This window comes from Dapis brunnea BLCC-M229, assembly GCF_050015995.1.
In the GTDB taxonomy this organism is placed as follows: domain Bacteria; phylum Cyanobacteriota; class Cyanobacteriia; order Cyanobacteriales; family Microcoleaceae; genus Trichodesmium.
The window spans coordinates 74,011-131,681 of the sequence record NZ_JBNHEP010000047.1; the positions used below are offsets into that span (position 1 = coordinate 74,011).

Annotated in this window: 51 protein-coding genes and 2 pseudogenes (1 of these 53 running past the window's edge); 29 read left to right on the forward strand and 24 right to left on the reverse strand. The window is 35.8% G+C overall.

The annotated features are described in order from the left end of the window. Positions 1–679: 679 nt before the first annotated feature. From ACP6PM_RS04770 to ACP6PM_RS04780, 3 genes are all read left to right on the forward strand, one after another. Complete coding sequence (locus ACP6PM_RS04770; protein WP_426582329.1) at positions 680–4,171, forward strand: sacsin N-terminal ATP-binding-like domain-containing protein; 3,492 nt, start codon at positions 680–682, stop codon at positions 4,169–4,171. A gap of 680 nt (positions 4,172–4,851) precedes the next feature. Continuing rightward, positions 4,852–5,076 (forward strand): hypothetical protein, encoded by a 225-nt coding sequence (locus tag ACP6PM_RS04775; RefSeq protein WP_426582331.1) that lies wholly within the window; start codon positions 4,852–4,854, stop codon positions 5,074–5,076. A gap of 492 nt (positions 5,077–5,568) precedes the next feature. Next, positions 5,569–6,729 carry a hypothetical protein gene (locus tag ACP6PM_RS04780; RefSeq protein ID WP_426582333.1) on the forward strand — a complete coding sequence of 387 codons (1,161 nt, stop codon included), beginning with the start codon at positions 5,569–5,571 and terminating at the stop codon, positions 6,727–6,729. 151 nt (positions 6,730–6,880) lie between these two features. Here the strand turns inward: ACP6PM_RS04780 and ACP6PM_RS04785 are convergent, their stop codons facing one another. The 8 genes from ACP6PM_RS04785 to ACP6PM_RS04820 all read right to left on the reverse strand — a co-directional run bounded on the left by ACP6PM_RS04785 (position 6,881) and on the right by ACP6PM_RS04820 (position 13,761). Next, complete coding sequence (locus ACP6PM_RS04785; RefSeq protein WP_426582335.1) at positions 6,881–7,030, reverse strand: hypothetical protein; 150 nt, start codon at positions 7,028–7,030, stop codon at positions 6,881–6,883. A gap of 8 nt (positions 7,031–7,038) precedes the next feature. Then, a complete protein-coding gene (locus tag ACP6PM_RS04790) occupies positions 7,039–7,626 on the reverse strand; it encodes an anthranilate synthase component II (RefSeq protein WP_426582337.1) in 588 nt (195 codons plus the stop codon). A 630-nt stretch (positions 7,627–8,256) separates the two neighbouring features. Next, complete coding sequence (locus ACP6PM_RS04795) at positions 8,257–8,766, reverse strand: diacylglycerol kinase family protein (RefSeq protein ID WP_426582339.1); 510 nt, start codon at positions 8,764–8,766, stop codon at positions 8,257–8,259. Positions 8,767–8,869: 103 nt separating this feature from the next. Then, positions 8,870–9,427: an rRNA maturation RNase YbeY gene (gene ybeY / locus ACP6PM_RS04800; RefSeq protein WP_426582341.1), complete on the reverse strand. Its 558-nt coding sequence runs from the start codon at positions 9,425–9,427 to the stop codon at positions 8,870–8,872. A gap of 224 nt (positions 9,428–9,651) precedes the next feature. Then, entirely contained in the window at positions 9,652–9,855 is a 204-nt protein-coding gene (locus tag ACP6PM_RS04805) for a DUF3285 domain-containing protein (RefSeq protein ID WP_426582342.1), read from the reverse strand. A 160-nt stretch (positions 9,856–10,015) separates the two neighbouring features. Next, positions 10,016–10,228 carry a hypothetical protein gene (locus ACP6PM_RS04810; RefSeq protein WP_426582343.1) on the reverse strand — a complete coding sequence of 71 codons (213 nt, stop codon included), beginning with the start codon at positions 10,226–10,228 and terminating at the stop codon, positions 10,016–10,018. Positions 10,229–10,666: 438 nt separating this feature from the next. Further along, positions 10,667–11,644: an alpha-E domain-containing protein gene (locus tag ACP6PM_RS04815; RefSeq protein WP_426582345.1), complete on the reverse strand. Its 978-nt coding sequence runs from the start codon at positions 11,642–11,644 to the stop codon at positions 10,667–10,669. 683 nt (positions 11,645–12,327) lie between these two features. Continuing rightward, entirely contained in the window at positions 12,328–13,761 is a 1,434-nt protein-coding gene (locus ACP6PM_RS04820) for a circularly permuted type 2 ATP-grasp protein (RefSeq protein ID WP_426582347.1), read from the reverse strand. Positions 13,762–13,923: 162 nt separating this feature from the next. On the opposite strand from ACP6PM_RS04820, the gene ACP6PM_RS04825 reads away from it, so the two are divergent. Both ACP6PM_RS04825 and ACP6PM_RS04830 read left to right on the forward strand, forming a co-directional pair. Beyond that, positions 13,924–14,499, forward strand: coding sequence for a zinc ribbon domain-containing protein (locus ACP6PM_RS04825; RefSeq protein WP_426582348.1), 576 nt, complete (start codon positions 13,924–13,926; stop codon positions 14,497–14,499). Between the two features lie 875 nt (positions 14,500–15,374). Then, positions 15,375–15,647 carry a transcriptional regulator gene (locus ACP6PM_RS04830; RefSeq protein ID WP_293098302.1) on the forward strand — a complete coding sequence of 91 codons (273 nt, stop codon included), beginning with the start codon at positions 15,375–15,377 and terminating at the stop codon, positions 15,645–15,647. A gap of 431 nt (positions 15,648–16,078) precedes the next feature. Here ACP6PM_RS04830 and ACP6PM_RS04835 read toward each other — a convergent pair whose 3' ends face one another. Further along, the gene (locus tag ACP6PM_RS04835) at positions 16,079–16,390 is read right to left on the reverse strand and encodes a hypothetical protein (RefSeq protein WP_426582350.1); all 312 of its coding nucleotides are present in this window, start codon (positions 16,388–16,390) and stop codon (positions 16,079–16,081) included. Between the two features lie 531 nt (positions 16,391–16,921). Continuing rightward, positions 16,922–17,344: a putative quinol monooxygenase gene (locus ACP6PM_RS04840; protein ID WP_426582352.1), complete on the reverse strand. Its 423-nt coding sequence runs from the start codon at positions 17,342–17,344 to the stop codon at positions 16,922–16,924. Between the two features lie 114 nt (positions 17,345–17,458). On the opposite strand from ACP6PM_RS04840, the gene ACP6PM_RS04845 reads away from it, so the two are divergent. Continuing rightward, on the forward strand, positions 17,459–17,587 hold the full coding sequence (locus ACP6PM_RS04845; RefSeq protein ID WP_426582354.1) for a hypothetical protein: 129 nt from the start codon (positions 17,459–17,461) through the stop codon (positions 17,585–17,587). 284 nt (positions 17,588–17,871) lie between these two features. On the opposite strand, the gene ACP6PM_RS04850 is transcribed toward ACP6PM_RS04845, so the two are convergent. Then, positions 17,872–18,267 carry a CHRD domain-containing protein gene (locus ACP6PM_RS04850; RefSeq protein WP_426582437.1) on the reverse strand — a complete coding sequence of 132 codons (396 nt, stop codon included), beginning with the start codon at positions 18,265–18,267 and terminating at the stop codon, positions 17,872–17,874. Positions 18,268–18,662: 395 nt separating this feature from the next. Further along, positions 18,663–18,800, reverse strand: a complete 138-nt coding sequence (locus ACP6PM_RS04855) for a hypothetical protein (RefSeq protein ID WP_426582356.1) — start codon at positions 18,798–18,800, stop codon at positions 18,663–18,665. An 825-nt stretch (positions 18,801–19,625) separates the two neighbouring features. On the opposite strand from ACP6PM_RS04855, the gene ACP6PM_RS04860 reads away from it, so the two are divergent. The 11 genes from ACP6PM_RS04860 to ACP6PM_RS04910 all read left to right on the forward strand — a co-directional run bounded on the left by ACP6PM_RS04860 (position 19,626) and on the right by ACP6PM_RS04910 (position 32,414). Next, on the forward strand, positions 19,626–19,991 hold the full coding sequence (locus tag ACP6PM_RS04860; RefSeq protein WP_293098310.1) for a carboxymuconolactone decarboxylase family protein: 366 nt from the start codon (positions 19,626–19,628) through the stop codon (positions 19,989–19,991). Between the two features lie 235 nt (positions 19,992–20,226). Next, positions 20,227–21,171 (forward strand): EthD domain-containing protein, encoded by a 945-nt coding sequence (locus ACP6PM_RS04865; protein ID WP_426582358.1) that lies wholly within the window; start codon positions 20,227–20,229, stop codon positions 21,169–21,171. A gap of 42 nt (positions 21,172–21,213) precedes the next feature. Then, positions 21,214–21,780, forward strand: coding sequence for a hypothetical protein (locus ACP6PM_RS04870; protein WP_426582360.1), 567 nt, complete (start codon positions 21,214–21,216; stop codon positions 21,778–21,780). Between the two features lie 1,064 nt (positions 21,781–22,844). Further along, positions 22,845–23,450, forward strand: a complete 606-nt coding sequence (locus tag ACP6PM_RS04875; protein ID WP_426582362.1) for a DJ-1/PfpI family protein — start codon at positions 22,845–22,847, stop codon at positions 23,448–23,450. 354 nt (positions 23,451–23,804) lie between these two features. Next, positions 23,805–25,625, forward strand: coding sequence for an AGE family epimerase/isomerase (locus ACP6PM_RS04880; protein WP_426582364.1), 1,821 nt, complete (start codon positions 23,805–23,807; stop codon positions 25,623–25,625). Positions 25,626–26,214: 589 nt separating this feature from the next. Then, entirely contained in the window at positions 26,215–26,568 is a 354-nt protein-coding gene (locus ACP6PM_RS04885) for an anti-sigma factor antagonist (RefSeq protein WP_426582366.1), read from the forward strand. Between the two features lie 384 nt (positions 26,569–26,952). Next, positions 26,953–29,073 carry a glycogen debranching protein GlgX gene (gene glgX, locus ACP6PM_RS04890; protein ID WP_426582368.1) on the forward strand — a complete coding sequence of 707 codons (2,121 nt, stop codon included), beginning with the start codon at positions 26,953–26,955 and terminating at the stop codon, positions 29,071–29,073. Positions 29,074–29,162: 89 nt separating this feature from the next. Further along, positions 29,163–29,501, forward strand: coding sequence for an anti-sigma factor antagonist (locus ACP6PM_RS04895; protein ID WP_426582370.1), 339 nt, complete (start codon positions 29,163–29,165; stop codon positions 29,499–29,501). A gap of 631 nt (positions 29,502–30,132) precedes the next feature. Continuing rightward, on the forward strand, positions 30,133–30,633 hold the full coding sequence (locus ACP6PM_RS04900) for an ATP-binding protein (protein WP_426582372.1): 501 nt from the start codon (positions 30,133–30,135) through the stop codon (positions 30,631–30,633). Positions 30,634–30,968: 335 nt separating this feature from the next. Further along, positions 30,969–31,454, forward strand: a complete 486-nt coding sequence (locus ACP6PM_RS04905) for an ATP-binding protein (protein ID WP_426582374.1) — start codon at positions 30,969–30,971, stop codon at positions 31,452–31,454. Positions 31,455–31,520: 66 nt separating this feature from the next. Beyond that, positions 31,521–32,414 carry a S66 peptidase family protein gene (locus ACP6PM_RS04910; RefSeq protein ID WP_426582376.1) on the forward strand — a complete coding sequence of 298 codons (894 nt, stop codon included), beginning with the start codon at positions 31,521–31,523 and terminating at the stop codon, positions 32,412–32,414. Positions 32,415–33,277: 863 nt separating this feature from the next. Here ACP6PM_RS04910 and ACP6PM_RS04915 read toward each other — a convergent pair. Next, entirely contained in the window at positions 33,278–34,501 is a 1,224-nt protein-coding gene (locus ACP6PM_RS04915; RefSeq protein ID WP_426582378.1) for a serine/threonine protein kinase, read from the reverse strand. Between the two features lie 527 nt (positions 34,502–35,028). Between ACP6PM_RS04915 and ACP6PM_RS04920 the strand changes: the two genes are divergently transcribed. Then, complete coding sequence (locus ACP6PM_RS04920) at positions 35,029–36,858, forward strand: ABC-ATPase domain-containing protein (protein WP_426582380.1); 1,830 nt, start codon at positions 35,029–35,031, stop codon at positions 36,856–36,858. A gap of 1,316 nt (positions 36,859–38,174) precedes the next feature. On the opposite strand, the gene ACP6PM_RS04925 is transcribed toward ACP6PM_RS04920, so the two are convergent. Beyond that, positions 38,175–39,284, reverse strand: coding sequence for a HEAT repeat domain-containing protein (locus ACP6PM_RS04925; RefSeq protein WP_426582382.1), 1,110 nt, complete (start codon positions 39,282–39,284; stop codon positions 38,175–38,177). Positions 39,285–39,324: 40 nt separating this feature from the next. Between ACP6PM_RS04925 and ACP6PM_RS04930 the strand changes: the two genes are divergently transcribed. The 7 genes from ACP6PM_RS04930 to ACP6PM_RS04960 all read left to right on the forward strand — a co-directional run bounded on the left by ACP6PM_RS04930 (position 39,325) and on the right by ACP6PM_RS04960 (position 45,884). Then, positions 39,325–39,450 (forward strand): hypothetical protein, encoded by a 126-nt coding sequence (locus tag ACP6PM_RS04930; RefSeq protein ID WP_293103514.1) that lies wholly within the window; start codon positions 39,325–39,327, stop codon positions 39,448–39,450. Between the two features lie 976 nt (positions 39,451–40,426). After that, the gene (locus ACP6PM_RS04935) at positions 40,427–40,645 is read left to right on the forward strand and encodes a class I SAM-dependent methyltransferase (RefSeq protein ID WP_426582384.1); all 219 of its coding nucleotides are present in this window, start codon (positions 40,427–40,429) and stop codon (positions 40,643–40,645) included. A gap of 15 nt (positions 40,646–40,660) precedes the next feature. Next, entirely contained in the window at positions 40,661–40,855 is a 195-nt protein-coding gene (locus tag ACP6PM_RS04940; RefSeq protein ID WP_426582386.1) for a hypothetical protein, read from the forward strand. A gap of 449 nt (positions 40,856–41,304) precedes the next feature. After that, entirely contained in the window at positions 41,305–41,619 is a 315-nt protein-coding gene (locus ACP6PM_RS04945) for an SDR family NAD(P)-dependent oxidoreductase (RefSeq protein WP_426582387.1), read from the forward strand. Positions 41,620–41,641: 22 nt separating this feature from the next. Further along, positions 41,642–42,094 carry an SDR family oxidoreductase gene (locus tag ACP6PM_RS04950; protein ID WP_426582439.1) on the forward strand — a complete coding sequence of 151 codons (453 nt, stop codon included), beginning with the start codon at positions 41,642–41,644 and terminating at the stop codon, positions 42,092–42,094. Positions 42,095–42,948: 854 nt separating this feature from the next. Next, positions 42,949–44,946 carry a WD40 domain-containing protein gene (locus ACP6PM_RS04955; protein WP_426582389.1) on the forward strand — a complete coding sequence of 666 codons (1,998 nt, stop codon included), beginning with the start codon at positions 42,949–42,951 and terminating at the stop codon, positions 44,944–44,946. A 173-nt stretch (positions 44,947–45,119) separates the two neighbouring features. Further along, positions 45,120–45,884 carry a Uma2 family endonuclease gene (locus ACP6PM_RS04960; protein WP_426582391.1) on the forward strand — a complete coding sequence of 255 codons (765 nt, stop codon included), beginning with the start codon at positions 45,120–45,122 and terminating at the stop codon, positions 45,882–45,884. Positions 45,885–46,102: 218 nt separating this feature from the next. Here the strand turns inward: ACP6PM_RS04960 and ACP6PM_RS04965 are convergent. The 3 genes and pseudogenes from ACP6PM_RS04965 to ACP6PM_RS04975 form a co-directional block, all read right to left on the reverse strand. Continuing rightward, positions 46,103–46,869 (reverse strand): annotated as a pseudogene (locus tag ACP6PM_RS04965) (RNA-guided endonuclease InsQ/TnpB family protein). 175 nt (positions 46,870–47,044) lie between these two features. Continuing rightward, a pseudogene (locus ACP6PM_RS04970) lies at positions 47,045–47,287 on the reverse strand (RNA-guided endonuclease TnpB family protein); the annotation flags it as partial. Positions 47,288–47,869: 582 nt separating this feature from the next. Then, positions 47,870–50,392 carry a tetratricopeptide repeat protein gene (locus ACP6PM_RS04975; protein WP_426582393.1) on the reverse strand — a complete coding sequence of 841 codons (2,523 nt, stop codon included), beginning with the start codon at positions 50,390–50,392 and terminating at the stop codon, positions 47,870–47,872. Positions 50,393–50,761: 369 nt separating this feature from the next. Here ACP6PM_RS04975 and ACP6PM_RS04980 point away from each other — a divergent pair, with 369 nt between their 5' ends. After that, positions 50,762–51,424 carry a PEP-CTERM sorting domain-containing protein gene (locus ACP6PM_RS04980; RefSeq protein ID WP_426582395.1) on the forward strand — a complete coding sequence of 221 codons (663 nt, stop codon included), beginning with the start codon at positions 50,762–50,764 and terminating at the stop codon, positions 51,422–51,424. Positions 51,425–51,892: 468 nt separating this feature from the next. Here ACP6PM_RS04980 and ACP6PM_RS04985 read toward each other — a convergent pair whose 3' ends face one another. Further along, positions 51,893–52,336, reverse strand: coding sequence for a hypothetical protein (locus tag ACP6PM_RS04985; protein WP_426582397.1), 444 nt, complete (start codon positions 52,334–52,336; stop codon positions 51,893–51,895). A gap of 176 nt (positions 52,337–52,512) precedes the next feature. Then, on the reverse strand, positions 52,513–52,614 hold the full coding sequence (gene petL, locus ACP6PM_RS04990) for a cytochrome b6-f complex subunit PetL (RefSeq protein ID WP_293097775.1): 102 nt from the start codon (positions 52,612–52,614) through the stop codon (positions 52,513–52,515). 83 nt (positions 52,615–52,697) lie between these two features. Between petL and aroB the strand changes: the two genes are divergently transcribed. Then, a complete protein-coding gene (gene aroB, locus ACP6PM_RS04995; RefSeq protein ID WP_426582399.1) occupies positions 52,698–53,789 on the forward strand; it encodes a 3-dehydroquinate synthase in 1,092 nt (363 codons plus the stop codon). Between the two features lie 278 nt (positions 53,790–54,067). Here the strand turns inward: aroB and ACP6PM_RS05000 are convergent, their stop codons facing one another. Further along, the gene (locus tag ACP6PM_RS05000; RefSeq protein ID WP_426582400.1) at positions 54,068–54,949 is read right to left on the reverse strand and encodes a helix-turn-helix domain-containing protein; all 882 of its coding nucleotides are present in this window, start codon (positions 54,947–54,949) and stop codon (positions 54,068–54,070) included. A 288-nt stretch (positions 54,950–55,237) separates the two neighbouring features. Here ACP6PM_RS05000 and ACP6PM_RS05005 point away from each other — a divergent pair, with 288 nt between their 5' ends. Then, the gene (locus ACP6PM_RS05005) at positions 55,238–55,525 is read left to right on the forward strand and encodes a hypothetical protein (RefSeq protein ID WP_426582402.1); all 288 of its coding nucleotides are present in this window, start codon (positions 55,238–55,240) and stop codon (positions 55,523–55,525) included. Between the two features lie 331 nt (positions 55,526–55,856). On the opposite strand, the gene ACP6PM_RS05010 is transcribed toward ACP6PM_RS05005, so the two are convergent. Next, positions 55,857–56,036: a hypothetical protein gene (locus tag ACP6PM_RS05010; RefSeq protein ID WP_426582404.1), complete on the reverse strand. Its 180-nt coding sequence runs from the start codon at positions 56,034–56,036 to the stop codon at positions 55,857–55,859. Beyond that, positions 56,029–56,208, reverse strand: a complete 180-nt coding sequence (locus ACP6PM_RS05015; protein ID WP_426582405.1) for a hypothetical protein — start codon at positions 56,206–56,208, stop codon at positions 56,029–56,031. Before ACP6PM_RS05015 ends, ACP6PM_RS05010 begins: the two co-directional genes overlap by 8 nt. Positions 56,209–56,210: 2 nt before the next feature. Between ACP6PM_RS05015 and ACP6PM_RS05020 the strand changes: the two genes are divergently transcribed. Further along, positions 56,211–56,354 (forward strand): hypothetical protein, encoded by a 144-nt coding sequence (locus ACP6PM_RS05020; protein WP_426582407.1) that lies wholly within the window; start codon positions 56,211–56,213, stop codon positions 56,352–56,354. Between the two features lie 369 nt (positions 56,355–56,723). Here ACP6PM_RS05020 and ACP6PM_RS05025 read toward each other — a convergent pair whose 3' ends face one another. Both ACP6PM_RS05025 and ACP6PM_RS05030 read right to left on the reverse strand, forming a co-directional pair. After that, on the reverse strand, positions 56,724–56,849 hold the full coding sequence (locus ACP6PM_RS05025; RefSeq protein ID WP_426582409.1) for a hypothetical protein: 126 nt from the start codon (positions 56,847–56,849) through the stop codon (positions 56,724–56,726). A gap of 399 nt (positions 56,850–57,248) precedes the next feature. Further along, a protein-coding gene (locus tag ACP6PM_RS05030) for an FG-GAP repeat domain-containing protein (RefSeq protein WP_426582410.1) crosses the window boundary here: on the reverse strand, positions 57,249–57,671 show its 3' portion. Its footprint extends 483 nt past the window's final position; the window shows 423 of its 906 coding nt (coding positions 484–906); its start codon lies off the right edge, out of view; its stop codon occupies positions 57,249–57,251.

Here is a 57,671-nt window from a genome sequence, read left to right on the forward strand (position 1 = left end):
ATGAGTAGGTAAAAATTTAGAGTTGTTTCTTGCCGTACTATTCTTTTTGATAATTACTAGAAAAACCAAGAGACTTAAAAGTTGAATAAATCGTGAAATTAAATTCTACAGATAAGTAACTTCTAGGAGGAAAGAAACTGCTGATGAGTAGGTAAAAATTTAGAGTTGTTTCTTGACGTACTATTCTTTTTGATAATTACTAGAAAAACTAAGAGACTCAAAAGTCGAATCAATCCCGAAATTAAATTTTATAGATAAGTAACTTCTAGGAGGAAATAAATTCCTGATGAGTAGGTAAAAATTTAGAGTTGTTTCTTGCCGTACTATTCTTGTTGATAATTACTAGAAAAACCAAGAGACTTAAAAGTTGAATAAATCGTGAAATTAAATTCTACAGATAAGTAACTTCTAGGAGGAAAGAAACTGCTGATGAGTAGGTAAAAATTTAGAGTTGTTTCTTGTCCTACTATTCTTGTTGATAATTACTAGAAAAACCAAGAAAGTCAAAAGTAGAATCAATCCCGAAATTAAATTCTATAGATAAGTAACTTTTAGGAGAAAATAAATTCCTTGTGACTAGGCAAAAATTTAGTTCTCCTTTTTTAATAATTGGTATACTACTCTAAGACGTTAGCCTTAAGGGCAAGGTTTAAATAAATTGGATAAACTAACAAAAATCATGGCATCTAATCCAGAAAAAATAGGTGGTAAATCTTTCTATCAATCTGAACCATTAATAGCTCGTCTTAGGGGAATTATTCGAGATTATCCAGAAGGTGTAGGGATTCTCAAAGAGTTAATTCAAAATGCTGATGATGCTAAAGCGACAAAAGTTGAAATTATATTAGATTGGCGAAGACATCAATTTAAAAATTTGCCTGACAATCGGATGGAAAAATTGATAGGACCAGCAATTTTAGTCTACAACAATCAAGTTTTTCGAGACCAAGATTTTGAGAGTATTAAAAGTTTAGGGCAAAGTAAAAAATCCCAAGATTTACAAAAAACTGGTCGCTTCGGAGTGGGTTTTAATGCTATTTATCACGTCACGGATTTTCCGAGTTTTATTTCTCGGCAAAGTCTAATATTTTTTGACCCTCACGGTGCTGCTATTCCGGGAACTTCTCGACAGGAACCGGGGAGAGAATGGAATATTGCTGTTGAGAATTGGTATGAGCAATATCCTGATTTTATGAGGGTTTATGAAGCAGGTGGGTTGTTGTTTGGTACTGAGGATTTTCAAGGAACTTTGTTTCGTTTGCCTTTAAGAACGGAAATACAAGCAAAAAATAGTGAGATTAGGAAACAAGCTTTCACGGAATCTAATGTTAGGGAATTGATTGAGGAGTTGGTTAAGTCTGGGGAGGAAATTCTTTTATTTCTCAAGTCAATTACGGAAATTCGGGTTTATGAAATTCCGGCGGATGGTAATGGGGAAAAATTGGAAGTTCTTAGCATTGTTACTAAAAATATTTCTGAGGTAGAAGCTGCTAGAAATAAATTATTATCGGCTATTCCTGATGATGTGGATTCTCTAGTTCAACAGTGTCAAAATAATCCCGCTGCTTTAGTTTCAATTTCTTACCGCCACGAAATAGAAACTGTCACGGCAGAAAGTACAATAAATTCAATTTGGAGAATAGTAGGAATTATTCGGACTGATGCTGAAGGGTTATTGGCAAAAGTTATTCGAGCTATGTATGAAAGTCAAGAAAAAGTAATTCCTTGGGCAGGTGCTGCTGCCCGAATTTCTAGCAGTAGTAGTGATGGAAATGTGAGGGAAGTTAAGGGGAAAATATATTGTTTTTTGCCTCTACCTTTAGAGTCAGAATTACCGATTCATATTAATGGCTTTTTTAACTTAAACAGTTCTCGTGATAATTTAAGTAGTGACAGTGGGCAAACAGGAAAAGATCGTCCTAGAGCAATTTGGAATTATCTACTTGTGCATCATGTTGTTGCTCATGCTTATGCAAATTTAATTACCGCTTTAGTAGAGGATATTGGCAAGTATCAACCACAAAAGTTATATGATTTTTTCCCGACAATAAAAGTTACTACTAGCAAAGCTTTAGAGCAACTATATATTTTTGTAATTAGGCTTTTATATGAGCGAAATGTTATTCAATCTGGTGTGGAATATTTAGAGGCAAAACAGAAAAGTGGGAAACAGGCGATCGCTACAAAAAAATGGATTACTCCCGCAAAAGTTAAGGTGCTTCCTAAGAGTTGGCAAAGAAAATTAGTTGCTCCTTTAAGCGCGGATGAAATTGATATTTCTGAACCTCGAATACCAGATAAAATTTTGTCTGCTTTTGCGGAAGCTGGTTGTAAAGTTGCTGAGTTGAAACCTGTAGATTTAAGGAATCATTTGAGGATGAATCAATCTTTAGGTTTGCCATTAAAAAATGCTCCTAAAGCAAGTCTGAAAAATCGGCAATGGGTAATAGATATGCTTGGTTATTGTGTGGAGGATAATTCTCAAGATTTGTGTGGTTTACCATTAGCTATTTTGGCTAATAATTCTCTGGAAGTATTTGGCTATGGTGCCAGAAATCCTATCTTTATTCCTACCTCGGAAATTCAAAGAGAAATATTTGTCGATTATCCAGAATGGTTTCTACATTCAGATTTGTGTCAAGGAATAAATCTCTACAGAAAAGAAGGAGTTTCATATATGAACGCCACTGAAGTTGCTAGAAATTTAACTAATATTGTTGATTCAACTGAGTGGCAACCTACTGGAGAAAATCCTCCTAATGAAAAGTGGTTAATTTTGGTTTATCGTTATTTTACAAACGAGAATTTACCTGTAGATGAATTGAAGAAAATTCCATTAGTTCCTGGCAATGATGATCAGCTTTATCGAGGTGGTTTAATTGAAACTCCTTTGTTATGTAGAGATAATATTGATGTAGAAATTATTGCAGCAATCAAATATTTTGGCGTGAACTTAATTGAAGTATCTAAAGAACTTGAGGAGGCTATTTTCAAATTTTTTGATAGATATCCAGAAACACTAATTTGGAAAGTTACAGCACCAGATGTTTTAGATAGTTTATATGGAATTTACGAAAGTCAAGGTTTACCAATTTATCACCGACAGCACTATACAACTTTGCTAAATTATTTTGCAGATAGTCTCTGGTTAAACGGGGATAAGAAATATAGTCCTGCCAACAAAGAAAAACTAAGTAAGTTACCAATATATTTAACAGTTACCGATGAAATTGTTAGTCTGGATGAGGAAAATATTTATCTACCTGCTGAGGGATATCAACCACCAGAATTTATCGAAAATTTCCGACTTTTAAAATTAGGCGTAACTAAATATGAGTGGTTGCCACTTTTTAAATTTATTGGCGTTCCATTTTTAAGTAAAGCGCGATTAATTACTGACTGTTTGTTGCCGGAATATCCTACCCTGGCTCACGAGGAACAACTAATAGTATTAAGTTGGATTAGAGATAACTTTGGTAAAATTCAAACAGAACTAGAATCAGAAACAAACAGTCAAAACTTTGACAGATTTAAACAGCAAATTAAATCCGCAAGTTTAGTGCGATGTAACGACGGAAGATTACGCTCGATAGAATCAATATATAGTCCGGAAATTGAAATAGTACCTCAAATTATGGGAAGTAAAGCTGCAATTCCAGATATGAATTTTTACTCTGATAAATCTGATGAGTGGCTTAACTTCTTTGTCGAGTTAGGCATGAAAAAAATTCTGACTGTGGCAGATTTATTAACATCTATAGATAATTTGATTCAGAAAGCAAATCGTTTTGGAGTAGATTCTGTCTCTGAATCTTTACTCAATATTTTTGACTATATATTAGATAACTGGGAAGATGTGAAAAGTGAAAAATTACTGCAAAGTCTCCGGGAAAAATATTGGCTACCCGCTGAAAGAAACCCAGAAGTCTTCAATCAATATGCTGCTGCTTTAATACCCAAACCTAAATTATACCGTCCCCAAGATTTATGTTTGATTGAAGAAGCACATTTAGTAGCTAGTCAAAAACCTATATTTGCTGGAAAAACTGAATTACTAAAAGAAAAAAATCGGCGCGAACTTGGTTTTATAACTGTAGAATCAAATATGGTACTAGACCATTTCGAGACAATAATTAATTGGGGAGTAGGAAATAGGGAAGATGGAGAGTAGGATAGGAAACAAGTAAAAAAAATTCTACACTTAGTCAAAAGCAGAAACTACATATACCTCTATATTTCCCAAACAAATTTCCACAATTGTCTCAAGAAATTTCAGAGGAAGGCAAAATTTATGATTCAGCCAACCCCAATTTTATCGACTACTCAAAAATTCCAAAAGAGTCAAAAGGATAAATTCCACCTACCTCTTTTTTTCCCAGAAAAATTTCCACAACTTCCCCTATAAATTCCAGAGCAAACCAGAATTTATGATTAACCAAACCCAAATTTCATCGACTACTCAAGAATTCCAAAAGAGTCAAAAGGATAAATTCCAGCTACCTCTATTTTTCCCAGAAAAATTTCAGCAACTTCCCCTATAAATTCCAGAGCGCACGAGAAATTACGATTCAGAAAACCTAAATTTCATCGACTACTCAAAAATCCCAACTCAGTCAAAAGGAGAAATTTCACCTACCTCTATTTTTCCCAGACAAATTTCAGCAACTTCCCCTAGAAATTCCAGAGTGAGGCAAAAATTATGATTACCCAGACCTAAATTTCATCGACTACTCAAAAATCTCAATTTAGTCAAAAGGAGAAATTCCACTTATAGCAATGAGCACTCAGGTATTTACAAGGCCCAGCTCAAAGTGCATTCTACAAAAGGCGTAAAAAAAATAATGTGTAAATATGCCAGCGCACATTGCTATACCTCTATTTTTCCCAGAAAAATTTCAGCAACTTCCCCTAGAAATTCCAGAGCGCACGAGAAATTACGATTCAGAAAACCTAAATTTCATCGACTACTCAAAAATCCCAACTCAGTCAAAAGGAGAAATTTCACCTACCTCTATTTTTCCCAGACAAATTTCAGCAACTTCCCCTAGAAATTCCAGAGTGAGGCAAAAATTATGATTACCCAGACCTAAATTTCATCGACTACTCAAAAATCTCAATTTAGTCAAAAGGAGAAATTCCACTTACCTCTATTTTTCCCAGAAAAATTTCCACAACTTCCCCTAGAAATTCCAGAGTGAGGCAAAAATTATGATTCAGCAAACCTAAATTTCATCATCTACTCAAAAATCTCAATTTAGTCAAAAGGAGAAATTCCACCTACCTCTATTTTTCCCAGACAAATTTCAGCAACTTCCCCTAGAAATTCCAGAGTGAGGCAAAAATTATGATTACCCAGACCTAAATTTCATCGACTACTCAAAAATCTCAATTTAGTCAAAAAGAAAAATTTCACCTACCTCTATTTTTCCCAGACAAATTTCGACAACTTTCCCTAGAAATTCCAGAGCAAACCAGAATTTATGATTTAGTCATAGTAAGAATTTAACTTCTAACTTCTGAATTTTGAATTCTGAATTCTTACTTCCCTGGCACTCATAACCAAAAATAATGAATAATAATTTAGTCAACCTAACTTCCATTAATGCTATTTACGATTACCTGTATAAACATTTTGTAGATAATCGAAATGTGACAGAACAACAAAAATTAGAAATTCAATCTCGTTTCAGTCATCACCCTTGTTTGTGGGATGAATCTAATAATAAATTCTGGCAACCAAAACATACTTTTCAAGTCGAAGTTCCTTTTTTTGGTAGTCGTCGTATTTGTCTGACTATTTCTCATCCTTTAGCAGAAGTTTATCAACTTTTAGGACAAAGAACATCTCCGACTCTCACAGACTATATAGACTTTATTCAAGAAATAGCTGAAGAGAGCGTTCGCGACAGCGGAACGGAGTTTGATCGCTCACCTCTAAATGATGCAGATAAAACCTGTATTATTCAAGTTTTTCAACGTTTAGAAGCTCAATTATACTTAGAGAAAGGTTCTATTACAAATCTACCTATTCTGAATGCTGAAAATCAATTAATTCCTGCCAATAAAATTTTAATACCTGATGCTCATTGGTGGATAGATTATATAGATAATAGCCGTTTGTTACATCCTCAAGTCTCTCCCAAACTAGCAGAATTAGCAGGTAGTTTATCTTTACTCAAAGATGTAATTGAGATTCCTAAAAATGTTCAACCTGCTGATGAAAACCAAGCTAATAAATGGTGTATGAAATGGCAAAATACTCTTAACTCTCCAAAATTTGTTGATGGTTTACAGAGATTAATTTTTCACTACCATGACTCAGAATTAGAAATCGATCTAAACTGGTTAAAAACAGCCAAAGTTGTACCTGCCAGTCAGATTAATGTAGATTTAGTTTTGCAGGATAAAAGTTTAGTCGCCTCATCTATTCCTGGAGTTCATTACTTTGATGCTGACCAGAGAATTTTTTATCTTACTGCCAGTGTTAATAGATATATTATGCTTTGTCATTTTGCAGAAATTATTAATAGTCAACTGGGAAATTTTTCCCTAGATAATCTTTTACCTCTTGCCAGTATTATTGATGCCGAAGCTGAAAATATTAGTTTGCTTTTAGATGAATTAAGAATTAGGTCTTTTCACAATGAGGAGATTATTAATGTTGAGTTATCTCCAGATGCTACAGACACTAAAAATAGTAATAATCAAATTTATTGGGGAGCATTTTAATCAGTTATTATTTATCAGTTAAACATTTTTTCTAGTTTGATTAAAATAATAAAGTAAGAATTTAACTTCTAATTAACTAGGCAGCTTTTTAGTCTCACAGAAAAACTAACTATATATTTTGATTTAACTACAACGTCTTAGTTATGAGATTTTAGATATAGGTCTGAGCGATCGCCTCCCGATCTAGGCAGTATTGATTTAACTCAAACGTCTTAGTTAAATTTTGACACTTAGCTTCTGACCCAAGTGGGCAAATATCACTCTTCCTTCTTCCCTGTTCCCTCTTCCTTACTTCTACCATTCAAATTTTCATAATTCTACCAAAAAATTTCTCAGTAACGACTTTCCGGAATTAGTTAAAATACTTTCGGGATGAAATTGTACACCCTGAATATGAGGATAATTTCTATGTCTTACACCCATAATAGTTCCATCCTCAACCCATCCCGTAATTTCCAATACTTCAGGGCAACTTTCCCTGTCAATAATTAAACTATGATATCTAGTTGCATTTATGGGATTATCTAATCCTTGAAAAATTCCTACTTGATTATGATAAATCTCTGAAGTTTTACCATGCATTAATTCTGGAGCAGCCACAATTTTTCCTCCGAATACTTGACCGATACTTTGATGACCCAGACACACTCCTAATATAGGTAAACTTTCTCCTAATTCTTGAATTAATGCTTGAGAAATTCCCGCATCTTCTGGACGACCAGGACCAGGAGAAATAACAACTCCATCAGGTTTTAACTCCCTAATTTCTGCCACGGAAATTTTATCATTGCGGCAAACTTTAATATTAGCTGCAACTGCTAATTCAGCACCTAACTCACCCAGATATTGTACTAGGTTATAAGTAAAACTATCGTAGTTATCTATAACTATAATCAAAGTATTTTACTCCTTTATTGTAAGCATTCAGCTATTAGCTGTCAGCTCTCAGCTTTTTAATGAATAATAAATTAAGCAAGTATTCATTTAACTTATACTAAATTTTAACTAATTCTTAGAAATCTCTCAATAGCTTTTTCCTCCTTTAAAGGTAAGAAAGCTGATAGCTGTTTCGCTGCGCGACATGAAAAACAAAGTTACAACCCAGGAGGCTAGCTGACCGCTGAATGCTTACCCTTTATCCTAGATGTATTTAATCATTTTACAAATGAGCGATATAGCTACCGCACTTGATCCGCTTTTCATGTCGGCCACAGCCGAAACGCAACAGCGGAACGGAGTTCTATCGCTTATTTCTATTATGAGGTAAGTAGTTAGGTAACTATACAGTGCAAAGTTCTTGGAATAACTATTGCTAGCTAAGGCTTTCAGGGATCTCAAGGTTAGAAACTCGCCATTTAAAACTGTAGGTGCTCTAAGCCTTTTCCAGTAATACTTTCAGTCTTGAAAGGAAATAGTTTTTCATAAGAACTTTGTACTCTCCAGTACTTTAATTATAGCTGTGGTAAAAGTAATTTTTGCTGTGAAAATCAAATATTTTCAAGTCAAGGGTGGCAAACAACTTAGTTGCTAACTGCCAAGAGCAGAAATAACTAAATCTAATAAAGGGGGTAAAATTAGATAACTTGCCACAAGTAATGCTACTATTGCTGAAACTAAAACTGCACCAGCAGCACAATCTTTAGCAATTTTTGCTAATTCATGGTAATGCTGTTTAACAGTTAAATCTACCACTGACTCAATAGCAGTATTCAATAATTCCATAGCCATTACCAATCCAATTGTTAATACAATAACTACTATTTCTATAGGTTGTAATTCCAATAAAATACTCAAACCAATAGCTATAATACCGATAAAAGTATGAATGCGAAAATTACGTTGAGTCTGGAAAGCATAAGACAATCCTGCCCAAGCATATTTGAAGCTAGTAAAAAGACTATTTGCTACTTGCCAAGATAATTCTCTGTTCAGTTTTACTGTCTTTTTAGGAGTATTTAATTTGGTAGTAACAGAATTTTTCGGTTGATGTATAAAAGGCACTTCATCGTAGGAGATTGATGACTCATTCAGTTCCATAAAGTATCCACCTCAGTTTGATTTTATATGCAAGGCCCAAATAATATGAGGCTTGCTCGATTAATAGTTTATCCAAAAAGTCAAAAAGTTACTTTGAGTTTAGTCAATTGTCTGGAGTAATTTGTTCCCTAATAGTAATTCCAACAGCATGAAGCAAAAATAACTGTTGTTTAACCATCTTTTGCCAACTTTCTTCATCAAGGTGATCCCATCCGAGCAGATGTAGAAAGCCATGGACAGCTAGCCAAGCTAATTCTGTTGTTAATGGATGCCCCTGTTGTTTAGCTTGCCGAAATGCTGTTTCAATGGAAATTACTATATCACCCAGATATATTTGTATATCGGAATCTACTATTTCTAGCTGAGGAACATTTACTTCCAGAGTGGCAAAGGCTAAAACATCTGTTGGCTGATTCTGGTAACGATAGTGACTATTAAGGGTTTGAATTTCAGAATCGTCTGTTAAACGTAGACTAAGTTCATAGTTTTGAGCAACTGGAATATCTGGTTGTAGGATTTCTAGCCATTTCCGAAACCAATATTCCCAATTCTGGGAAGATATGGGACAAAAGTTATCCCAATCATCTTGGGCCTTTATTTTTGTTACTTCTAACGGAGAAGATGACCAAAAACAATCCTGAATATTTACTTCCAAATACAACCGTAGAATTCTCCTTTCCGCTAAAAAATAGGATTTTATAGCACTACGCATTTAGGGCGCGGACATTGGTAAATCCTTTTGGGTTTTCCGCTGTCGCCGACATGACACGATCCCCGACATGAATGCGTAGCATCCTGTAGGGAAACATTTGGGCACCGAAAACTGAGTAATAGATGACCTTTGATTTTTTACTTTTGACTTTTGACTTGCGCATAGCGCTATAATTATCGCGTTAGGTAGGCAAGACCAACTAAAATTCCTATAAGTGTAATGGTTGTCAGGACAAAATGTTTGAGGGATGTACCACCTTTCCTCACCATATTTCTCATAGCGAGTTTTACATAACTAGGTTTTGGTTCGGTTGTGGAAGTATTTGTTTCTGTCTCTGTTTGTTCGGAGTTTTGAGTAGATGAAGATAAATTATTCATAAAAATCAATGGGTTAAAGTTTTCGAGTAGTTGTTATTTCTCGAAGATGAGTTTGAAATTGATTAAAAAGTTAATACTACTATAACAATAACATTAAGTTTTGTATAGTTACAGCAATTATGGTTGAGATAAGAGGATTATGGTTTTTCCGTGTTTCTAGTTAATAGCAAATCTCACTCATTCTTGCCACATCTTCTTGAGAGTAGGGAGTAGGGAAATGAGCAAGTAGTCTAATGACAATTTTTGAGCTATCACCCATAGTTTCCCATCGAAGGAGAAATACTATATTATTCTTTTGCTGTAAATAGCTCTTAATATCTACACTTTTTTCTCTCTTGTCAGCTTGTCCTCCTTGTTCTTGAAGTCTAGTCATATAGAATTCGGTTATATAGTAGTTATATAGTATATGTTTATAATTCTATCTACACTTCAATCTCCCCATCTCTCCCAACTATATAAAAAGTATTTAACCGGATTTTATATCATAACCAGAAAGTCAAAAACCTACCCTTGTGAGCTACTCCCTATTACCGAAAAATTAAGGTTTAAAGCCTCTCCTTTCAAGGATAAAAAAGCGGTCGTTTGCGAAGCATGGAGTAGGATGGGATGCCGAGGTCTCCTCGCTTGGCATATCCAATCGACCAAGAAAGCGGTCGTTTGCGGAGCATTCCGCAGGATGGGATGGCGAGGTCTCCCGCTATTTCAGAGCCGCTCCGAAGTGCGCCATATCCAATCTCCCCTTGAGAACAAAAAAATTCCTTTGAACCAATCCTATCTGTTTTAAGAAGAGGTAATTATTAATTATTAATTGTTAATTATTAATTATTGAACTGTTACTTTCAGTAGGTTTGAGGTCAAAAAATGTTTCAAAAATTTGCTCTCCCGTTTGATTTATTCGAGTTTGTAAATTGTCGAGAAATTCGTGTAAACCCATTTTAACTATTTCTTCAACAGTTAAATAATCTAACTCAGAACGTAAACGACCTAATACTTTTTCTACAGGATTTTTTCTAATACCTTGAGTTGGTCTAATAACTTGATAGAGAGATCGCTCTGCTTCACTCAAACAATATTGAATTGAACGGGGAAACTCTCGGTCTAATATTAAAAATTCTACTACTCCATCAGGAGTAATTCGATGTTGCTGACGTTTACGGTACATTTCATAAGCACTTGCAGACTTCAACAATGCCATCCATTGCACTTCATCTAGTGGAGTCCCAACATCTTTAATAGAAGGCAAAAGAATATAGTATTTAACATCAAGAATACGGCTAGTTTTATCAGCTCTTTCTAAAAATCTTCCCATCCTGCCAAAATGCCATCCTTCATTATGACTCATAGTGGCATCCATGATTCCTGTAAAGAGATGTCCACCCATTTTTACCTCCTGAAAAAATTCTGGTAATTGAGAAGTTTTTAAACCACTATTAGCCACATCTTTTACCATTAAATAGAATGAGTTAACTTGCTCCCACATTTCTGAAGAAATAATTTCCCTAATAGAACGAGCATTTTCTCTGGCAAAGCGTAGGCAGGAAAGAATTGAGTTATGATAATCTCGGTCAAAAGTGAGAAATTGAATTACATTTGCTTCTGTTACTTCACCATAACGTTCTTGGAATAAAGCCAAATCTCCAGTAGTAATAACTATAGGTTGCCACTGTTGAACCAAACTAGGAGAATCTAACAGTAAATTTAGATTAACATCAACAAACCGAGCAATATTTTCTGCCCGTTCAACATAACGATTTAGCCAATAAATTGAATCTGCAACGCGACTTAGCATAATTAATTTTGATTGAAGAATAAAGAAGTAATAGCAAATATTCTATAATTTTTGCTATAGCAGGGAACAGGAAACAGGGAACAGTCGGAAAAACATTTCTTAGTCTAAGATTCATCATCAGTCTATGTTCTAATCAATTTTTTCTTAGCTATATATATTCTGAAAAAGGTGTTAGGTGGTGCAGGAAAAATAGTAAAATATAAAGTAATTTTCCACTCAAGTATAAATAATTAATAAATTGTATTAAGAGGGAAGAAGGAAGAAGGAATAACAAATAAATATAGCATTTATATCTTAATAGCAATCAGAAATCAGATGTAATAATTTTACTGTTCCCTAAAAGTCTATAATATAGGGGTTCTCATATTCATAAAATACAGTTTATTTTCGGTTACCTGTTCCCTAAAAGTCTACAATATCTGACAACTAAAATTTTTCCTTATAACTATTAGGAAAAATGAATTAATCAAACCCTACAAACCAATATCTCAGTAACAATATTAATTACCTTGATTATAGATATTTTATCAAAATAATTTGGTCTAAAATCCAGCATTTTCATGCTAAATGTTTTTGGAGGATTGCTCAGAATCAGTGTTACAAAAACAACTTCTTACTTCTGATTTATGACTTCGTTGAACAGGTAATTATTGTAAGTAAAAGTATTGCATTTAATTGAAAATTCAATCACATAAAACCCAAGTATCTTTACTCCCCCCACCTTGGGAAGAATTAACAACTAAAGAACCTTTTTTCATTGCCACCCTAGTCAAACCACCTGGATGAACATAAATTTCTTTACCATACAAAATATAAGGGCGTAAATCAACATGACATCCTTCAAATTTATCCTCAAATATAGTCGGAACTCTAGATAAAGATAGAGTAGGTTGAGCAATATAATTACGCGGATTAGCTTTAATTTTTTCTGCAAATTCTGCTCTTTGTTCCGCAGTTGATTGAGTACCCACTAACATCCCATAACCACCAGCTTCATTAGCTGATTTAACCACAAGTTTATCTAAATTTGCCAATACATAATCTAACTGTTGTTTTTCCCAACATAAATATGTAGGAACATTAGGTAAAATTTGCTCTTCGCCCAGATAATAACTAATCATTTGAGGCACATAAGCATAAATAACTTTATCATCCGCTACACCAGTTCCCAAAGCATTAGCAAGGGCAACACGACCATTACAATAAACCTCCATTAATCCAGGTATTCCTAATAGAGATTCAGGATTAAAAGCTAAAGGATCTATAAAATTATCATCCATACGCCTGTAAATAACATCTACTCGCTGTAAACCCTTAGTAGTTCGCATTTGTACATACCCATCAGCAACTACTAAATCTCTACCTTCAACCAATTCCACTCCCATTTGTTGAGCTAAAAATGAATGTTCAAAATAGGCAGAATTATAAATACCAGGAGTCAAAACTACCACAGATGGATCTGACAAATAAGACGGCGCCAAATTCAGGAGAGTTTCTAATAAATAACTAGGATAATTATCAACAGGTCTAATTCCTAAAGCAGCAAAAATTTGCGGAAACGTAGTTTTCATTACCCTACGATTTTCCAACACATAAGACACACCAGAAGGGCAACGCAAATTATCTTCTAAAACAAACCATTTACCATCTTTATCCCTAACTAAATCTGTCCCGGTAATATGACACCAAATTCCTCCCGGTGGTTTTAATCCTATACAAGGTTTTAGAAATCCAGAAGCAGAATTAATTAACTCTAGAGGAATAATTCCATCCTTTATAATTTTTTGTTCCCCATATATATCTGCAATAAATAAATTAAGAGCATGAATTCTTTGCTTCAAACCTGTTTCTAAAAAATCCCACTCCGAAACAGAAATTATCCGTGGTACAACATCAAAAGGAAAAATACGTTCCGTACCTTGACTATCACCATAGACATTAAAAGTTGCCCCAAGCTTCATCATTGCCATCTGTGCAGCTTTTTGTCGCATCAATAATTCCCCTGTGGAGAGAGAATTAATTATTTCTATCAATAATTTAGCTTCTGGGCGAGGTTGATTTTTGGTGATGAAAAGTTCATCATAGAATTCACCTGGATCGTAAGAATCAAATCGCACTGTTTTTCTTTATAATTTCTTAACTACTTCAGCATTTAATAATTAAACTTTTATTATTATATGAGTAACTATAAAATTTACATGATTTAATAACAATTTTATAAGATTGTTATTATGTATACAGCAAGTGGAAATAAGTAGGAAAAATTAGGTGTAAAAATTATGGCTTATAAATGCGAACTTGGTAATGGCCAGGAAGTTTATATAGAAAATCAGGGAGTACAAACTGTGGTAATTCTTGCTAGTGGTGGCCCTGGTCAACAACAACAGGCAAGTACAGGTTTTCAAACAGGTAAATGGACTGTACCACCAACTTTGTTTAGAACTGCTACTGGGGTAATTTTGCGGATAGAGTCGGAACAGGGACAGTCATTTGTACAGTTACAAGCAGGTGGAATAAGTACCATGAGTGGGACACCTGCTTTGGGTAATGCGGAGGTTTTGTCACTGCAACAAGTGGAGATTAGACAGAGCCAAGGTATGCCACCTATGGAACCGATGAAACCTATGGAACCAATGAGACCTATGGAACCAATGAAACCTATGGAACCAATGAAACCAATGAAAATGGGTGATATGGAAATGAATATGAACCCAATGCAGATGCGAATGGGTAATATGTCAATGCAAATGGGTTCAAATTCATCTGCAACTTCCGGAAAGCATTTTTGTTCGCAATGTGGTGCTGCGGTGGCACCAAGCGATCGCTTTTGTTCAAATTGTGGTTATCAATTGTAATTTCAATATTGCAATTTCATCAAATGAAATATTAAGTTTGCTGAGGAGTTATTTTTTGACTCCTCTTCAAGTTGATGTTCAGTTGAATACTTATAAATAATAGCAATTGTATAAAATATTGTGGCAGTCACGACACAGGGAATAGGAAATATTTAGAGTTTGCTGAAAAAGTATTATGGTTGAGGGTAGAATTAAGAATGCGCGAATTAAGAATTAAGAATTTAGAGGAGTTAGGAGGAAGAAGTATCCCTTGATTTTTCTATCCTTAATCTACTCAAAACCCTAACTTTTTTAGCTCCGTAGACCAAAAACCTTGCACCTTTTTTAACTCTAAAAAAGGCTAAAATATTTACAGGTAAAAGCTTTGAAAGTTAATCAGCAAGCCCTATTTAATAGCCTTTCACAGAAGTCATGCATTCAAAAGTCATGCCTTTAAAGGTAAGATTTTATATGCTCAAAATTTTGATGTTACAGTAATTTCAGCAAATTATTTCACATTGGAGTCTAAGATAAGTAGTGTAGCCTAAGTTGATGAAATTGGTATAACTAGGAACAGGTAGAGAGAAACATCAGAAAAAAGAGGCAAAAAAATTGAAAATTTACAATTTATGCCAGGTATAAATTTTATAATTATAGGAATAAATCCTCAATTATAAGATGTAACTTCTATATAGCAATCAGGAATCAGATGTGACAATTGAAATATTTCTTAAAAGTACAGAATATAGCAGTTATCATATTAATTAAGATATATTTTTTTCTTCTTCCCTGTTTCCTGTTCCCTAAAAGCATCCAATATCTCACAACTTAAGTCATATTAATATATATGAATTTTGTATAATTTTAATCGTAGAAAATAACCAGGAAAATAAACTATGAAAATCGACATTGATATAATGACTCGCTATTTACACAGAATGCGAAATCAACCAGGATGGGATTCTCTCAATCAGGTTGCTGCATCTTTAAATATGGATAGAGCTACATCTAGGCGCTACACAAAAACAGCAGAGGAATGGGAATTAATTGAGCGTCAACAGTTAGAAAATCAACCCACTCAAATTCAAGCAACTCAGAAATTGATGAAATTAGAGCCTGGAGAAGTTAGAAAAATTGTACAGGCAAATTGCCAGGAATTTCAGTTTTAGAGATTGATATTTTATTGATAAATATTAGCTAATATTGAGAGGATTTTGAATCCAATAATTTCGGAACACAGAACGAAAATATTTATTATACTAAATCACAAAAAGTTTAGTATATATCTTTGGAGTGTAGGGAAGCGGGAGGTAGAGAAATAACAACCAAATATAGCATTAGTATTCAGAAATGGTATTAGATCATATTTGTTTAAATACTTAATAATAAAAAACTTCCATTTTGTAGGTTGAATTGTGCAAAAGTGCTGTTTTGAGGGTTCCCCCATGAGCAACTTTCGTAATAAGACAAAAGAAACCCAATAGAGACTTATAGTTGTTGGGTTGCACTACCACTTCAGCCAACCTACCGTATTATAAATGATTATCTAAACATAATATCACTTTTGGATGAGTGCCTTCTGCGTAACAGTATAGTCTAACTATTTATCAAGAACACTACAAATCAATTCACCCGCACCATTGGATGTAAATTTCACAATCTTACCATTTTTTTTTATTTTCTCTTGAGTGCGACAATTATAAATTTCTAATGGTTTTCTAACATCATTAATACTAACTTCTGTTCGATATTCCCAATGATATTTAGCACTGCGTTTAATACTAAGAATACAAATTTTATTGCCATTGTAGTTACGACAAAAAAATGCTGCTGCGGGTCGTGCAACAGCAAATAAAAATATTAATGATATTAATAATAAAATAATGTATTTCCCAATTGATAAATTTGTCATATTATAGAAATTATATCAAATCCAATTATACAATACAGTTAACGTATTTGCTACTAAAGATTTCTTACAAACTTTTCTTTGTCGGTGACTAGAAAACTACTTAATAAGACTTGCTGAATCAAGGGATGAATCTTTGCAGAAAAGGTAAATCCCATCTTTTACTTCCTCTTTCTCTAAAACTATAATTCATCCCGGAAATATGCAACGCCCTCCTTATAAGGCGGTTTCATTAATGGATAATGGATAATGAATAATTACTTCTGGTTAAAACCGAGAGGATTGAATTATCAGGAAATCACCTGTTCTTTTCTCTTGGTCGATTGGATCTGGTTAGGTAACCCATCCATACCATCCTAACGGAATGCTCCGCAAACGACCGCTTTTTATCCTTGCTCATGAGAGGCTTTAAACCGAATTGATTAATTATCAATTATCAATTATCAATTATCCATTATCCATTGGTAACTACACCCGCTTATTTTGATTTTCAGAAGCTATAATTTGAACCTTTAACCAAGTCTAAAAATCAAACTATTCCAGTCCAAAACTCAAATTGTTAATATCATAAACTCTAACTTCTGCATCTTCAGCTAAAAGTTCTGGTATTTCTTTAATTAAAGGTGTAATGTAAGGTTGCTTAAGATGGGAATTAAGAGCTTCTCGATTTACCCATTCTTCAAAATACAAAAAGGTATTAGGATTATCAAACTCTTCATATAAAGTATAGCTAACATTTCCAGGTTCTTTGCTAGTTTCTTCAAAACCAGGCTTGGCTAATTCTAAAAATCTTTCTCGTTTCTCTGGCTTAATTTTATATTTTCCTGCCAAGACTAATGTGATTTCTTTATCTTTTGGATTTTGAGATAAACTGGTTTGATAACAACCTAGAGTAAGAAAAACAAAAATTATGGATAGAGCAAATGTAATTATTAATCTCAGGTGACTTTTCTTCATATAGCGCTCCTAAATAATAGGGTAAAAAATCGGCCTTAGTAAACAAATCAATGATTTTGCTAGATTAGTAAGTATAAGTAGGTTAGCATTAAAAATTGGTGGTGGTGCATAGTAATGGTAAAGCAAGCAACGGGAGTGTGGGGAGATGGGGAGATGGGGAGATGGGGAAATAGGGAGAAATTAAAAAATATATATCCTCACCATTACCATGCAGGACTACCTAAAAATTATTGTTATAACTAGACAAGAGGCAACAACAACAGCTAATTGGAGTGAGGTTCTCTACGGGGAATATGAAGTGCAGAATTACTTCCGCAAACATCCCGAAAATTTTCTAATAATGGCAAACAAATAGTGATTAAAATTAGCCTTCTGACAAAGAATTTCAAGATATGCTGACCAATCACTAATTTTATAAAATCGCCCAATAATTTAGTAAAAAAATAGATGAAGTCTTCAACTCCAACTGTATCAGGTGCAACATCTGGTAAGATTGCTAGAACTTCACCAGTACTTGTAATCTGAATTTAAGTAGCATCATTTTTAGGAGTAGAAGTAATTCCATCTAATTGAGCGTGAAAAGAGCGAATACCTTCATTTAGAATTAGTTGACCCCGGAGTTCTCCATCTGGATGATTAACAGTATGAATGTTAACACGATAGTCATCTGATAAATAGGCAGGAATTTCAGCATTTGTTAACACTAATGAACCACTGAAACTTCCAGAAGCATCACCATTATCAACAACTGTGAGATTACGGACAATTGAATCTGTTAACTCCGAACGTCCCCAATCTAAATGAATGGCACCAGGAAGGTTTCCTTGCGTATCAATTTCTCCTCTGGTAAGTAAAGGACTCCTTAAATTACTAAATGTTCCTGTAATCTCTAAATCACTAAAGCAATAAATATCAACAAGAATTTAGTTAGATTTAGTTGTATCAGTAAATAACACTTTAGCTGATTGAACAGAAAAGATCAGCCTGTCTAAGTTAAAAAAATCAGAAAATCCAATTTATTAATTAATTATTTATTAATTAGTTTAGTATCCTAAGTACAGGACAAAAATTGAAGAGCGTGGCAAAAATCAGACTTGTAAGCACAAAGTTAAGATATTGTAAAGTATAAACTATAAATTTCCATTCTGTGCAGTCTACACTTAATACCCATGGCTCTAGTATGTCCATCATCGCAACAATTAATTTAGCGATCGCGTCCGTGGAACGGAATTCGAGGGCGTAGTAGTCTAGTTCAAATTGTCGGAAGAATCTTTGTCCATGTTTCTAGTTTGATGAAGGTCTTAGCATTACCCATAAATTATGTTGCTACCTCTGTGAGATTCACTGTTTTGACTAGCAATAAGGCCATCAAGAACATGGCCAGAAAACTTGGTCTAGCTCCATGCCATTCTAAATCAAGTTTCAATGTTTGCCTAAGTAAATTAACCTGATTCATAGGGTTTCATTTATTGTTATTCCAATTTCTCTGAAACCCTTTTATTCCCAAAATTTTGCAAGTTTTGTACCGTACTTACGATTAATGTCAGCTAAGGTGATAATCTAGTTGATAGGAAAAATTTTGGCTACAAATACATAGATTTGGTTCACACCTGAACAGCAAATTGAATTGCTAAAAAGTGTGGACAATCAATTATTTAGTATCTTAGTCAATTGGCCGCCATCTGCTGATTAGAAGGCTAATCAATTCCTAACTTAAATGTTAAGCTGTTCAATAAAGCGATTATACTAGGCAATATTAATGTGACATTGCTTTGTAGCGCTCGGGCAAACACAGTCTGGAAACTTAAAAAACGACGGTAGGAAAGTTCCCAGAAGATTTATCCCCTGGTTGAATAAGGACACGGGGGTAATAAAGCGGAGTAAAAGTCTGCTATAATGATGTGAGTAAAAACAAGGTTTGTCGCCATGAAATGACCGCTAGTACGGTGAAACTAAGGCTCCCAGGATATGGAGACTATATTTCCGACGACGGCTGTTAGCTCCCCATTCCACAGGAAAAGCAAGTAAGCAGGTAAAGCAGCGATTTATTGCTCCAACACCGCCTAGTAAAACCACTCAGAAAGCTACAAAAAAGGAAGAGCTTCACAGCTAGATTTCTGTCCATGCCGAGCCAGGAGTGTAGGAGTCTGTTGATAGGCTGGAAGCAAATATGGATTTATCCCCTAAGCAGTGGGTTAACCACAGAATTCAGGGTGTTTCAACCCCTGGAGATGTCAAACCCAAAGACCATAGCAAGTTGGTAAAATTAAGCGAATAAACTATGTCATACAAAAATGCAGTTCTAGATGACAAAGCACTCCAAGAGGGCTTAAATAGTATCAACCCTAAATTTGGGGACTTTTGTACTCGTGTAGCAGGTGAAGCATGGGGTCTACCGATAATAGACCAAAAAACCAAAGCTCTAATTACAATAGCAATAGATGTAGTTAATCAAGATCATGTCGGTCCAGGAAACCCATTTGGTGCTCATGTTAAGATGGCAATGGCTCAAGGAGCAACTTTTGAAGAAATAGAGGAACTACTAGTATTCACCTGTGTTTATGCAGGATTTAATAAAGCAGCAGGTTGCTTCGGTGCTCTCGGAGAATTAAAAGAGGAATTAAACGAATTATTCCCACCAAAATAACCAAAATAATCATAATTATTTTGATCGGTATTCGGTTAACTGGAAGTATTATCGATTTGTTCTGTATAGATGTGCCAGAGATTTAAAATGTTGCTAGAGAACTGAGTAACAGACTGTGCTAGCATAGTTATCGTTGAGTCAAAAAGCTAGACTCATCACCTTCAAAAATGTTTACGTCAGTTCAGTAGAACCTGTAGATAAATTCCTAATATCTCAAAAGCAAAGGCAGCAAACTATGCTATCAACTCTGCTTAAAAAAGGAGAAAGGGCTGATTATTCTAGTCGTGACCAGGAAGCACAACTAGCTTTCTATGTTCTCCTGTGGAAACGAAAAGGAATAAGCCTAGAACTATTTTATAACTATTGGAGAGACGTTCACGGACCAGTTTTTGCCCGTCTACCAGCTCAGTACCAATATTGGCAATTTCATTTAGCCCATAATGAAGGGGGTATATGGCCTAGTATCGGAGATTTAGTGGATGCCTCTTCTGTGGAAGAAAATATTGATGGAATTGCTGAATTAACCTTCAAAACAGTAGAAGACCGGGAAACATGGTTCAAAGCGACAACTATTTTCACTGACGATCAGCATAACATCTTCAGAAAACTCATAGGTTATAGTACTAGCCCTGGTAACTCTATTACTTTTAAAGATGGAATTGAAAATGGTGCTCCTAACGGCCATCAGGGGTTAGAAAAATACCACTGCATGATTAGGAAAGCTGAAGGAGTAAGTGTGGAAGATTTTCGCGCATACTATAAAGATCAGTTTGCCCCAGCTCTAGCCAAAATGGATCGTGTGTTAAAACTGCGATTACATCTATTTGATGAAGTTGATAACACTAGCCCAGATGCAGGTGAAGGTGGAGTATCCCACTCTGAACCACCAGAGCTAAATTATCAAGCTGCTATAGAAATAGCTTTCTGGAACCGCTTAGAGCTAGAACTATTTTTTGTATCTAAAGAATATCAAGATTTAGTGAGTGAACAAAGTAAGTATGCTAGACAAATAAGACCATTTCCAGAAAGAAGTGCTTACAAATTTGTCAATGATGGTAAAATGACCTTGGCTGGTCAGCGAAGCTCAACAGTGGCACAGTTAATTATGGATATTGGAGCTGCCAATCAACTACAAGATGATGTAGTCGCTCTAATGTTGACTAATAAGTTCACTCATTAATTCTTAGTTTTAACTAAGCAAAAAACAACTAACGGGGATATTATGCGCCAACGCACAAATTACTACAAAGACCTAGCAGTAGATTACTCTCGATCCACTCCAGTAGCTGCTGATGTTGCCACAGAGATGATTGCTCTAGCAGAAAAAATCATTGCCATGAAAGAAGCAACATTACCAGCGCTCGGTCCTGACTACACATTAGAACAAATAGAGAAAGAAAATAAAGAGTGGTGGCCTACTCATTGTGAAGCTTTGAGGCAGGGACGCGGTGATATTCTCACGGCAGAATATTATAAAGATTTAGTCTATTTGTGCCAAGACGGACAATATTTTGGTCTAGAGGAACAAAAAGAAAGGGAACAGCATTGGTGGGCGTTAATTTCTCAACCAGGAGTAATTATGTGCTGGCCAATAGTTATGTTTTCTGGAGAACATACATTCTTTGAGTGGAAAAGTGTAGACCTTGAAACTAACGAAACTATCGCTAAGGGAAATGTAACTTGGGTACGTCGCGGTCATCGCGGTGGTTGCTACTTAAAAACTGAACAATTAACGTTCTACCGGGATGTATTTGCACCTGAATCACTGTTGAAGTTAATTACCACATAACTAGATAGTCGAAACTAAGGGGGTTGAGAATAATTTCAATCTCCCTGTTAATTATTTGGGCACAGAAAGTATGAGGTATTGTAATCATAGTTTGATAGTACTATCAAGTGCAAAGGTAGAGCGTCAAATTATAATAGTTAGTTGCGACTTTAATATCAAGTTCGGATAATTAGTTATAATACTGTAGTGGACTGACACTCCTAAAAATGTAGTTGGGTACAACAAAGCGTGTTAGGGTAGCTTATCCGCAGGATCAACCCAGCAAAGCGTTACTGGTGTTGGGTTACCCTGCGGGATCTTACTACTTTCCTCAACCCAACCTACAGCTATTGCAAAATTTTAGATGTGTCAGTTTAGTAAGTTGGCAAGTAAGACACAACCCAAAATACACATATTATTGTTGGATTTTTCTTGGGAGAAGCAAGCTTCCTTGAACCCTACCTACCCCCTAAAAAAGGTTGATATCCATTCTCAGAGTTGGTATTTAAATTGAATGTCGGGAACCTAAGTTTTTTAGCTGAATTGAAACTAATGAGGAGTACCTAAATAGCTATTTTTTGATTAGACGACAAACTGTAAAATTATAGTTATTCATAAATTTTGGCTAATCAATTTATCAAAATGTTGCTTGAAGACCCGCGCTCTACATCCCCCCTTTGAAAGCTATCCCTTATAAGGAACTCCTAAAATCCTCTGATGATAGGGAGATGGGGGGAGTTTAGCCTCTAATTAAATACGTTTACTCTCCTATCATATCCATTGAATCGTAATAAACATAACCTTTTTCTAATGTCTAAGTTTTATCTTAAGAAAGATGTTTATAAAGCATAGCTAAAAAAGGGGTGCGTCCTATGGGAAAACCAATCAATATTGCGGTTTAACACATAATATCTTAAAAATGTCAAAAATTAATTCGTAGTGTCGTGTCAAGCTAAAAGTAGTGCAATAGATTTTTGACTAAAAGTGTTTAAAAATCATCATCGTACCATTTTTCTAAAGTAACATTTAAGGCTTGACACGACAGTAGATTATACACTATAAAGAAAATCAGGAGCAAGAAAAATATGGCAACAGCAACAAAAGGTAAAATTGGAGTTTTAATTGAAGACCATTTCGATTCTACAGAATATCTGAAATTTAATGAATTTTTCCCTCAAAAAGGCTATGAAGTAGAATATATTACTCATCTGTGGGGGCAAAAAGAATTACATTTTGGCTCTAACCCAGAAAATAATATTGTCGAACAACAAGTTACTGTTTCTACAGAAGTTAATGATATTAACCCCTCAGACTATAAAGGGATAATTTGTATTGGCGCTTACGCTATGGATAGATTGAGGTATCAGGTAAACCCCAAAAAAGGTGAACCAAACCAAGCTCCAGCAGTAGCATTTCTCCGCAAAGCTGTCAATACTGAAAATGTAAAATTAGGAGCAATTTGTCATAGTTTATGGCTATTTTGTGCCGACAATGAAATGATTAAAAATAAAAAAGTTACCTGCGCTCATAACATTATTTGTGATGTCGAAAATGCTGGAGCAGATGTAATATTTGATGGAGATCAAACAGCAGATTTAGTAATTGATGGTAACTTAATTACGGCAAAACATCCAGGGGTGACAGATGAATTTATGGAAAAATTTGTAGAAGCGATCGAAGCTAACAATTAATATTGCTTTTTGTAGTAGCGGTAGGTTTTATATCAAATCCGGTAGCATTGGTGTAATTAGATAATAAGAGTGTGGGGAGTGTGGGGAAATGGGGAGAGCTAGAAAGATTTAGCAATAGCACTCGTGAAGTGAACATTTTTTTATACCGAATCAAGCGGATTTGATATTACCTCAATATTTTAGAATTGAATTAGAGGATAAAAATTAAAATCTACCACACTCATATACTTGAAGAAGGAAAAAGTGGATGGGGACTCAACACCCAACCAATTGTAAACACCGTTTAGACGGCGGGGTATTAAACCAAAAAAAAAAGATAAAAAAACTCGTAAACACAGTAAAATATAATTCAAAATGAGTACCCAAATAGAATTTAGCTTTTCTGACTTAATCGCAGGATATATTACCAAATACGACTCAGAAACAGATATTTTTGGGATCAAAACAACAGATGGCAGAGAATTTCAAGCCAGACTAAGTCCAATATCTTACGCCAAACTCGTACAAAACTTAGACGAAGCATACCCAGATGCTACAGGTTCGATGCGGTCAATGTTAGTACCTGGTCGGTATATATTTACATACGGAGTCTTTTACCCAGATAGCCCCATATTTGAAGCCAAACAAATTATATTTGTCGGTCGCCAAGTAGACGACTACGTTTTTGAGAAACCAAACTGGTGGGTAGACCAGGTGCGTTCCCTTGCTAATTTTTATGTCAAGGCTCAGTTTGGCGATGAAGAAATTGATTATCGCAACTATCGCACAACCCTAAGTCTATCCGGTGCAAAATCTCAGGTAAACTTCTCTCAAGAAACTGATACTATTTCCCGGATGGTTTACGGGATGGCGACTGCCTATATGATGACTGGGGAAGAAACTTTTCTAGAAGCAGCAGAAAAAGGCACCGAATATCTGCGAGACCACATGAGGTTTGTAGACTTAGACGAAGGTATTGTCTATTGGTATCACGGTATTGATGTACAAGGGGAAAGAGAGCAGAAAATTTTCGCTTCAGAATTTGGGGATGACTACGATGCTATTCCTGCTTACGAACAAATTTACGCCCTTGCAGGTCCATTACAAACATATCGGCTTAATGGCGACCCTCGGATCATGGACGATACCGAGAAAACTATCAAACTATTCAACGACTTCTACCTGGATAAGAGCGAACGTGGTGGTTATTACTCTCACCTAGATCCTATTACTTTAGATCCTCTGAGCCAGTCATTAGGTCGGAACAAAGGTACAAAAAACTGGAACTCAGTGGGCGACCATGCACCAGCATATTTAATTAATCTCTGGTTAGCAACAGAAAAACCAGAATATGCGGATATGCTCGAATATACCTTTGACACTATTGAAAAGCGGTTCCCAGATTATGAAAATTGTCCGTTTGTCAATGAAAAATTCTTTGAAGACTGGAGTCCAGACCATACTTGGGGATGGCAGCAAAACCGGGCAGTAGTTGGTCACAACATGAAAATTGCCTGGAATTTGATGCGGATGAATAGCCTCAAACCCAAGGATGCTTATGTTAATCTGGCAAAGAAAATTGCTGAGTTGATGCCAGCAGTGGGTAGCGACCAACAACGGGGTGGTTGGTATGATGTAGTAGAACGAGCATTAGGAGAAGGTGAAAAAACTCACCGTTTTGTTTGGCACGATCGCAAAGCTTGGTGGCAGCAAGAACAGTCTATTCTAGCTTATTATATCCTCGCAGGAGTTTTGGGAGAACCAGAATATCATCGGTTAGCGCGGGAAGCTGCTGCTTTTTACAACGCTTGGTTCTTAGATACAGAAGATGGTGGGGTTTATTTCAACGTTCTTGCTAATGGTATTCCTTTCTTGGCAAGTGGTAACGAACGGGGTAAAGGTTCCCACTCCATGAGCGGTTATCACTCTACAGAGTTAGCTTTCCTCGCGGCTGTTTATACTAATCTATTGGTTAATAAGCAGCCAATGGATTTTTACTTTAAGCCTATTCCTGGTGGTTTCCCTGATAATATTCTGCGGGTGTCGCCAGACATTCTACCTCCAGGTAGTATTAAAATTGGCTGTGTAGAAATTGATGGCAAACCCTACAGTGATTTTGATGCTGATAAACTGAGTGTTAAATTGCCTGATACTAAAGAAAGGGTGAAAGTTAAGGTAAATATTGTACCTACCTGAGTTGCTTGAAAACCAAAATTTTAGAGTTAAAAGTTCAAATAACCCCATAGATACATCTAGGGGGTTTAAATTATTTTTTTCTGGTGTTGCTGATTCTAGGTATGATTTGATAATTTTGGATTAGTTTGAAACTTAATTAATATTAACTGTTCCTTATTACCTATAAACTTACTTTCATACCTTACAGCGATTTTCAAATTGATGAACTACATCGTCACAACCAAAACCCAGTAGGGACGTTCCATGGAACGTCCCTACTATGGTCTACCGAAATGAAAACCGCTGTAATTCAGCAATGCCTTTTTTTTGTTAAATTTGTGGTATAAAATCTGTGGTAGTAGATTGAAGAAGGAGTCAGGAGACAAAAGACAAGTGTCAGAATCAATAGTGGGGACAATTAAGATCCATCACTAATAATTGCAGACCACCAAAGGCTCGGATTTGCTGCTGGTCTTAAACCCATTTCTTCATCCGCCAGTTGTACAGAATTCCATTTAGCAATTCAGACAGTACGCTACTGACGGTTCATCTACCTCTACCTGAAATCTTTGTTGATAACTGAGACCAAACACTTAAATATTGTTATAGAATGATACAAATTGATATTAATACAGTAGAAGAAAATATTACAGTAGTAGAACTAACAGGGGACATTGACGCTAGTACAGCACCTAAAGTTTCAGAAGAAATTCTACCTCTAGCTACTCCTGGGTGCAAAATTCTGATAAATATGAGCAATGTACCATATATGTCTAGTGCAGGGTTGCGTACATTACTATCATTGTACCGACAAACAACAGCACAGGAAGGAAAAGTTGTATTAGTCGGGCTTTCAGAAGAGCTTCAAGATACTATGTCTGTGACTGGGTTTCTAGACTTTTTTGCAACTGCTGAAAATGTTGAGTCAGGAATGGCAGCGCTAAAGTCAATAATTGATAATTGATCATGGATAATTACCTCTCCCTAAAAGGAAAAGAATTGAATAAAAAGAAAATTAATTCATTGTTTCTCCTTTAAAGGAGAGGCATTTTACCTTAATTATTCGGTAAAATCTTGTTAAGCTGTTCAGCATTTAAAGTACATATCCAATTTTTGTGAAAGGGAGTAATAAATATAAATAGGACTTACGCACTGACAATAGATATAGGTCTTTGTGCGTTACGCTACTGCTAACACACCCTACCAATAGCTAGGATTTGAGATTGCTTCCATATGGGTCGCAATGACGAAAATACGCTGTAGGAGCGTAATTCCTGAATTATTAATAATTATTAATTATTAATTATTAATTACCTCTCCTATTTCCCCATCATATTAATCAAAAGTCATGCAATTAGATCGTATTGATATTCACCCTACCCATAGTTACGGTGACTTTAAACTGCGTAGTGGAAATCCTTTTCCATTCGGTGCAACTATGGTGCCGGGGGGAGTAAATTTTTCCATCTTCTCTTCTCATGCCACATCCTGTACATTGGTCTTGTTTCAAAAAGGTGCTCCAAAACCAATGGCAGAAATTCCCTTTCCTGAAGAATTTAGAATTGGGAACGTTTATTGCATGATTGTCTTCCACCTAGATATAGAAAATATAGAATATGGTTACCGCATGGATGGACCGAATAATTTCCATGACGGTCAATGGTTCGACAAAAGTAAAATTCTCATGGACCCCTACGCTAAGGTTATTGGGGGTCGGGATATTTGGGGAGTGTTTCCTAACTGGGATGATATTTATCAACACCGGGCTAGAATTGCCTATGATGATTTTGACTGGGAAAATGACCGTCCTCTAGAAATACCGCCACAAGATCAGATTATTTATGAAATGCACGTTCGTAGCTTTACTGCTCATCCTTCTTCTGGCGTCAAACATCCGGGAACATTTGCTGCTATCCGGGAAAAAATTCCTTACCTCAAAGAATTGGGTGTTAACGCGGTGGAGTTGATGCCGATCTACGAATTTGATGAGTTTGAAAATTCCCGCCCCAGCCCAATAACAGGGGAAATGCTCTACAATTATTGGGGTTATAGCACGGTTGGATTTTTTGCTCCCAAGGCAGGATATGCAGCTACAGGTAAGTTAGGGATGCAGATGGATGAGTTAAAAGCTCTAGTTAAAGACCTGCATAAAAATGGGATTGAAGTAATTCTGGATGTTGTGTTCAATCACACAGCAGAAGGAAATGAAAACGGTCCGACAATTTCTTTCAGGGGTATTGACAATAAGGTATATTATATGCTAACTCCCGAGGGTTACTACTATAACTTTAGTGGTTGTGGCAATACTATTAATTGTAATAACCCCATTGTGAGAAATGTGGTGTTAGATTGTTTGCGCTATTGGGCAAGTGAATATCATATTGATGGTTTCCGGTTTGATTTGGCTTCAATTCTCGGACGCGACCCCTGGGGGGCGCCATTGGCAAATCCTCCACTTTTAGAGACTCTGGCTTTTGACCCGATTTTAGCTAACTGTAAATTGATTGCAGAAGCTTGGGATGCAGGTGGTTTATACCAAGTTGGTTCTTTCCCTGCTTTTGGACGTTGGGCAGAATGGAATGGTAAGTATCGCGATGCAATTCGCAAATTTATTAAAGGTGATTGTACTGTAGGGGAAATGGCGCAACGATTACAAGGTTCCCCAGACCTATATGCTTGGCAAGGTCGCGCTCCTGCAACATCTATTAATTTTATTACTGCCCATGACGGTTTCACTCTAGCCGATATGGTTTCCTACAATGAGAAACATAACGAAGCTAATGGTGAAAATAATAATGATGGTGCGAATGATAACGAAAGTTGGAACTGTGGAGCGGAGGGTTGGACTGATGACCCAGGGATAAATGCTTTGCGTAGTCGTCAGATGCGAAATGCGATCGCAATTATGATGATTAGTCAAGGTGTTCCTATGTTGTTGATGGGAGATGAAATAGGGCGGAGTAAAAATGGTAATAATAATACTTATTGCCACGACTCGGAACTAAATTGGCTAAACTGGGAATTATTGGAAACTAATTCTGAGTTATTTAGGTTTGTGAAGAATTGCATTGCATTTCGGAAAGCTCATCCAGTATTGAGAAATCGCAACCATTTCCGAAATCAAGATTATGCAGGTAGTGGAAATTCTGATATTACTTGGCATGGTACTCAGGTCTGGAATGCTGACTGGTCAGCTCATTGTCGGACTTTGGCTTTTATGCTTTGTGGTAAACACGCTACAGAGGCAACAGAGCAAGATAATGATATTTATGTAGCAATGAATATGCACTGGGAAAGTGTCTGGTTTGAAATTCCCGGTTTATCAGAGGGGAAACATTGGCACGTTTTTGCTAATACTGCTTGTACCTCGCCAGAAGATGCTTGGGAGCCAGGGAACGAACCTGTTTTGGAAAATCAACAGGGATTATTACTTGGCGATCGCTCCGTAGTTATTTTGGTAAGTAAATAAACTCAGAAATGATATTATAAAGAGACCAAAAATTTCACCTATAGTGAAATTGCTACAAAATCAAAAAAATCAACAACAAAGGAAAAATTATGGCTTTTACAGCAACCCTAGAAACAATCAAAGATAATATTGCTAAAATAACATTATCTGGAGAACTAGATGGAGCTACAGCTCCTGACTTTAAAACAAAAGTAGAAGAGGCAGCAGCTACAAGTCCGAAAAGACTTGTTTTGATGATGCAAGACCTAGAATTTATGGCAAGTGCGGGTCTACGGATATTGATTTTTGCTAAACAAAAAATGGGAACAGGTGTTGATATTTATATGGTAGGTCTTCAAGAAATGGTGCTGGATACTATCAAGAAAACTGGCTTCGATCAGAGTGTTTATTTGCTAGATGAGTATGATGCAGCTAAGATAGAAGCTTAATTAGGGTTTGCTCAATAAAGTCTTTTGGTAGAGGTAGGAGTCAGGAGTCAGGAGTCAGGAGTCAGGAGAAACAGGGAATTTAGAGGAGATAAGAGTAAGAATTGTCCCTAAATTTTTCTGTCCTTATTTTACCCAAAATGCTAACTTTTTGAGGTTTTTAGACTAAAACAAGAGCACTTTTTTTGGCATCTAATAAGGATAAAACCTTTGCCTGTCAATGCTTTGAAAATTAATCAGCAAGCCCTAATTAACAACCTATTAGAATCTGCTATGTCCTGAAAATTTCCTCAACAAAAGGATAAGTGGACATTGCAGATTTCCTTAATTCAGAAAACCTAATTTTTCCCTAATTTCCTCCTACACTGTTATCTTAATAACAAGATTTTTTGGGGTGCTAGATCCAAATACAGGTTTACTCAGCTATGTAAATGGAGGGAAACTTAATTTACATATAAAAGACTTAAAAAAATAGTAGAAAAACCTGCGAATTATGGGTCATAATTGATATATTGCATTAAAAATAGATTGTTTGATTATATATAATATGTACCACAATTTGATGATATTACTATATTTGCAGTGGAAATAAATCAACTCAAACTATTAGCATAAAACAAAAAAAGGAGTATTTATGGAAGCATTAATATTACCAGGAAAACTAGATAATCTAGGACTAATTCGTAAATATATTAAGTCAGCAGCAACAGAAGCAGGTTTAGAAAAGAAAGCATCATATAAATTGTGTTTAGCAGTAGATGAAATGGCAACAAATATTATTACTCATGGTTATGATAAGAATGGATTAGAAGGAAATATTTCTGTGGAAGCTAAAATAGATGAAAAAAGTTTAACCGTTTATATTGAAGATACAGCAACACCTTTCGATCCTACTACAAAAGAACCAGTTACAAAAGAAGATTTAGAAAACAGAATAAAAGAAGGTATCCCTGGTGGATCGGGAGTTTACTTAGTCTGTCAAAGTGTTGATAAGTTTATTTACGAACATATAGGAAATCGCAATCGTAATATTTTAATTGTGGGTAGTCCTAAATATGTAACGATAGAAGGAAAATATCCAAAAATAGTGTGTTGCTCTGATGTCAATAACATCTCTCATTTTCCAACAAGCTAGAAAATCATATTGGAGCGATTTGATACTTAGCTCACGATTATAATGCATCCTTACCTGTCTAGGACTACCTAATTATGAATAGGACTACAACATAATAGAGATAATTGTACTGAATATGTTGGAATCAAAACTACTTAAAACCAGGTGACTTAATGCAAGTTATTTCGCCTAGTGGCTGTCTACGAGAGTTAGATGCTTTTAACAAAGGAGTAGAAATTTGGCGATCGCGTGACTATCAAGTGGAATATTTACTATAATTTAATGATATGAGAATGTTAAAGGTGGGTATAAATTAACTAAAACTATTTCTAAAAAACTCAAAAAAAGGAGTATTTATGGAACCTTTAGAAGTGCCTGGTAGCCTAGACTATTTACAAGAAATTCGTCAATATGTGGCTTCAGCAGCACAAGAAGCTGGTTTGGAAAGAAGAGAAGCATCATTGAAGAGAGCAGTGGATGAAATAGCAACAAATATTATTACTCATGGTTATAATGAAGTTGGATTAGAAGGAAATATATATCTGGAAGCTAAAATAGATTGCGAAAGTCTCGATATTGTTCTTGAAGATACTGGAATACCATTTGACCCCACAAAAAGAGAAACTGTGACAGGGGAAACTTTAAGAGAACTTTTAGAAAATTTAGACCCAGGTGGCTGGGGGCTTTACTTAGCGAAGGAAGCTGTTGACGACTGGAGGTATGAAAGAGTAGGCGACCGAAATCGTAATATTTTAATTGTGAATAGGACTAATGGACTGACACGCCTTAAATGTTGCTTTAGGAAAATTTGCCAAACCTTGCTAGGGCAACAATTACACTGAAAAATCTAATGCACTATTTTAGCTGTGTCAGTCTACTACAACATAATAGGGATAATCGTACTTAATATGCTAAATCAAAACTACTTAAAACCAGGTGACTTAATGCAAGTTATTTCGCCTAGTGGCTGTCTACGAGAGTTAGATGCTTTTAACAAAGGAGTAGAAATTTGGCGATCGCGTGGCTATGAAGTACAACTCACCCCTAACTACGACAAGCAGTGGGGTTATTTAGCAGGTACAGATGAAAGTCGCTGTAATCAATTAGCAGCAGCTATTAATAATAAAAATATTCGTGGAATTCTCTGTTCTAGGGGTGGTTATGGTGCTAGTCGCTTACTCGAAAATTGGCAATGGCTACCAAGAGCTACGCCTAAATGGTTGATTGGTTTTTCTGATATTACTACTCTGTTATGGACTTTTAGTAAAATTGATTTTCCCTGCGTTCATGGTCCATTATTAACTACTTTAGCTGGGGAGCCAGAATGGTCAATTCAAAGACTATTTGATTTGGTGGAGGGTCTTCCCTTAGAACCTTTAAAAGGAAATGGTTGGGGTGGTGGCCAAGCAAAGGGTTACTTAATGCCAGCAAATTTGACTGTAGCTGGTCATTTATTAGGTACTAAGTATCAACCAGATTTGATTGGGACAATTTTAGCTTTGGAAGATGTGAATGAAGCTCCTTACCGCATTGACCGAATGTTGACTCAGTGGAGGATGGCTGGTGTTTTGCAGGAGGTTAAAGGTATCGCTCTGGGGCGGTTTAGTCAGTGTTCCCCTGGACGAATGAATCATACTGAGTTTACTGTGGAAGAAGTATTGCGCGATCGCTTGGCCGATCTAAATATTCCCATTGTCTCTGACCTTCCCTTTGGCCATGATAGCCCTAATGCTGCTTTACCTGTGGGAGTGGAAGCTAATCTTGATGGAGATAAAGGTATTCTGGAAATTATCAGGAAGTAAGGAGTAAGAAGCAATATAGAATCCGGTTATCTAAATATATGTTCATAATTCTATCTAGACTTCAATATTCATAGGACTTACGCATAGACCATATATGTAGAGTTTAAAAACTATAACGTTATAGTTTTTGGCGCTATATGCAGTACCCATGCGTAAGTCCTGATTCAATCTCCCCCTGTACCCTGTCAAAAATCTCCCGCAGATATACAATAAGTGTTCAACCTGATTTTATATGAGGGTTTGGAAACCAAACTCCTAGGGTAATGTTTTCTGATTTTTTTCGCTAATGAGGGGTCTGACCCAGAACTACAACGTTATAGTTTTTGAAATTTTTGGATGATATAGAATTCGGTTATATAATAAGTGTTCAACCTGATTTTATATAAGAGACTGTTTGTAAAATTTTGTAAAGGAAAGCAATCGCCCTTTAAAAGGAAAGCAATCGCCCTTTAAACTGTAAAAACTTGCTTATTTATCCGGTTATTTTGCAGTCTGGAATAACCAATTTGCGAGGGCTACCAACACTTCATAATTCTTTACAAACAACCTCTAAGAAGTTGTTAGTTAGCAATTATCATATTTGACTACTTCCGACTTATTCCATTGTGGTGGGAGTAAGACCTCTAAGCATTCTTCATCTTTTTCCAAGACTTAACTCTTTTACCCTCCTAAATTTTAACTTTTTGGCAAGTCAAAATTTTTTATTAAAAATCCTTGCTAATCGGTAAATTTAGCCAGGAGCTTAACTCCTGAGCAAGCCAATCACGCTCAGGGGGAGTCAAGTCGAAATTATTATTCCATCTTAAATTATCACCCACTGTGAATTTATTCGTTCCTACCCAAATGTTAATTTTAGGAGGTACTCAAAGAGTACCTCCTTCGCTCTCTTTTATTATATATGAGGGAGTGATTTCAATTTGTGTAATCTTCTGTCTAGGTGCAGTTAATTGCCACCACCTCAACCCGAATATTTCCAAAGAGTGAGAAATCTTTGATTGAGTAATACGAAATCTAATTGTTCCAAATAAAATCAAGATAATTGTCCAAGTCATTGCCGGACCTGTCAGCAAGAAAAAAAGTGCAAATAGAACAGATAACCAATCACCAGAATTCCAGCTTGCAATAAACCCATTGCCAAAAACGAAATACCATGGAAATGCAAACAAAATGATGAGGATTAGCTCTAAATTGAAACCCCGTGGCGGAAAAACAATCTCCAACATTTGTCCAGTCTTCGTAACTTGAACTCTGCTACCATAAGGTTTGCTAATAACAGCTAGCTGATTTTCCAGAGCTTCTAATGCTTGTTTTACCGATTTCAACCGTAAATCTAAACTTGGCTCTGTCATTGATTTCAGCCAGTCGATTAGATGTGGACTGAGATTAACCCATTCCTCAAACTTGATACGCATCTGCTCTTGAGGTAATCCATCGGGATGTTGTCCGGTTGCCAAATAAATAAGAGTTGCTCCCAAAGCATATAAATCTGAAGCGGGTGTAGTTTGTCCCCCAAATTGTTCAAGAGGCATATAGCCATAAGTGCCAACAATTGTCCTGGTTCCACCATGTACTGCTGTTTGAACTGAACCCAAATCAATCAGGTAAACTTGCCCAATGCTATGACCACTGCGGTCAGCTAATAAAATGTTACTGGGTTTAATATCTCGATGAATAACAGGTGGTTGGCGGCTATGCAGGTAATCTAAAATTTTTAATAGCTCTTTGGCGATCGCTTTGATATCGTCTTCGCTAAAGGTACGACCAGACTGTATCCAGTCGGATAAAGATTTAGCCTCAATATAAGTTTGAACTAAGGCAAAACCTTTTCCTAACTGGATCTCCACATCAAAGTAGTCTAGATATTTAGGAATAGCGGGATGTTCGAGAAATTTCAGCACTTCAGCTTCCCGTTCAAACAGTTTCAAATGTTCCCAAGTAAAGTCGGGGCTGAACAGCAGCAACTTAACGACAACCAACAAATCTGTTTGTAAGTCATTAGCAAGAAAAGTTCTACGACCAATTTGCCCACCAAGTACAGATTGGATACGATAGCGATCGTGTAAAACTTGACCTATGAATTGTTCCATCACTTTTGCTGTTGATTAGATAGTTGGATTGATTGTTTGTCTGATACCCAATTTCGTTATCTGACTTTAAGTATGACGAAATTAAACGAAATCATTTGATTGTACTGAGTAGTAAAATCTTTTTTATCTTTTTTTATCCTATTTGTATGCTTGACATTACACTTTTACTAAAGTATGATTAATAGTTTTGATTAACTTATACGATTTTGAAAATAATGGTTATCATTAGACCATAATTACAAATTTTAGTGTAAGGTTTTTGGTTACTGATTAAAGATTATGTTCTGATCTATAAAGTATTCTGTATTCCCACAGGCACTGATTATAAAGATAGATCATCAAATACAAAATCTAAATTACGAAATCTTATAATGACCAAAAAATAAGGTCTCCTGTCCCTTGAAGGGGGATAAAAAAATAAACTTCAGTATTTCAAGCCTTTGACTTTCCTGCGGAATGCTGCGCAAACAGCCAGAGGAACTGATAACTGATAACTGATAACTGAAATGACATCTGGCACCTGAAAAATGACTAATCAACAAACTCTCAGGCGGAAACTCTTAGACTTAGACAACGGTAACTACAAAGCCTACAGAGACATTCAAGGTAGTTACGAATTTCCTGACTTTACCCTAATTATTGACTATGTTCAGGGAGACCCCTTTGCCGCCCCTAGTAAGCTTCGGGTACAGGTGCCTTATACAGTTACTGGCTTTCCTCCAGAACTTTATAAAAATCCCATTCGGGAAATGGCCCTACGAGATTTCCTAACTCGTAAATTTGACAGATTGGCCTACGAAGTTAGTGGACGTCGTGGCACTGGCAAGAGTGGGATGATAGCAATTACGAAAATGGGGCAAGAAGTTCTGGAAAGGACATCAACATACCTGATTAAGTTAGCCCCCCCAGCTCCTAAACCTGAGCCTGGTTCAAACCCAGCTTTACAAAGAGCAAAACCAATAAAATTAAGCAATCAAAAGGGTGTTGAAGTCCGATTAATAGTGGGATTACCTGCTGGTGGTCGTCGGATTTTAGGTAGGCAAGCAGCAGAAATGCTTTGTGATGATATTCCTTATATTGTTCACCGGAGTCTCAAATATGAACAATTAGATGCTGATGCTTGTCGCCGTCATGTCGAAACTGTAGAAGATACAGATTGGTTACGGAAACAGTTGCCAGAAAAAAATTTAGTGGCTTTTGTGGCTAATGGGGCAATTTTACCACGTCGGAGTGGGGTTGACGATCGCCCTTTGTCATCTGAGGAAGTAGTCCCATTTAAGTCTCCCCCTTCTCTAGAAGTAGAGTTTGAATGTCCAAATCAAGGTAAAATTTCTGGTATGGGAATTCCTAGAGGGGTGACATTAATTGTTGGTGGTGGTTATCATGGTAAGTCTACTCTCCTCAAAGGAATTGAGTTAGGGGTGTATAATCATGTTCCAGGTGATGGACGTGAATTTGTAGTGACAGATCCGGCAGCAATTAAAATTAGAGCGGAGGATGGTCGTAGTGTTGCTGGTGTAGATATTTCTCCTTTTATTAATCAGTTGCCTCAAGGTCGTTCGACTACTCAGTTTACTACTGAAAATGCTAGTGGTAGTACATCTCAAGCTGCAAATATTATGGAAGCTTTGGAGGCGGGTCTGGGAAATAGTAACTCCGAAGAAACTGCAACTACTGCTACTCCCCCTGTGTTATTAGTAGATGAGGATACAGCAGCTACTAATTTTATGATTCGCGATCGCCGAATGCAAGAACTTATTGCTAAAGATCGGGAACCAATTACGCCTTTTATTGATAAAGTACGACAGTTATATACGGATTATCAAGTCTCAACTATTTTAGTTATGGGTGGTAGTGGTGACTATTTTGAGATGGCAGATAAAATCATTGCGATGGAAAACTTCCAAGCACAAGAAGTTACAGAAAAAGCTAAGGAGATCGCCGAAAAATACGTTACTGGTCGTACTGCTGAAGGTGGTGAAAAATTTGGCGAGATTCGAGCGCGAATACCACTACCAGCAAGTTTAGATCCTAGTCGGGGGCGACGAGATGTCCGTTTAAAAGTGCGGGATGTTGACGAGGTAGTATTTGGAAATGAAGATGTTGACCTTTCTGCAGTGGAACAATTAGTGAGTAAAGACCAACTTAGGGCAATTGGTGCAGCTATGGTTTATGCTAAAAAACAATATATGGATGGTAATCGGACTTTATTAGAAATTATTGATGCTGTCATGGCAGATATTGAATCTAAGAGTTTGGATGTTTTAGTTCCTTTTCCACAAGGAGATTTAGCTCTGTTCCGACGCTTTGAGTTGGTTGCAGCGATCAATCGTCTGCGAACTTTGACAGTTAAATAATTAGGAATTACCAATATAATACTATTTGGAAAAAATATTGTTATGGTAGGGGATTTGGTTAGCAAACCCCTACAGAAGACTAGCTATATTTTTGTCAATTTTTTAGGATTATTTCGTAAGAACTGGAGTTTAGACTAATTACAGTAGGCCGAAAACTTGCCGAGGGAGAATAGTAAGATAGTCATTCCCTGGCTGAAACTATTTATGTATAAGCATTGCAACGACTTTTAAGTTAATTATCCGCCCGCTTGTGCTATGGGTTAATTGTGCAATTCCAAGACTTTTTGAAGAGGAGCGAATAACCTAGTGCAGAATGGCGGAAATAACTGACCAGTTACAAAATCCTAAAAACCTTACTAATCAATACTTTTGACTTTTAACTTTTGACTTTTAACTTCCGCGTAGCGGCACTAGTCCTCACCCAAACTCCCTAAAAAATACAAATCATAAAGAGCATTGAGAACATTCGCATCCCTGATATTACCCTTGGGTTATGAGTTCCAAGTCTTCATTGCTTCTGGGTAGATTATTTGAAGATTCCAAAATTTAGTCTAAACTCCAGTAAGAAAGAAAGAAGGAAAATGGTAAGCATTCAGCTATTAGCTGTCAGCTCTCAGCTCTGATGAAGGGGTTTTGATGAATATAGACTGTTTCAGTCAGCTTTTATAGCAAGTATAAACTATGCCTCTCCGGAAAAGAGGGAGCAGGGAGCAGGGAGCAGGGAGCAGGGAGCAGGGAGCAGGGAGCAGGGAGAAAGAATTGATTTAATTTTTGATTATCGGAGATTTCTACTATTCCTAAATTAGTAAAGCTTTTATCTAAAACTAAAAGCAATATGCTGACGGCTGATAGCTGACGGCTGAATGCTTACGGAAAATGATAGATTTTGTCCCTCAATCAAATCAAGGACTTACCTGGAAAAAATCAGCAGTTATAATCAAGGAACTTGATTTGTAGTAAACATTGATCGCCCCTGGTATTACTGATACATTTAGTCTCTAATATATAAAATAATAAATAAATAGACCCTGCTGATTAACTCCCAAAGTCCCAAAGAAAGGATTTACATATAAAGGCTAAAGCCTTTTTAGAGCGAAAAAAGTGCCTGTTTTTCGCTTCCTTAAGCTCAAAATTGAAGGATTTTCAGGAGAAGAGCGGAAAATCAAGGGACAATTCTTCCTACTACCTTCTCTGTAATTCCTATTCCTCCTGAGTTTTGAATTCTACCCTCACCCATAAGACTTTTTCACCAAACCCTAAATAATTTTTCTGATAAAAAAAAGATAGAAATTTTCTGTAAGTTGTAATTTTTCAACTTACCTCGTGTGAATTCTACTTAACTGCTCTAAAGCCCATTTTGCTGTTTTTTCAACTTCCGGATCTGGGTCATACTCTGCTTGTTGCAATAGGTTCGTTATTTGAATGATTAACTCATAAATTCGTGTTAAATCTCGAATAGCATTTTTTCTAACTTCTGCATTATCATTCTGAAGTGATATTGCTAAAGCTCTACTCATTGGTTTTAATGTTTTAGTGCCAATTTCTGAGAGAGTCCCTAAAATTAAACTTTGCTGTTTAGAATCAGAATCTATGAGTAAATTAACTAATGGTTGAACAGCTCTAGAGTCTCCTTTTTGTCCCAGCTCCCAAATAGCTTGATGCCGTTTTTCCGGGTCAAAATTTTGTAACTCATTAATCAATTGTTCAACAATATTAACTTGAGGCACAAGATAGTTATTTTTCTGAGGAATATTGTCAGAATCTTGAACTATATAATTTTCTTCAGTTGATTTTGATAAATTTAGTGGAGTTTCTTTTTGCTCATAGTTATTATTTTCTTTTTGCTCATAATTATTATTTTCTTGGCGATCAATAGAAAAATTACTATCAACTATAGGAAATGTTTCTGCTTCAATATCTTGATGATGCAATTGGGAGCTATTTTGGTAAATTGGGACATCAGTATTCTCCCTTGACTCTGCTTGTAGTGGAGGAAAAGAAGCATCTAAAGAATTTTCTGTATTGGCCATGGCATAATTTTCGCGAGGTACTGGCCATTGAAGGGAATTAAGATTGGGATAGTTAGTTTTTAAATTAGGAGAAGTTGCTTCTGGTATTTTCTCTCGAGATGATAGGTCTTTTGGATCTAAGTCTTTGGGTTGATGATCGTCAAACAACTTGAGTAAAATAAATACTACTGTACCAGTGACCAGAACAGATATGATACTCAACAGAAATAGTGTTCTTCGTCCTCCTAGAGCTTTGAGTATGGAACGAACTTGTTGAGGCACTTTTGAATCAGAGGAATCCGATTTTTTTTTCTTGGTCTTTTCAGATTCCTGGCCTCTTGAGTCACTATCTTGAGCAATATACAGAGGAACTGGATAATTTTGATGAGATTGTTGTAGGTTTACTGTTTTTGTCAAGGTACGATTACTGAATTCCCCTGTCCTGGAATCATAAATTATGGCTCTACTCGCAGTTGGAGAAAAGCAGCAGAAAGTCAACCATGTAACAATAAAAAAAGTAGATTTGTGGTGGAGCATGATGTTCTCTCAGGAGTTTTCAGAGGCAACTTTTACAGACTGGTAGGTAATTATAGTTTAGTCTGAGCATTGCTAGTTTTAGTTAAAAATAGGCAAATTCAGAAAATTTTAGCTACAAAATTACTATCTTACATTTATTTTAGATTATTTGACTATCTCTTGGGTTGGGTATGTTTATAATTAAAAGTTTGGACTATAAGTTGACTATTTAGCTCCTTAGTCCCTACTCAATCTGTGAAATGATGGTCAAAAAATTGTGATGATACTTAAGAGAGATTTCATAGCAATTCACTGAAATAATTTTGCACCCTGAGTTATGAAATAATCACCTGAAATTATTTTCAATTCATTAAAGTTTGCCTACTGTTACAATTTGATTTATATTTTTTGATTTTTTATTTTTATAAAATAATTGTACATATACCTGAAACATAACATAAGTACCTGTGCAAAATTAATTTAACATTTGTTAATAGGGAACAGGGAATAGGGAATAGGAAAGAAAAATATACTTGTATACTTTAGCAGTAGAGCTAAAAATAATTTGGCCTATTTATTTTACTTGACCAGAAAATGTACAATTTATTTGGCTTAACTAATTATTTTGAGTAAACCGTTAAAGTAGGTTGGTTACTCTAACAGCTTCTTCAGCAGAAGATATGGTCAAGTATAAGTTAGAGATAATTCAATCTAAACAAGTGAAGTCCCGGACGAGGCTTATCGTTAATTATCTCTCCTTCTGGAAATAGAATATACCAAGTCAATGTTCTTTGCTGGCCAGTCACTAATTCGGGACTTGGTGGAGATACTGGATAAATACCACATCCGCCATTTCAAAGATAGGGGACTGAAGGTGTGACAAGCAGACTTAAGCCTTGATATAAAAAGCTTTCTACCTTGTTGCTCTTCCCAGGGATGAATTTGCCAAATTAGGATACTCCCATACAATATCCGGTCTAACTCTTACTATACTTAATCACTGGTTTTGAAAACATGACCCTCTAAGAGAATTAATCAAAAGAATGAGCGATCAATACCAAAGATTTGCCGAGTTTTATGATGACGTTTTGCAATCACAGAAAAATTATCATGAAATTGCTACTGAACTTGCTAAGATCGTTGGAGATTATAGAGATTTATTAGATATAGGAATAGGTACTGAGTTAACTGTAGAACATTTACTACAAATTGAACCTTCATACAAGATAACTGGAATTGATAATAGTAGAAGTTTATTATAACAGGCTAAGAGGAGATTGGAACAGAAAGTTGATTTACATTATCAAAGTATCTCTGAATTAGATATTGGCAAACAATTTGATGTTGCTTATTCTCGTGGAGGTGCTTGGTTTATGTTGGTTGATGATGAACTTAAAAAAAACCTTTGGGAGCAACATTTTGAGTTCAGTAGATATTCAAAAAAGTTTTTACTGTGTTGCCAAGCATCTTAAAGAAAATGGCATATTAATAATGGGTTATTCTAATTTAGATAGCATCAATTTAGTGAAATTAGATAATAACCTTTGTTATCAAAGAATTGTTGATACAGAGTTAATTTAAAATAAACTTTATGCTAATAGTAATTATTCTTTTTATAAATATGAAGAGTTATTGGCGCAACAAACAGTCAAGCTGAGATTACTTAGTTATCAAACTGTTACTACGATGCTCGAAAAAGCAGGGTTTTTAGAAAAAAATATTGAACCTGGAAAATATTCCATCTACCTAAAAAATAAGAACAAAATTTCTATGGCGAACAATCATAAATTTTCATCAACTCGAAATACATCTTTATAGATTATGCGTCTGCCAAGTTAACCACAACATTAATTTTATCTTGGTATGTTTGTGACAAATAAGCCTAAAATTATCAAACGAATACTGTTATTATAAACAAGTCATGGATTTCGGATTAAAAGGAAAAAAAGCAATCATTTATGCATCAAGCAGAGGTTTTGGTAAAGCTTGTGTGATGTCGTTGGCAATAGAAGGAGTTTCGATAACAATTAACGCATGTAGCAAAGATACCTTAAAGCAGACAGCGGAAGAAATTCACGACAAAACAGGTAGTTTAGTAACGCCAGTTGTTGGTGATATTACTACTCCAGAATATCAAATAGCTGTCCTCAATGCCTGTCCAAATCCAGATATTCTTGTCAATAATCCAGGTTGTTTCCCTTCAGGTGATTTTTCAGATTGGAATAGAATAGAATAGAAAAGACTATATTAATTCTGTAATCGCAAATACAATTACACCTATTGAAATGATTGAAGCCACCATCAATGGAATGATCGAACGTAAATTTGGTAGGATTGTTAATATCATTTCTAGAACAACCAAAACGATAGTTGAAGGATTGGGTTTGTCAGGCGCAGCCAAAATTGGTCTCATTGCATTTGTTGCAGATATTTCTCGTCAAAGTATACGTAATAATGTTACTATAAATAATCTTTTGCCTGGTTCATTTAATACGAATACTTTGGAATCATTTATAGAAAAAAGAGCTGATAAAATCGGTCAAACAAAAGAAGCAGTCAAAGCAAAAATGATAACTAAAAATCCTGCAGGCAGATTTGGTGAAGCGAGTAAATTAGCGGATTTATGTACATTTTTATGTAGTGTTCAAATGGGATACATTACAGGTCAAAATTTTCTTATAGATGGTGGAACATATCCAGGAATCTTTTAAAATTAGAGTAATATTTGATGTAGGGTGGGTATTGCCAAAAGTGAACTTATGTAGGAATATAATTTAAATTGTGAGATATTGGATATTTTTAGGGAATAGGGAAGAAAGAAAAAACTGTATCTTATACCAATTTCATAAAATATTGCTACAGTCACGACACAGGGAACAGGGAACATATAATACCAGTTTGATAAATGTTTACTACAATTTTTTGACTAGGGGAGTAGGGGAGTAGGGGAGAATTCAGTAATTAACAATGAACAATTAATAATTAATAATTACCCCTTCTTAAAACGGATAGGATTGAGTCAAAGGAAAATTTTTGATTTTTCCCCTCTCTTGGTCGATTGGATATGCCGAGGAGACCTCGGCATCCCTCGACCGCTATCCAAGGGGAGGCTTCAAGGCGTGAATTGTTGAATGAATAATTACTGACTATCAACTCTTAATTATTAATTATTAACTATTAATTATTAATTATTCGGTAACTGCCTATGCATGAATTTGGTATTATTTCTAGACTTTTAAGGAATACAGGACTTACCAAGAGACAATGTATGTAGTGTTAAAAACTATAACGCTACAGTTTTTTAACTCTATATATAGTATCCCTGCGTAAGTCCTGAATAGTCAAATTATGACATCTAAATTCCTGATTTCTATAGTAATAGTAAACTAAACCAATAGACATCTCCAGAAAAGAGGGAACAGGGAATAGGGAGAAATAATTGATAATTTCTCCATAAGAATAGATTTTATTTTTTATTGTTGGAGATGTCTAATAGAGTATTTGATATTGACGACAGCCGAAACCCAGAATTAGCTATAATTATGAAAAACAATTGGCAGTGATTATGAGCTACTGTATTAATCCTAATTGCTCTGACCCAGAAAATCATAATAATCCTTTATATTGTACAGCTTGTGGCTCGAAATTATTAATAGAAGGGAAATATCAAGTTGTCAAAAAACTTAGCGACGATCGTGGGGTAGCTATCTACGAAGTAGAAGTACAAGTACAAGGAGAAGAAACTACTGAAATTCTCAAAGTATTACATATAGATCGTCAAGAATTTATTTCTCAATTTAAACAACAAGTGAAGGTATTAGCAGAACTTAATCATTCTGGAGTTCCCCAAGTAAAACCTGGTGCATATTTTACATTTTTGCCGAGAAATAGTAATCAAAAATTACACTGTTTAGTTATAGAAAAAATTCCTGGAGAAAACCTACAAACTTGGTTAGCAAAAAACAATTCACCTCTCAGTCAAGAATTAGCTCTTGAATGGTTAACTCAACTCATAGAAATATTAGACTTATTACACAAAAAACAATTTTTCTATCAAAATATTCAACCGAGTAATATTATTCTTCGTCCCAATTGGCAATTAACATTAACTAATTTTTCTCTAGAACCACAGTCAGCAGAATCAGATTTTGTTGCCCTAGGATATACGTTTATTTACTTGTTAACTGGTCAACTGCCATCTACATTCTTAAATTCTGAGAGTAATACATTAAACTGGCGAAGCAAAATTCCTAATATTTCACCAAAATTAGCAGATTTTATTGATGATTTAATCTCAGAAAAACAGGAGAAAAATACTCAGATACTCTTACAAAGATTAGCAAAATTAAAAGATAATCTATCTCAACCATTAATTCCTAAAAAATCTTCTCCTATTAAGAGAAAGTTATTCTTAGGGACTGCAATTTTATTTATGGGATTAGGTGTTACTCAAATTTTTAGTCATTTTCAACAGAGATTAAATCCTGAACGAATTTCTCCAGAAAATCAGCAAAGGCAAATTCAATATGACAAACTAGAGAAATTTTTATCTCAAAATAAAGGAAAATTTATAGTAGGAGGAATAATTTTAATCATAGCTATAGGAGGCAGTCATTTTATTGGTTATTTTCGGATTCATCCCAAACATTTAAGGTTGAGTTTGCCAAACGGAATTTCCTTAGAAGAAACTTTGAGTACAGATTCAGAAAGAGTTTATTCTGTAGTTATTAGTCAAGATGGAGAAATTTTAGCTTGTGGTAATGGTGATGGTACTATTCAAATTTGGCATCTGGAAATAGGAGAAGAATTAGAAATAGAAGAATTAGGCATAATTGAAGGTCATACTAATGATGTAGTGGCGATCGCTATTAGCAAAGATGGAAATATATTAGCTAGTGGAAGTTACGATGGCACGATTAAAATTTGGCATTTAGAAACAGAAACAGAACTAACTTTGCAGAGTCATTTTCTCCGAGTTACTTCTATTGCTATTAGTCCTGATGGAGAAAAATTAGTTAGTGGCAGTAGTGATGATTCTATAAAAATTTGGCATATACCTACAGGGAAAATGCTGCATACTTTCCGGGGGCATTCTGACAGTATTTATGCAGTTACTATTAGTCCTGATGGAAAAATTTTAGTCACAGGTAGTCACAATAATATTAAAACTTGGAATCTCGAAACAGGAATAGAAATTTATACATTAGTCGGTCATCACGGCAGAATTTTATCTGTTACTGTTAGTCCTGATGGAAACAAAATAGCTAGTGGTAGTAGCGATAAAACTATTAAAATTTGGCAGCTAGAAACAGGAAAACTTTTACGCACTTTACGCGGTCATACTAATGATATTAATTCTGTAGTTATTAGTCCAGATAATCAAACTTTAGTTAGTGCAAGTAACGACCATACCATCAAAATTTGGCATCTAGAAACAGGGAAACTTTTACGCACTATTAGAGGACATTCTCGGTGGGTTAGTTCCGTTGCATTTAGTCCTAATGGAGAAATTTTAGCTAGTGGTAGTTTTGATCAAACTATTAAACTTTGGAAATTGGGATGAGAATCAATTATTAGTTATAAGTTATTGGCTAAAAGAATGTAGTCTATTCTGAAAAAAATCAAACTTTCCTTCCTAATTTTCTGTCCCCCGTAAAATTATATTTATGCTACTATTAAGTATATTAAAAATCCAGTAGCGGTTACTTACAAAAACAAAAAAATCAGGTAACTGAAATGACATTCATAAAAGAAACAGAAATTATTTATCCAGAAAGTGACGGTTTACCTTTGGCAGACAACACCATTCAATTTCGTTTTATTACTACTATTGTGGGAGGTATTGCTGGTATCTATAAAGATAACCCCAATGTTTTTATTGCTGGAGACTTATTTTGGTATCCCAAAGAAAAACAATCTTGGGTAAAACAAGCTCCCGATGCTATGGTAGTTTTTGGACGCCCTCAAGGAGATAGACATTCTTATAAACAGTGGGAAGAAGAGAATATTCCTCCCCAAGTAGTATTTGAAATTGCCTCTCCTAGTAACACTATTACTGAGTTGGAAGTAACAAAGTTAGAGTTTTATTCCGAATATGGAGTCGAAGAATATTATGTCTACTATCCAGACACCGGGAGATTAAAAGGATGGTGGCGTCAAGGAGAAGTGATGATTGAGATAGAAGAAATGGAGGGTTGGGTAAGTCCGAGAATCGGAATTCGTTTTGAAAAAGAAGGTAAAGAATTAGAAATTTATCGACCAGATGGGGAACGTTTTGGCACTTATGTAGAAATTCTGGAGCAGAAAGAGCGTGAGAAACAAAATGCCCAACGGGAAGCAACTGCACGTCAACAACTCGAACGGGAAAGAGATTTAATTATTCAACAGCAGCAAGAAGCTATTCCTCGTTTATTGAGTATGGGTTTAACTGCCGAACAAGTTTCAAATGCTCTTTCCTTGCCTTTGGAAGTAGTGCAGAAGTTTATAGATACAGACATTTAGTTCATCAAAAAATTTCTCAGGACTTGGGCAAACTAATCAATAAACCGAGTTTATTGCCTTGATAATTGTCTTTCAAACGACAAAGTTTAGTTGTTGACATCCTCCCGACATCAAATCAGAGATTATGATGCGGGATTCCCATCCATCAAAACAACCGAAGTTGCTTAAACTTAGGGCGGGTTGACACATCTAGGGAATCTGCTGATTTAGAACCAGTCTTACGTCTCCTCCGTGTCCGATAAATAATCGACCGTTGACCCTTCCCTCCGGGACGCTACGCGAACGGCGACTTTATTGAAAAGTGATAGCTGCACAGGATTATCTAATACTTTTTTAGTCTCAACCTTGGTTATCGGTTGATTAACTGTTTCTACAACAGATTCAGTATTAAGAATATTTACAGCAGCATTGATATCTCTATCGTGAAATGTTCCACAATTTAAACAAGTCCATTCACGTTTGCGCAGCATTCCGCAGGAAACATTTAGTTCTTTCTTTCCTCCTTTAAATCCACAATGAGAACATTTTCTTGTAGTTGCCTCCCATCTATCAATAACTCTAAATTCTCTCCCATATTTCTCACATTTTGCTTCAGTTAAAGTTCTAAATTGTCTCCAACCTAAATCACTAATTGCTTTAGCTAACTTGCGATTCTTAATCATGCCAGAAACATTCAAATCTTCTAGTACAATAGTGTCGTACTTTTTAGCTAAATCCGTAGAAAATTTGTGTAAGAAATCAGTCCTAATATCTTTGATTTTGTATGAAGTTTAGCTACTCTTAACCTAGCTCGATCGCGGCGTTTACTACCTACTTCAGTTCGAGCAAACTTACGCTGAAACTTAGCTAACTTTTTCAGATTCTTTTTAAGTGGTTTTGGTGCATTAATCTTTTCACCGTTGCTCAAAGTTGCAAAAGTAGAAATGCCTAAGTCAAGGCCAATTGAATTATCAGTTTTAGGTAGAAATTCCGCATTAGTTTCCACTACAAAACTAGCAAAATATCTATTAGCTGAATCTTTGATGATCGTTACAGAAGTAGTCTGACTAGCTAATGGCCTTGACCAAACTATTTGAATTTTACCTACTTTTGGTAGATAGATTTTATCTTGACCAATCTTGTAATTAGCTCCGACAAATCTAGCAGCTTGTCTAGACTTTCTAATGCATGAATTTAGGAGGTTTTACTTTAGTCCCTTTACTCTGGCGAGTACAACTATTAAAGAAGTTTTTATATGCTTCGTCTAAATCTTTGAGAGACTGTTGTAGTGGAGTAGAAGCTACTTCTTTTAACCAAACCAACTCTTTCTTAGCGCTTGTGATGAATTGCTTAGTTAAATCAGTATATGAAGGTTTCTTTTCTCCAGAAATATACAACTGATTACAATGTGCTAATGATTGATTCCAAACATATCGACAACAACCAAAAAGTTGATTTAATGCGCGTTATTTGAATATGATTAGGGTAGATGCGATATTTGTATCTGGATTTCAATGTTTTTGATCTATTACTAACACGTTCATAGTTTTATTATAGCATGGGTTGGCATTCCCATACGACGCTCCCGTGGCAGGAGAGCGCGGGTCTTCTGCCCACATTAGATAAATCTGGTTTCTTTGTGTAAGTCCTAGTTAGGGTTTTAGGACTTATATCATGTCCGGATAATCAGTGATAAAAAACCTTCTCCCTTTTAACTTTTCTTGCCCTTCTGCCTTCTACCTTATGCCTTCTACCCTCTGCCTTCCTGAGTCCAAAGTGTAACTATTCAACCGGACATGATATTACGCATAGACCATATATGTAGAGTTCAAAAACTATAACGTTATAGTTTTTTGCGCTATATGTAGTACCCATGCCTAAGTCCTGGCTTTGCTGAAATTGATAGACCTGCTTTCAAGAGAAATTATAGTACATTTGTATGTGGGAAGTTTGGTAATACCAATTTTAGCTTATAAAATCTTACTTTTTACTTCCACGGAACGGTATTACTTAACATAAAACAACTCTGCATCATTTTCTACGCTTTTAGAAAATACTAATCCTATCTCTGTAGCAATCTTTCTTGCTTTTTTCAGATACTTGTGAGCTTGTTGCTGTTGTTCAGGATTAACTTGTAAAATAGTTAAACCCAGATAATAGTAATTATAGGCTTGCATAGAGCAAAATTCAGTTCCTTGCAGTAACTCTTCTAACTGTCTATATTTTGCTAGAGCTTCTGAATATTGACTTTGAGAGTAAAGCCAATTAGCATAACATTGTAGAGGATAAGCTATTGACCATTTTTCGCCTTGATTTACAGATAAATCCAAAGCTTTTTGATACCATTCTTGTGCTAGTTGTATTTGCTTTTTGCCAGAGTAGTAAGTTGCTAATTCTAACGCTAATAAACATTGTTGATTATTATCTTCTTGCTTGAGCAATCTTTGAGCTAAATCTAAAACCCTCTTAGCCACTTCAAAAGATTTCATCTCATTAAAACATCTGGCAATATTCCAGAGAATATTAAACTTTTTGATCCGGTCTCCTAGCTCATTTTGATTATATTTTTGAAAGAATGTTTGAACTTCAGCTATTTGCTCAATTTTGGGATTAAATAGTAATCGAAATAGCTTTTTCAACTCCCTTTTCAACTCTTGAGTAATGCCACCGAGTTTGGCATAAGCTGCTGCTGCCAGGAAATGACGCAAAGCTTTCCTAGGTCTATTTTTTTCGAGATAAACTGCTCCTAAACCATAAACTGCCAGAGCTTGCCAATAATTTTTACCTGAATTTGAGGCAATTTTATTAGCTTGTTGACAAGCCACTTCAGCCTTGTGTAAGTTCCCTTGATAACGATAAGCTTTACCGGCGATTGAATAAGCAGACATCCGAGCAAAAGTAACTTGTTCCTCTGACTCATATTTTTGGCTAGTAATGGCAAGAATTTGCTCACTAATTTTTAGTGCTTGACTATTCTTACCAACTTCTGAATAAATTGTTCCTAGAGGGATAAAAAGGAGAGCTTTTTTTATTCCTGATAAGTGATTTATAATTTTTTCGCTGCTAGAAATAAACCGCGACATATTATTCCACAGATTAGCTGTTCCCCGAAGATTTTCAATTTTATCTGCAGCTAAAACCTGGAACAATAAAACATTGCAACACTCCTCAAAATCTCTAATAACTGCCAAATGTTCAATAGCTTCAAAAGCATATTTCAGAGATTTTTCCGAGTCAACTTTCTCAACTTCATAGAGTTCGAGATAGAATTGGGCAGCAGCGCGGTTAGCTAACAACCATTCCTTAGACTGCTGCTTTTCATTGCTAATTTCCTCCTTTAATCTCTCCTTAGCTTTAGCTTGCATTACCGGATGGAGGTAATAACCACCGTCATCCCACCCAATTAACGCGCGATCGCGTAAAGCTTTGATTACCCTTTCTCGGCGCGATGCTGGTACATCCCACAACAAACATAAAAGCGCTCCTTTTGCTAAAATAGGAATTTCTTGATAGCGGTAACATCCTAAGCGACAAAGGAGTTGATAAGCTTGCTGATAATCACCCTTGAGTTTGTCAAACTGCCCTTCAATCAGGTTTTCCAAAGTAGGGTCGAGCAGCAAGTCGTGGCGATTTTCTTGCCAATATGCGTGTAAATTTCCTGCAAAGTCGAGGCGAATGGCATTGGCAAGAATACACATTGCTTCAGCATTACCACCATAAGTATAGTGCATTTCGTTTAAAGCACCAGTATCTATCTCAACCTGGTGAGTGTAGAAAAATTCTTGCCAAGCTGCCTCGCTCAACCCTGGCAAACGATAAGTTTCAACGATAACAGCAGACTCGCATAATTGTTCGCGACTGGTAATTAGAGTGACAGAGTTTAAACTGGGGTTTGCTAGCATCCTCAAAAGTTCCGCGTAGCAGCGATGCTGGGGAACAAAACGACCTCTTTGCAACGCTGTTCCCAGACGGTCGATGAGTATGCCAATTTTTTGTTTACTACTTTCGAGCTTACGTCGTAACCGATCTAAAGTAATCCCAAATTCTCTTCCCGGATCTTCAGCAAAATAGCATTGCAACCATTCCTCTATAGCTAATTCCACAGAGATGATATTTTCTCTTTCCATAGCGATATGCAATTTGATCGCCAAATCAAACCCTTGAGTATCAAAATAGTAGCGGGCTAAAGTAGTTTTACCTATACCCCCTTGCCCTTGAATGAGAATCAGTTTAGCCCCTTGGGCAGTAAGTTGGTTAAGGTCATTAATCGCCTCTTCCCGTCCGACAAAATTGGAGTCTGGTGCTATAGCCTTGGTTTGTTCGACAATTTCTTGCCAATTCACATTGACAGCTTTGCAAATATCTTGAAAAGTTTGTTGTTTAATTGGTTCTCTGCGCCAAAACCTTCTCAAGGTTGCTTCGGAGGTATAAGCAGCCTGTAACCATTGGGGAGAGGCTTTTGTCCAGTTTTTCCTGATTCTAGCCCGCTCCACAATTTTTAGTCCTTGTGGAGATGCTCTGAGGCCCATAATTTTTACTTTCTACTGGGTTGATATGGCAATATTCTGGTCATGCCTATTTACTTGGTAGTGCCCCAGGGTAGTTCAAAACTTGAACTTTGCAAGATGATTATGTTGTCTATACTACTTTAAGTTTACAGTTTTGCTCAGTTGTGCAGGGTAATTGTAAACAAATTTAACAATTTGAATAGGTAACTGAACAGATTGAATAGGTAAATGAACGGATAGGTGAACAGATAAATGAGCGATCGCTATTAGATAGCTTCTGTATTCTGAAGAATAATGGGACTTAGACAAAATAGAGTCATAAAATAGTCTCAAATATATACAGGTGTTCGGTAGAACAAAAAAAAATTGCCCTATTTAGAGAGATTCAAAATGAACAAGTTTTCAATTAAAGGTTTGCTAGGTATTTTGACTTTATTAGGAGCAACTCAATCTCCTGTACAAGCAGCAACAATGAAAGGATGGTTTGAGATTAGTGGTAAAGCGTCCTACTATGGCAATACTAAAGCTGATATCTATGCCTCTTACAATATAGAGAAAGATAGTCAAGATATGTTTAAATCTGGCACAATAAAATTCACCCAAAAAGATGCAGAAAAAAATAGTTTTGATAAATGGAATGGATGGGAAACAAAAGATATAAAAATAACAGATGTCAAATTTGGTAACGATTGGAATATTGAAAAAATGACTTTTAAAGACACTATGTTTGACCCCAAACCTCCATCTAGTTTTATAGATATGGGGATTGAAGGTATGATTGATGTGCTAAAACAAACGGGCACTATTACTGATAAATACACAAGAAAAAAAGATAATCGAGATTTCTCACACACTTTTATGATTGATAAGGTTAGTAATACAGATTTTGCTAATAAAAATAGACCTAGTTTTCCTCCTGTCGTAAATCCTAGTGGAACGCCCGAAGATAGTCCAATTTTAAGTGTTCCTGAACCCACATCAACCCTAGGACTACTAGCATTAGGTAGTATTGGTGCAGGTTCAATGGTCTTAAAACATCGCCAAAAACGCTAAGAGACTCTTTGTAAAGTTTTGTAAGGGAAAGCGTTGGCGGAGCCTAGCGACAGCTGTATCGCCTTTTGAATTGTAACAACTTGGTTATTTATCCGGTGAGTTTGCAGTCTGCACAACCCAATTTACCAGGGGTAAAAACACTTCATAATTCTTTACAAACAACCTCTAAGGGAGCTAAAAAAAACCCCAATAAATAACTTTGCGAGAAGCCTGCTACATTTCTACTGACCTGGCACGCTTAATTTCTGGCAATAGATTTTTATTGATTTTCTCAAGTACGATTGCTTATCTTATAGGGTGCGTTAATGAAATGTTCTGACTCAACTGCATGGTGGTAAATGGTGGGAGGTTTCTGGTAGAGGCGATCGCTACATACTAAAAACCGAAAGATAATAAACTGAAAATTGCCGAGATTGTTAATATTTCTTTCATGGTGGGCAATGGTTTGTGAGAATAATTTAGATGTTATTACTGGCTATTTTTGGCAAGACAACTTCCAGTAACGCAAGAAACTTCAATTAAATAGTCAACTGGAACAAAATTAGAAACCACGAAAGTGTATTTGCCTGTCTGCTCTAAAGCTAATTCAAATCTGACACCATGTGAGCTTTGAGAAGCAAGAGTCTTTCCTTCGGGATCGATGACTTCAACTATATTTTCATTGTCATTTCCAACATCAGAAGGATTGACACTACTAACTCTAAAGATTATGCGATCGCCAGCAGTGCCTTTGAGACGAAAAATATCGGAATCTCCGCTGCCTTCTAAGCTACAAGTCAAGTGGTCTCCATAATTAACTACCATGTCCGTTGGTTCAGGATCGCATTTTTTTGAATCTTGTGGGTATGTCGGTTGTGGGAAAAAGAGGGCAGATGCAGCCAGGATTAGCAAAAGTTTGTACGCGAGTTTCATAATTGTTTCCTGAATTATAATTAATACATGATATAATAATAATTTTGGCCTTCTGTAAAAGCTTATAGTCAGGGGAAAACTGTGATTCGCCTGCGCGATCCGTTCCGGAATCGCAACTTTCATGCAGCAAAACCCCGTCAAACTATCAAAAGTCTAACGGGAGAAATTCTACAATTCTAGATTAACTTAACAGCACGCAAGCCAAACATTAAAACTGTAGCTACACCTAAAAAAGCAACAAATAAGACAAAAAAAGCAATAATTCCTTCAACAGTCATTAATTTTTCTCCAAAATGGCGAATAAAACTATAAAATTAAGTCTAATATTTATTGTTCAAAATAGCAAAGTCCTAAACCACTCATGGCATCCATAACTGTTCAACTTCCCCAAAAATCCTATGAAATAGCGATCGCCCCCGGCAACCTCGACCAACTTGGCCCAAAAATGCTACCTCTTAATCTGGGCAAACAGGTCTTGCTAGTCTCTAACCCAGAAATATTTGCTCATTATGGGGAAAGAGCGATCGCCTCACTCCAACAAGCAGGTTTTGATGTCTCTCACTGCATCCTACCCGCAGGAGAAGAATATAAAACTCCTGAAACTCTTCACAATATTTATGATGCAGCTTTAGCACATCGTCTGGAACGCTCTTCGACAATGGTTGCTCTTGGTGGTGGAGTAGTTGGAGATATGACTGGGTTTGCTGCGGCGACTTGGTTGCGTGGTTTGAATGTGGTACAAGTTCCCACTTCTCTTCTGGCGATGGTGGATGCTGCTATTGGGGGAAAAACGGGAGTTAATCATCCTCAAGGAAAAAATCTTATCGGTGCTTTCCATCAACCACGTCTAGTATTAATTGACCCAAAGGTACTAAAGACTTTACCCGTGCGAGAATTTCGGGGAGGGATGGCAGAAGTAATTAAATATGGAGTAATTTGGGATGCGGAATTATTTGCTCAGATGGAGAATAGTCAGGGTCTTGATGAAATTAATAATTTAACACCAGGGTTATTAGAGGAAATTTTGATTAGGTCTTGCCAAAGTAAGGCAGATGTCGTAGCAAAGGATGAGAAAGAGTCTGGGTTAAGAGCAATTTTGAATTATGGTCATACCATAGGTCATGCAGTGGAAAGTTTGACTGGTTATACTGTGGTGACTCATGGGGAGGCGGTAGGTATTGGGATGGTGGCAGCAAGTCGGTTAGCCGTAGAGTTAGGAATGTGGGATGAGGTGAGCGATCGCCGTCAGTTAGGTTTGATAGAAAAAGCTAGTTTGCCGACAAAGTTGCCGAGTGGGTTGGATATTGAGGATATTTTGGTTTCTTTACAGACTGATAAAAAGGTAAAAGCAGGTAAGGTGCGGTTTGTTTTACCGACTGGAGTAGGAGTAGTGACAGTGACAGATAAGGTAAGTGCAGATGTGTTGAGGATAGTATTGCCAGGGATGGGTTAATTCAGTTATCAATTATCAGTGATGGACTTTAATTTTGTTAATAGGACTTACGCAAAGAAACCTGGTTTTTAGAATAAATAGTTTCAATATATAGACATCTACGAAAAAACTCGGTTTCTGGGTTGCCCATGTAATATCATGTCCGGTTGAATAGTTATAAATAAAAATGGAGGAGTAATGAGTAATGAGTAATGAGTTATGAGTTATGAGGAGGGAATTTTAAGCTATAAATGAAGAGAAAGTTTTTTTATCACTAATTATCCGGACATGATATAATTTCATGTCTCTTTGAATAACCAGTGACTGACTAAAATTAAACAGCTTTCATGTTCAATCTCAGTCATCATTTTCAAGAATGTTTTGTAATCTCTATATTCTGGTTGATACTGTCCGGCAAATTGTTGTTCTGTAAAAATATTGTGAACATCATCAAAGACAATTAAGCATTTTTTCTGGCGTAAAATATCAAATAACTTTCTCCAGGTTTCTTCATTAAGACCGACACTATCATTTCCCAGAGAAAAATTATTGAATATTTCAGTTAAAAGCAAATTTAACGGTTGAGGAAATCTTAAACTTTTCCACATCAGAACATCAAAATATTTACTGTTTAAATCGATGAATCTTTTCACTAAAGTTGTTTTACCAATTCCACTTAATCCTAAAACACTAATCAAATGAGCTTTTTGTAAAAATATCCAATCATGGATAATTTTCAGCTCTTCATTTCTGCCATAAAAAAAATTAATTTTAGGTGCTATTCCTAAATCTTCATAGGAGGATGTAGAGTCAACTTTATTTTCAATACCTGGTTGTTGTTGTGGTTGCTCAGATATTGGCGAACAGAAATTAAAAATATGGTGATGATTTTTATGATTAAACAAATTAATAAATGATGAATTTATAAATAATCTTTCTATCGTTGAGCGAAAATTATTTTTATTAATATCTTCCCCTAACTGCTTGGATAAAATTTGCCATAATCTATAACCCACATCCCTAACTCGACTCTCACTGCGATGACATTCTTCTCCAATTTGACTATAACTTTTACCTTGCCAGACTCCTTGAATAACTACCTGTTGAAGATCGTCTAAGTGTTTACCAGTTCCCTCGAAAACTAACCGATCTGCTAATTGTAATACCTCTTCAATAGTCATAAACTCCAGATTATAGTTAAGTTTTAGGTATTATAACTTAATTTTACACGGCAATTCACGACATTTTCAGACTTTAATATTAGTTATTAGTCTAGAAAACATAAGATTTAATAGGATATTTTACGTTAGCTGTGCCTGGAAACAAAAGATTATACTGGAAGAAAAGTTAAGCTAAGTTCATCTATCAAAATTGCTTTTATGTATAGCGTAAATAAATTCAATATTGTCAAGATATTTGTTTTAGTCGGGGTAATTCTTTCCTCCTCATCATGTGAAAGTATTGGAAATATGAAACAGCAAGGACTTCTGAAAAAAGTAGAGGAGGCATCAGCAAATTATTACTGTGAATATCATACACCTTACCCCAATAACGAGACTGACTCGGCATATGAATATAGACAGAGAAAAATTGAGGCTGAACGCCAAAATTTAGAACTTGTAGAGATTAGAGCCAAGCAAGCTGGCTTGACAGAAGAAACAATTCAAGAAGCTAGGAATGTTGGGGAAGCTAAAGGTCGCAGAAAAGTTGCTAGAAGAGGCAGTAACGTAATTTGTTACGATTTTGGTAGAGACTAAGTTAGAACTAAAAATCTTAAATATTGTAGGTTGGGTTGAGGAACCGAAACCCAACATTCTTCTAATTTTTGTGAGGTTATATAATCTCCGGTTAAATAGTTATAATTAAAGTTATTAATAAGGCTTCATCCCTATCTATAAATTAAGGCTTTAGCCCTACTACAAACAATCAATTATATAAATTAAAATTCCCAATAGAGATTCTAAATTTCCAATAAAATGCTCACCCACTTCAATTTTTTGTGAGGTTATATAATCTCCGGTTAAATAGTTATAATTAAAGTTATTAATAAGGCTTCATCCCTATCTATAAATTAAGGCTTTAGCCCTACTACAAACAATCAATTATATAAATTAAAATTCCCAATAGAGATTCTAAATTTCCAATAAAATGCTCACCCACTTCAATATCAACTTGATTTTCTATCAACCTTAAAAACTTCCAATTACTACTATTTTTCACAATTCCATAAACACTAGAAATTTGATTATTTTTTTGTTGGTTAAACAATGGTCACCACAGGAGCAGTTACTTCTAACTGTTTCGGAGAATAACTAATTATAAAATCACATCTTCCTGTTAATCCCTTGCTTTTATCAACATTAAACTCTGTCCCAGAAAATAAACTAATTTGCCGATTAAAGTATTTTCTGAGTTCTACAATAATTGGAGAAATAATCAATTATGTTTGCGGAGCATTCCGTCAGGAAACGAGCTTTTTCTGTATCAATTTCTAATGCTAAAGGAATATTTTTAGCTAAAATTTATTTCAGTAAAGCACTAGGATTTACAGATTCTATTGACTTAAATAATTCTATTCTCTCCTGAAGTATCAGATTAAATTCAGATTCTAGTTGTGAGAGAGTAAATTCACTGTAAGACATACCACAAAGGAAGAAGAAAGAATAAAAAAGGAAGAAGTTGGAAAAATCTCATAAATCAATTTATTCTACCCACTTAAACTTCTTATATTCGACTAGATTTCAGATTTATAATTTTTCATAATCGCCTTTGTAATTTGACTTGAGATATTTTGATTGGCGATCGCTCTGAGAAAAAAATGTCAGGAAGAAGGAAGAAGTTATAAAAATCTCATCAAAAAATTCATTCTAGGAAATCTACAGTATTTGACAACTCTAGTAAGATTATTTTTTTACTATAAACTACTTTCAATTTCAGATTTCTAAATCAATTCTATTATTTTTGAGCATTCCTAAAATATTCTATTTGAAAGAAATATTTTACCATACTATGGCCAATTTCTTCCAAAAGCACCGCAACGGCGAGATCGAGATTGCCACCGTCGAATAACGACTCTGACAAAAAGATCTGATTAGTGTTCGCCGCAAAAGCCCCAATGCTCCATTGAGGTACGATCGCCATCGGAACTCAATGGAGGGCAGGAGGGCAGGGGCAGTCTCCCAGACTATGGCGCCTGTGCGACCAAGTCCTCAACCGCTGAGGTAGTAATCCCGTCTGCAAAGGCCAGCCTTAGCCGTTCCCTGAAATCTACAAAAATCTAATAAAATCTATGATTATCTGATTTTTAGTCTATTTCTGTTCCTGCTTCCACCTGGTAACGTCGGCGTTATCAAGTCCAAAGGCTGTCACGGTCGAACTGACTACCATAGCTAAATAGTGGGTGTCCATTTTGATAAGGTTTAAAAAATGTCCTAACCGCCTTGGCGGTTGCTATAATGCCTGATTAAATCTGACTAAAGGTTAAGTCAATGCCCTTGACATCGGTACCAAAGCCACCGTCTTGACTGCCGTCAAAGAATAGGTGGTACTACCGGTATTCTCAAAATAATTGAGATTGCCGTCAAGTTCCCCAACAATCAGATCTAAGTCCCCATCTCCATCGAGATCCGCAAAGGTAGGGGCGCTAGAGTACCCCACATCAATGCCATCAAAGGGATTATTAGTGCCGGTTTGTTCTACAAAATCAAATCTATTGATCTCAAAGTAATTGAGAGTGCCAAAACTTTCCCCAACAATCAAATCTAAGGCTCCATCCTCATCGAGATCCGCAAAGGTTGGAGTGCTAAAATTCCCCACATCAATGCCATCAAAGGGGTTATCAGTGCCGGTTTGTGCTAGGTAGAGAGGGTTGGTGGCACTACCGGTATTCTCAAAGTAATAGAG

What these genes read in the sequence shown, in the direction of transcription:
- ACP6PM_RS04770 (WP_426582329.1), top strand. Translation starts at nt 680, where the DNA reads ATGGCATCTAATCCAGAAAAAATAGGTGGTAAATCTTTCTATCAATCT.
- ACP6PM_RS04775 (WP_426582331.1), top strand. Translation starts at nt 4,852, where the DNA reads ATGCCAGCGCACATTGCTATACCTCTATTTTTCCCAGAAAAATTTCAG.
- ACP6PM_RS04780 (WP_426582333.1), top strand. Translation starts at nt 5,569, where the DNA reads ATGAATAATAATTTAGTCAACCTAACTTCCATTAATGCTATTTACGAT.
- ACP6PM_RS04785 (WP_426582335.1), bottom strand. Translation starts at nt 7,030, where the DNA reads ATGGTAGAAGTAAGGAAGAGGGAACAGGGAAGAAGGAAGAGTGATATT.
- ACP6PM_RS04795 (WP_426582339.1), bottom strand. Translation starts at nt 8,766, where the DNA reads ATGGAACTGAATGAGTCATCAATCTCCTACGATGAAGTGCCTTTTATA.
- ACP6PM_RS04805 (WP_426582342.1), bottom strand. Translation starts at nt 9,855, where the DNA reads ATGAATAATTTATCTTCATCTACTCAAAACTCCGAACAAACAGAGACA.
- ACP6PM_RS04810 (WP_426582343.1), bottom strand. Translation starts at nt 10,228, where the DNA reads ATGACTAGACTTCAAGAACAAGGAGGACAAGCTGACAAGAGAGAAAAA.
- ACP6PM_RS04815 (WP_426582345.1), bottom strand. Translation starts at nt 11,644, where the DNA reads ATGCTAAGTCGCGTTGCAGATTCAATTTATTGGCTAAATCGTTATGTT.
- ACP6PM_RS04825 (WP_426582348.1), top strand. Translation starts at nt 13,924, where the DNA reads ATGGCTTATAAATGCGAACTTGGTAATGGCCAGGAAGTTTATATAGAA.
- ACP6PM_RS04830 (WP_293098302.1), top strand. Translation starts at nt 15,375, where the DNA reads ATGAAAATCGACATTGATATAATGACTCGCTATTTACACAGAATGCGA.
- ACP6PM_RS04835 (WP_426582350.1), bottom strand. Translation starts at nt 16,390, where the DNA reads ATGACAAATTTATCAATTGGGAAATACATTATTTTATTATTAATATCA.
- ACP6PM_RS04840 (WP_426582352.1), bottom strand. Translation starts at nt 17,344, where the DNA reads ATGAAGAAAAGTCACCTGAGATTAATAATTACATTTGCTCTATCCATA.
- ACP6PM_RS04845 (WP_426582354.1), top strand. Translation starts at nt 17,459, where the DNA reads ATGGTAAAGCAAGCAACGGGAGTGTGGGGAGATGGGGAGATGGGGAGA.
- ACP6PM_RS04855 (WP_426582356.1), bottom strand. Translation starts at nt 18,800, where the DNA reads ATGAATCAGGTTAATTTACTTAGGCAAACATTGAAACTTGATTTAGAA.
- ACP6PM_RS04860 (WP_293098310.1), top strand. Translation starts at nt 19,626, where the DNA reads ATGTCATACAAAAATGCAGTTCTAGATGACAAAGCACTCCAAGAGGGC.
- ACP6PM_RS04865 (WP_426582358.1), top strand. Translation starts at nt 20,227, where the DNA reads ATGCTATCAACTCTGCTTAAAAAAGGAGAAAGGGCTGATTATTCTAGT.
- ACP6PM_RS04870 (WP_426582360.1), top strand. Translation starts at nt 21,214, where the DNA reads ATGCGCCAACGCACAAATTACTACAAAGACCTAGCAGTAGATTACTCT.
- ACP6PM_RS04875 (WP_426582362.1), top strand. Translation starts at nt 22,845, where the DNA reads ATGGCAACAGCAACAAAAGGTAAAATTGGAGTTTTAATTGAAGACCAT.
- ACP6PM_RS04880 (WP_426582364.1), top strand. Translation starts at nt 23,805, where the DNA reads ATGAGTACCCAAATAGAATTTAGCTTTTCTGACTTAATCGCAGGATAT.
- ACP6PM_RS04885 (WP_426582366.1), top strand. Translation starts at nt 26,215, where the DNA reads ATGATACAAATTGATATTAATACAGTAGAAGAAAATATTACAGTAGTA.
- glgX (WP_426582368.1), top strand. Translation starts at nt 26,953, where the DNA reads ATGCAATTAGATCGTATTGATATTCACCCTACCCATAGTTACGGTGAC.
- ACP6PM_RS04895 (WP_426582370.1), top strand. Translation starts at nt 29,163, where the DNA reads ATGGCTTTTACAGCAACCCTAGAAACAATCAAAGATAATATTGCTAAA.
- ACP6PM_RS04900 (WP_426582372.1), top strand. Translation starts at nt 30,133, where the DNA reads ATGGAAGCATTAATATTACCAGGAAAACTAGATAATCTAGGACTAATT.
- ACP6PM_RS04905 (WP_426582374.1), top strand. Translation starts at nt 30,969, where the DNA reads ATGGAACCTTTAGAAGTGCCTGGTAGCCTAGACTATTTACAAGAAATT.
- ACP6PM_RS04910 (WP_426582376.1), top strand. Translation starts at nt 31,521, where the DNA reads ATGCTAAATCAAAACTACTTAAAACCAGGTGACTTAATGCAAGTTATT.
- ACP6PM_RS04915 (WP_426582378.1), bottom strand. Translation starts at nt 34,501, where the DNA reads ATGGAACAATTCATAGGTCAAGTTTTACACGATCGCTATCGTATCCAA.
- ACP6PM_RS04920 (WP_426582380.1), top strand. Translation starts at nt 35,029, where the DNA reads ATGACTAATCAACAAACTCTCAGGCGGAAACTCTTAGACTTAGACAAC.
- ACP6PM_RS04930 (WP_293103514.1), top strand. Translation starts at nt 39,325, where the DNA reads ATGGCTCTACTCGCAGTTGGAGAAAAGCAGCAGAAAGTCAACCATGTA.
- ACP6PM_RS04935 (WP_426582384.1), top strand. Translation starts at nt 40,427, where the DNA reads ATGAGCGATCAATACCAAAGATTTGCCGAGTTTTATGATGACGTTTTG.
- ACP6PM_RS04945 (WP_426582387.1), top strand. Translation starts at nt 41,305, where the DNA reads ATGGATTTCGGATTAAAAGGAAAAAAAGCAATCATTTATGCATCAAGC.
- ACP6PM_RS04955 (WP_426582389.1), top strand. Translation starts at nt 42,949, where the DNA reads ATGAGCTACTGTATTAATCCTAATTGCTCTGACCCAGAAAATCATAAT.
- ACP6PM_RS04960 (WP_426582391.1), top strand. Translation starts at nt 45,120, where the DNA reads ATGACATTCATAAAAGAAACAGAAATTATTTATCCAGAAAGTGACGGT.
- ACP6PM_RS04975 (WP_426582393.1), bottom strand. Translation starts at nt 50,392, where the DNA reads ATGGGCCTCAGAGCATCTCCACAAGGACTAAAAATTGTGGAGCGGGCT.
- ACP6PM_RS04980 (WP_426582395.1), top strand. Translation starts at nt 50,762, where the DNA reads ATGAACAAGTTTTCAATTAAAGGTTTGCTAGGTATTTTGACTTTATTA.
- ACP6PM_RS04985 (WP_426582397.1), bottom strand. Translation starts at nt 52,336, where the DNA reads ATGAAACTCGCGTACAAACTTTTGCTAATCCTGGCTGCATCTGCCCTC.
- petL (WP_293097775.1), bottom strand. Translation starts at nt 52,614, where the DNA reads ATGACTGTTGAAGGAATTATTGCTTTTTTTGTCTTATTTGTTGCTTTT.
- aroB (WP_426582399.1), top strand. Translation starts at nt 52,698, where the DNA reads ATGGCATCCATAACTGTTCAACTTCCCCAAAAATCCTATGAAATAGCG.
- ACP6PM_RS05000 (WP_426582400.1), bottom strand. Translation starts at nt 54,949, where the DNA reads ATGACTATTGAAGAGGTATTACAATTAGCAGATCGGTTAGTTTTCGAG.
- ACP6PM_RS05005 (WP_426582402.1), top strand. Translation starts at nt 55,238, where the DNA reads ATGAAACAGCAAGGACTTCTGAAAAAAGTAGAGGAGGCATCAGCAAAT.
- ACP6PM_RS05020 (WP_426582407.1), top strand. Translation starts at nt 56,211, where the DNA reads ATGTTTGCGGAGCATTCCGTCAGGAAACGAGCTTTTTCTGTATCAATT.